45 protein-coding genes and 1 riboswitch (1 of these 46 running past the window's edge) are annotated in these 49975 nt (G+C 59.6%); of the genes, 9 read left to right on the top strand and 36 right to left on the bottom strand.

Going from position 1 to position 49975, the window contains the following annotated elements; genetic code table 11:
* Positions 1 to 239: 239 nt before the first annotated feature.
* The 11 genes from OKC27_RS08800 to OKC27_RS08750 form a co-directional block, all read right to left on the bottom strand.
* Positions 240 to 1043, bottom strand: a complete 804-nt coding sequence (locus tag OKC27_RS08800; protein WP_182938858.1) for a HEPN domain-containing protein — start codon at positions 1041 to 1043, stop codon at positions 240 to 242.
* Positions 1044 to 1054: 11 nt separating this feature from the next.
* Positions 1055 to 2236: a DUF262 domain-containing protein gene (locus OKC27_RS08795; protein WP_270692972.1), complete on the bottom strand. Its 1182-nt coding sequence runs from the start codon at positions 2234 to 2236 to the stop codon at positions 1055 to 1057.
* A gap of 606 nt (positions 2237 to 2842) precedes the next feature.
* A complete protein-coding gene (thiH, locus tag OKC27_RS08790; protein ID WP_182939702.1) occupies positions 2843 to 4063 on the bottom strand; it encodes a 2-iminoacetate synthase ThiH in 1221 nt (406 codons plus the stop codon).
* Between the two features lie 35 nt (positions 4064 to 4098).
* Positions 4099 to 4866, bottom strand: a complete 768-nt coding sequence (locus OKC27_RS08785; protein ID WP_270692974.1) for a thiazole synthase — start codon at positions 4864 to 4866, stop codon at positions 4099 to 4101.
* A gap of 1 nt (position 4867) precedes the next feature.
* Positions 4868 to 5074, bottom strand: coding sequence for a sulfur carrier protein ThiS (thiS, locus tag OKC27_RS08780; RefSeq protein WP_182938856.1), 207 nt, complete (start codon positions 5072 to 5074; stop codon positions 4868 to 4870).
* Positions 5071 to 5847, bottom strand: a complete 777-nt coding sequence (locus OKC27_RS08775) for a HesA/MoeB/ThiF family protein (RefSeq protein WP_182938855.1) — start codon at positions 5845 to 5847, stop codon at positions 5071 to 5073. The genes thiS and OKC27_RS08775 overlap by 4 nt, the downstream gene beginning before the upstream one ends.
* Positions 5837 to 7444, bottom strand: a complete 1608-nt coding sequence (gene thiE, locus OKC27_RS08770) for a thiamine phosphate synthase (protein WP_270806175.1) — start codon at positions 7442 to 7444, stop codon at positions 5837 to 5839. The genes OKC27_RS08775 and thiE overlap by 11 nt, the downstream gene beginning before the upstream one ends.
* Complete coding sequence (gene thiC / locus OKC27_RS08765; RefSeq protein ID WP_270806174.1) at positions 7441 to 9447, bottom strand: phosphomethylpyrimidine synthase ThiC; 2007 nt, start codon at positions 9445 to 9447, stop codon at positions 7441 to 7443. The genes thiE and thiC overlap by 4 nt, the downstream gene beginning before the upstream one ends.
* A 280-nt stretch (positions 9448 to 9727) precedes the next feature.
* A riboswitch (TPP riboswitch) is annotated at positions 9728 to 9840 on the bottom strand.
* A gap of 77 nt (positions 9841 to 9917) precedes the next feature.
* Entirely contained in the window at positions 9918 to 10433 is a 516-nt protein-coding gene (locus tag OKC27_RS08760; RefSeq protein WP_182938852.1) for a MerR family transcriptional regulator, read from the bottom strand.
* Between the two features lie 56 nt (positions 10434 to 10489).
* The gene (locus OKC27_RS08755) at positions 10490 to 10975 is read right to left on the bottom strand and encodes a hypothetical protein (RefSeq protein WP_182938851.1); all 486 of its coding nucleotides are present in this window, start codon (positions 10973 to 10975) and stop codon (positions 10490 to 10492) included.
* An 86-nt stretch (positions 10976 to 11061) separates the two neighbouring features.
* Entirely contained in the window at positions 11062 to 11484 is a 423-nt protein-coding gene (locus OKC27_RS08750) for a hypothetical protein (RefSeq protein ID WP_111809133.1), read from the bottom strand.
* 88 nt (positions 11485 to 11572) lie between these two features.
* Here OKC27_RS08750 and OKC27_RS08745 point away from each other — a divergent pair, with 88 nt between their 5' ends.
* The gene (locus OKC27_RS08745) at positions 11573 to 12241 is read left to right on the top strand and encodes a response regulator transcription factor (RefSeq protein WP_005340090.1); all 669 of its coding nucleotides are present in this window, start codon (positions 11573 to 11575) and stop codon (positions 12239 to 12241) included.
* A complete protein-coding gene (locus OKC27_RS08740; RefSeq protein ID WP_182938850.1) occupies positions 12238 to 13467 on the top strand; it encodes a sensor histidine kinase in 1230 nt (409 codons plus the stop codon). The genes OKC27_RS08745 and OKC27_RS08740 overlap by 4 nt, the downstream gene beginning before the upstream one ends.
* Before the next feature lie 245 nt (positions 13468 to 13712).
* Here OKC27_RS08740 and rimK read toward each other — a convergent pair whose 3' ends face one another.
* Together rimK and metH are read right to left on the bottom strand one after the other, a co-directional pair.
* Positions 13713 to 14609, bottom strand: a complete 897-nt coding sequence (rimK, locus tag OKC27_RS08735; protein WP_005340088.1) for a 30S ribosomal protein S6--L-glutamate ligase — start codon at positions 14607 to 14609, stop codon at positions 13713 to 13715.
* A gap of 231 nt (positions 14610 to 14840) precedes the next feature.
* A complete protein-coding gene (metH, locus tag OKC27_RS08730) occupies positions 14841 to 18536 on the bottom strand; it encodes a methionine synthase (RefSeq protein ID WP_182939701.1) in 3696 nt (1231 codons plus the stop codon).
* A gap of 216 nt (positions 18537 to 18752) precedes the next feature.
* On the opposite strand from metH, the gene OKC27_RS08725 reads away from it, so the two are divergent.
* Together OKC27_RS08725 and OKC27_RS08720 are read left to right on the top strand one after the other, a co-directional pair.
* Positions 18753 to 20030, top strand: a complete 1278-nt coding sequence (locus OKC27_RS08725; RefSeq protein WP_042057196.1) for a cation:proton antiporter — start codon at positions 18753 to 18755, stop codon at positions 20028 to 20030.
* Between the two features lie 491 nt (positions 20031 to 20521).
* The gene (locus OKC27_RS08720) at positions 20522 to 20698 is read left to right on the top strand and encodes a hypothetical protein (RefSeq protein ID WP_005342935.1); all 177 of its coding nucleotides are present in this window, start codon (positions 20522 to 20524) and stop codon (positions 20696 to 20698) included.
* 154 nt (positions 20699 to 20852) lie between these two features.
* On the opposite strand, the gene OKC27_RS08715 is transcribed toward OKC27_RS08720, so the two are convergent.
* A complete protein-coding gene (locus OKC27_RS08715) occupies positions 20853 to 21350 on the bottom strand; it encodes a GNAT family N-acetyltransferase (RefSeq protein ID WP_075112783.1) in 498 nt (165 codons plus the stop codon).
* Between the two features lie 128 nt (positions 21351 to 21478).
* Entirely contained in the window at positions 21479 to 22300 is an 822-nt protein-coding gene (locus tag OKC27_RS08710) for an HDOD domain-containing protein (RefSeq protein ID WP_182938849.1), read from the bottom strand.
* 169 nt (positions 22301 to 22469) lie between these two features.
* On the opposite strand from OKC27_RS08710, the gene OKC27_RS08705 reads away from it, so the two are divergent.
* Entirely contained in the window at positions 22470 to 22736 is a 267-nt protein-coding gene (locus OKC27_RS08705; protein WP_005348674.1) for a hypothetical protein, read from the top strand.
* A gap of 73 nt (positions 22737 to 22809) precedes the next feature.
* Here the strand turns inward: OKC27_RS08705 and aphA are convergent, their stop codons facing one another.
* Positions 22810 to 23529 carry an acid phosphatase AphA gene (aphA, locus tag OKC27_RS08700; protein WP_182938848.1) on the bottom strand — a complete coding sequence of 240 codons (720 nt, stop codon included), beginning with the start codon at positions 23527 to 23529 and terminating at the stop codon, positions 22810 to 22812.
* A gap of 107 nt (positions 23530 to 23636) precedes the next feature.
* A complete protein-coding gene (locus OKC27_RS08695; protein WP_182939700.1) occupies positions 23637 to 24311 on the bottom strand; it encodes an adenine nucleotide alpha hydrolase in 675 nt (224 codons plus the stop codon).
* 180 nt (positions 24312 to 24491) lie between these two features.
* Here OKC27_RS08695 and OKC27_RS08690 point away from each other — a divergent pair, with 180 nt between their 5' ends.
* The 4 genes from OKC27_RS08690 to OKC27_RS08675 all read left to right on the top strand — a co-directional run bounded on the left by OKC27_RS08690 (position 24492) and on the right by OKC27_RS08675 (position 27423).
* Positions 24492 to 25808 (top strand): MFS transporter, encoded by a 1317-nt coding sequence (locus OKC27_RS08690; protein WP_182938847.1) that lies wholly within the window; start codon positions 24492 to 24494, stop codon positions 25806 to 25808.
* 139 nt (positions 25809 to 25947) lie between these two features.
* Positions 25948 to 26670, top strand: coding sequence for a MarC family NAAT transporter (locus OKC27_RS08685; protein WP_058054193.1), 723 nt, complete (start codon positions 25948 to 25950; stop codon positions 26668 to 26670).
* 159 nt (positions 26671 to 26829) lie between these two features.
* Entirely contained in the window at positions 26830 to 27033 is a 204-nt protein-coding gene (locus tag OKC27_RS08680) for a hypothetical protein (protein WP_042057225.1), read from the top strand.
* Between the two features lie 186 nt (positions 27034 to 27219).
* Positions 27220 to 27423 (top strand): hypothetical protein, encoded by a 204-nt coding sequence (locus tag OKC27_RS08675; protein ID WP_270806173.1) that lies wholly within the window; start codon positions 27220 to 27222, stop codon positions 27421 to 27423.
* A 122-nt stretch (positions 27424 to 27545) separates the two neighbouring features.
* Here the strand turns inward: OKC27_RS08675 and tldD are convergent, their stop codons facing one another.
* The 19 genes from tldD to mshE all read right to left on the bottom strand — a co-directional run.
* A complete protein-coding gene (gene tldD / locus OKC27_RS08670; RefSeq protein WP_042032236.1) occupies positions 27546 to 28994 on the bottom strand; it encodes a metalloprotease TldD in 1449 nt (482 codons plus the stop codon).
* A 70-nt stretch (positions 28995 to 29064) separates the two neighbouring features.
* On the bottom strand, positions 29065 to 29886 hold the full coding sequence (locus OKC27_RS08665) for a carbon-nitrogen hydrolase family protein (RefSeq protein WP_182938846.1): 822 nt from the start codon (positions 29884 to 29886) through the stop codon (positions 29065 to 29067).
* Positions 29887 to 29914: 28 nt separating this feature from the next.
* Positions 29915 to 30235, bottom strand: a complete 321-nt coding sequence (locus OKC27_RS08660; RefSeq protein WP_042057170.1) for a Dabb family protein — start codon at positions 30233 to 30235, stop codon at positions 29915 to 29917.
* A gap of 49 nt (positions 30236 to 30284) precedes the next feature.
* A complete protein-coding gene (locus OKC27_RS08655; RefSeq protein ID WP_182938845.1) occupies positions 30285 to 34175 on the bottom strand; it encodes a YhdP family protein in 3891 nt (1296 codons plus the stop codon).
* Positions 34176 to 35645 carry a ribonuclease G gene (rng, locus tag OKC27_RS08650; RefSeq protein WP_005348639.1) on the bottom strand — a complete coding sequence of 490 codons (1470 nt, stop codon included), beginning with the start codon at positions 35643 to 35645 and terminating at the stop codon, positions 34176 to 34178. It lies immediately after the preceding gene.
* A 95-nt stretch (positions 35646 to 35740) separates the two neighbouring features.
* Positions 35741 to 36328, bottom strand: a complete 588-nt coding sequence (locus tag OKC27_RS08645; protein WP_058054199.1) for a Maf family protein — start codon at positions 36326 to 36328, stop codon at positions 35741 to 35743.
* 2 nt (positions 36329 to 36330) lie between these two features.
* Positions 36331 to 36816, bottom strand: a complete 486-nt coding sequence (gene mreD, locus OKC27_RS08640) for a rod shape-determining protein MreD (RefSeq protein ID WP_042057163.1) — start codon at positions 36814 to 36816, stop codon at positions 36331 to 36333.
* Positions 36816 to 37706, bottom strand: a complete 891-nt coding sequence (gene mreC / locus OKC27_RS08635) for a rod shape-determining protein MreC (RefSeq protein ID WP_042057160.1) — start codon at positions 37704 to 37706, stop codon at positions 36816 to 36818. Before mreC ends, mreD begins: the two co-directional genes overlap by 1 nt.
* A gap of 42 nt (positions 37707 to 37748) precedes the next feature.
* Positions 37749 to 38789: a rod shape-determining protein gene (locus OKC27_RS08630; RefSeq protein ID WP_005340051.1), complete on the bottom strand. Its 1041-nt coding sequence runs from the start codon at positions 38787 to 38789 to the stop codon at positions 37749 to 37751.
* Positions 38790 to 38993: 204 nt separating this feature from the next.
* Positions 38994 to 42671 (bottom strand): DUF6701 domain-containing protein, encoded by a 3678-nt coding sequence (locus OKC27_RS08625; RefSeq protein ID WP_182938844.1) that lies wholly within the window; start codon positions 42669 to 42671, stop codon positions 38994 to 38996.
* A complete protein-coding gene (locus OKC27_RS08620; RefSeq protein ID WP_182939699.1) occupies positions 42668 to 43093 on the bottom strand; it encodes an MSHA biogenesis protein MshP in 426 nt (141 codons plus the stop codon). The genes OKC27_RS08625 and OKC27_RS08620 overlap by 4 nt, the downstream gene beginning before the upstream one ends.
* Positions 43094 to 43130: 37 nt before the next feature.
* Positions 43131 to 44021, bottom strand: coding sequence for a PilW family protein (locus OKC27_RS08615; RefSeq protein ID WP_270806172.1), 891 nt, complete (start codon positions 44019 to 44021; stop codon positions 43131 to 43133).
* Positions 44022 to 44059: 38 nt separating this feature from the next.
* A complete protein-coding gene (locus tag OKC27_RS08610; protein ID WP_182938842.1) occupies positions 44060 to 44629 on the bottom strand; it encodes a prepilin-type N-terminal cleavage/methylation domain-containing protein in 570 nt (189 codons plus the stop codon).
* The gene (locus OKC27_RS08605) at positions 44616 to 45104 is read right to left on the bottom strand and encodes a prepilin-type N-terminal cleavage/methylation domain-containing protein (RefSeq protein WP_182938841.1); all 489 of its coding nucleotides are present in this window, start codon (positions 45102 to 45104) and stop codon (positions 44616 to 44618) included. The genes OKC27_RS08610 and OKC27_RS08605 overlap by 14 nt, the downstream gene beginning before the upstream one ends.
* A 59-nt stretch (positions 45105 to 45163) precedes the next feature.
* Positions 45164 to 45604: a prepilin-type N-terminal cleavage/methylation domain-containing protein gene (locus OKC27_RS08600; RefSeq protein WP_058394770.1), complete on the bottom strand. Its 441-nt coding sequence runs from the start codon at positions 45602 to 45604 to the stop codon at positions 45164 to 45166.
* Between the two features lie 14 nt (positions 45605 to 45618).
* Positions 45619 to 46290, bottom strand: a complete 672-nt coding sequence (locus OKC27_RS08595; RefSeq protein ID WP_182938840.1) for a prepilin-type N-terminal cleavage/methylation domain-containing protein — start codon at positions 46288 to 46290, stop codon at positions 45619 to 45621.
* A gap of 77 nt (positions 46291 to 46367) precedes the next feature.
* Positions 46368 to 46829, bottom strand: a complete 462-nt coding sequence (locus OKC27_RS08590; RefSeq protein WP_182938839.1) for a hypothetical protein — start codon at positions 46827 to 46829, stop codon at positions 46368 to 46370.
* 247 nt (positions 46830 to 47076) lie between these two features.
* Positions 47077 to 48297, bottom strand: coding sequence for a type II secretion system F family protein (locus OKC27_RS08585; protein WP_270806171.1), 1221 nt, complete (start codon positions 48295 to 48297; stop codon positions 47077 to 47079).
* A 3-nt stretch (positions 48298 to 48300) separates the two neighbouring features.
* Positions 48301 to 49975 carry the 3' portion of an MSHA fimbrial ATPase MshE gene (gene mshE / locus OKC27_RS08580; RefSeq protein ID WP_042057133.1) on the bottom strand. 35 nt of this gene lie beyond the right edge of the window, so the window shows 1675 of its 1710 coding nt (coding positions 36-1710); the start codon falls outside the window, past its right edge; its stop codon occupies positions 48301 to 48303.

Below are 49975 nucleotides of genomic sequence, written 5' to 3'. Positions count from 1 at the left end.
AAGAGCCGGCTGGAATGACGACTATCGGGCTCAGTTATTCTTTGGTTAAAATATCAACAAAGTGTGCTCCCGCCCTGACTAACTGGAGCCAGTAACAAGGCTTATCTGACATAAACGAGTCATAGTTATGAGAACTTATATCTCAGTAGCCACTTACCCAATCAGTATGTATTTCCATTATCACAATAGTGATTGCCCTAGAATCTCCCTATTCATCCAATCTACCCTTGTTAGGATAACTAAGATGCTTGTGGCCTATACGTTGCCAGGTAAATTTTTGCAAGATTCACTGTATTTGATGCCAACATTTTCAAAAAAGCAGCAGAACTAAGAACTTGATCTGGATCGGGAAACTGTGTTGTTGCTGTTGGATGAGCAACTTGATTCCGCTCCTCCATTATTGCATTTAACTTAGATTGTGCCTTTACTGTTGTCTCACTATCAGTGGATGTTTCCAACGCTAATTTCACTGTCGCCTGCTTACCAATTTCACGCCAAAAATCTTGCACTCCAACTCTTTTCAGAAGATCTGCAAGAACACGGTCCTTAATATTAGAATCTGTCAATGATAGCACAGAGGACTTTATGGTTACTGGACCAGAAATTGCCCCTTTGCTAGCCACTAGAGATGCTAACAAGGAATCAACCATAACATCATTATATCCATATCTTCGTGGATTTTGTGCAATCTCCAGAGTCCTAGTCTTAAGCTCACCTTGGATTACATCTGGCAGTTCAGTGAATGCATTTACTTTAGATGCAATTTCATCGGACACAGTTTCTACTATTTGCCTAATACAATACTCGAAGCGGCCAGCAAGATACAGCTGTAACGAGCCAGAGAGAACTGGTAGATCAGTCCTGCGTTGCTTGGATGCTTCATGTAGTAAAGCAGCTGTTGACCATAAAACTCCAGATTCACATTCTATTTCTGGTGGAGTACTGGCCCCAAACTCTCTGAAATTTTTAATTAAAGATAGTAAATGCTCCGCTCGCTCTACATCACTGCAAAATTCTGTTAACACAACATCAAGCGCACTCATGATTGTAAACCTCACGCAGAAAGTATCTCTATGGCTAGCAGAATGCGTTGACGAACAGCCTCAATCGTATTTCCTCTACCAATCAATATTTCATAGCTTTCCTCATTAGCTAATGCGCTCGCAAGCTTATCAACAATAATAGTCTTCCTATTTTCAACATCCAACCCAGGATTAATACTTAGTGCGATCATTAGTGCATCATATAATGGACGACTTGGCCTTCTTGTTTTGGGTAGTTTAAATGGTTCACCATCAAAAACCATATAAAGCCTTTTAATAGAGTCACTAAAATCAGACTGCATTCTTTGTTGCTCAGCTTCGTTAATATCTTTATTAAACTCCATATATCTGTCTAAAATACGTCTCAATGAGCCAGTTTTACCAGAGAGGAATGCGTCTTGTAATGCAAAAAAACGAAGAACCAATTCGGCATCTGCCATAGTGGAGAAAAGAGAGTTTTTTAGCAATTCCTCTGAAGGCTCGCTTTCCTCATTTTTTTTATATTTTGGTATATTCCACGTTGAAGTAAAATACTCCGTCCTTGCTAGTTTAATTAGTAGCGCATTTAAGGTTCCGGGGTAAAGTGCATTTCTCAGCTCTTGAGGATTTAGTTTAATACCGCCTGTATTAAGACGATCAAATAACACTCTGCGTACATCAAGCTCATGAGCCCCCTTGTCTGTTTCTGCGAGTAATACGATGGCTGAAATGCTTCGTCTCAAAAGACCACGCTGTAAAACAACAGGCAGTTCAGTAAACCGTTTGTTGTTTAACTCGGACCAGTACTCAAGGCTATTAAGAGAGAACTCATTAGAGAAAAATGCATGTATCGTCTCTATTCTCTGGCGACCATCTATTACTTCATACTCACCATAGTCCCTTTCAAAAAGGAAAATAGGTGGCACGGGTATATTTAATAAAAATGACTCAATGAGCAAGGAGCGCTTTTTATTTGTCCATCTCAATCTCCGTTGATAGCCAGGAGATGTGTCAATTATTTGCCTTCCCGGCTGAAGTGCATGCTTAAGATAATCCAACTGGTAATCTCTAGTCTCACGAACCACACGCAGTTGACTTGCTGCATATTTCTCAGCAGGGTCAACCATGCTTGAAAAAAAAGAATTTGTTTCGGAAAGATCGTCCTCAAACCATTCATCTATTTCATGTTCGTCTGATGTAAATTCTTTACTCATTTTACTCACCCATTAAATAAAAATGACCAAATTAAATTTTAATAACCGATAAGACTTGCTCACTAGCCGTATCAAATTAACTCTGAATTAGCTATACAACGCATTGGATCGAACCCAATAGAGATAATGAACTTCTAGTAATGTTATCGATTGAAGCCGTCATGGGGAAGGATATCGAGGGGATGATGTGACCGTGATCCTAAAACGTTGAGCTTTGGAAAAATCAGTTCCAACCACTGACGACAAAACCCTTACAACGAATAGATGGCTAAGGCCTAAGATCATCGGCGCATACCGATGGAACCCGACGAAGTCGGGCGAATAAGCGGGGGAGAAGACCTTTGGTGACTTTGGGTCTTTCCAAAGTCACTCGCCCCGGCCCGAAGGGCGGGCGAAACCCCTTCGAGGCCAGCGGCCTCGCATCCTGCACGGCAAAGCCGTGCCACCACACAACGGCCCCTGCCGCCAACGCCATACCTCGGAACGGACGATTACGCCTACCGGCTAATCGACCCTACGATTGCACGGCGCAGCCGTGCCTGCTTGCCACAGGCACGGAGTCTGGCTGGACGCCGGGATGCCACCGGCAAAGGGGCGTGGCCGCCCCTAGCGGCCCAAGAAGGGTTCCCAGTCCTTGAACACCGGCTGCAACCCTGCCTGCCGCACGGCGGCGGCCACTTCCCCCACCGGGCGGTCGTCGTGGATGGCGAACTGCTCCAGCTCCTCGGCATCCCCCTCGGCATAGCCACCCGGCTGGGTGCGTGACTCGGCCGACATCTGGGTGATGCCAAGGCGCACCGCGCCGTTGCGAAACGTGGCCGACTCGCGGGTGGAGAGCGACAAGTCCAGGGTTGGCGAGAAGAGGCGCCAGGCGCAGATCAGCTGTGCCAGCTGGCGATCCGACATGACCACGGCAGGTTCCAGTCCGCCGGTGCAGGGGCGCAGGCGCGGGAAGGAGAGCGAATAGCGGCTCTGCCAGTGGTGGCGCTCAAGCCAGCTCAGGTGCTCGGCGACAAAGTAGCTGTCGGCGCGCCAGTCCGAGGAGAGACCGATCAGCGCCCCCAACCCGATTTTGTCGATACCGGCGCGGCCCAACCGATCCGGGGTGGCGAGGCGCCATACGATATCCCGCTTGTTGCCGCGCAGATGGTGGCGGGCGTAGGTGGGGGCGTGGTAGGTCTCCTGATAGACCATGACGGCGTCGAGGCCGAGGGTCTTCAGTTCGGCATATTCGGCTTGCGAGAGGGGCTGCACCTCCATCCCTACCGTGCTGAAGTGGCGGCGGATGATGGGCATCACCTCGCGAAAATAGGCGAGCCCCACCTTGTGCTCGTGCTCGCCGGTCACCAGCAGCACGCTGTCAAAACCGCGCGCCTTGATGGCCAGACACTCGCGCTCAATCTCATCTGCATTCAGGGTCTTGCGCTTGAGGCGGTTGCTCATGGAGAAGCCGCAGTAGGTGCAGTCGTTGGCGCACAGGTTCGACAGATAGAGCGGCACATAGAAGCCGATGGTGTTGCCAAAGCGCTGGCGGGTCAGCCGCTCGGCCTCGGCCGCCATCTGCGGCAGATACACCTCGGCAGCCGGCGAGATCAGCGCCATAAAATCGCTCAGGGTGCGGCGGGGTGCACTCAGGGCGCGTGCCACATCGGCGGCCGTCTTGGCGCGGATCTGCATGCCGATATCGTCCCACTCCAGCTCCTGCCATCGGTCGAGAAAGGTAGGCTCCTTAGCCCTCACCCCCGGCGCCCTCACCCCCAGCCCCTCTCCCAGAGGGAGAGGGGGGCTAAACACATTAGCCTCGGGAGAAACCGAGAAAGAGGACATGGCGATTGGCTCTTGCCCCGCGCCAGCATCATGACTCATAACGCCCCCAGAAAATCGGTGAGCGGGCTGGAGGCTTGGGCCTGCAGGGCGCGGGCGCCGAGGCCCGCTTCATAGGCACTACGACCGGCGGTGCAGGCGAGCGCAAAGGCGCGGCCCATGGCGACCGGATCGCCGCTCACTGCAATGGCGGTGTTGACCAGCACGGCATCGGCCCCCAGTTCAAAGGCGGCGGCGGCGTGGCTCGGCGCACCTATGCCCGCATCCACCACCACAGGCACATTGGCCTGCTCGACGATGATGGAGAGAAACTCCCGGGTCACCAGCCCCTGATTGGAGCCGATGGGGGCGCCCAGCGGCATCACGGCGGCGCTGCCCACCTCTTCCAGCCGTTTGCAGAGCACGGGGTCGGCGCCGCAGTAGGGCAGCACCACAAAGCCCTCTTTCACCAGCTGTTCGGCGGCTTTCAGCGTCTCGATGGGATCGGGCAGCAGATAGCGCGGATCGGGGTGGATCTCCAGCTTCAGCCAGTTGGTGCCCAGCGCCTCGCGGGCCAGGTGGGCGGCAAATACCGCCTCGGCGGCGGTCTTGGCGCCTGAGGTGTTGGGCAGCAGCTTGACCCCGAGTTGCAGCAAGGGGCTCAGGATATCGTCGTGGGCCTTGCCCGGTTCGAGCCGCTTGATGGCCATGGTGACCAGTTGGGAGCCACTCGCCAGGGTGGCGGCGGCCATCAGATCCGGGCGGGCAAACTTGCCGGTGCCGGTAAAGAGGCGCGATGAGAAGGTGTGATCGGCAATTGTCAGCATGTCAGCCTCCAGCAATGGCAGTGAAGAGGTGAAGTTCGTCCCCGTCATTGAGACGGGTCTCGGCCCAGCGGCCACGGGGCAGCACGCCGCCGTTAAGGGCTACCGCCACTCCCTGTGGATTAACGTCTTGCGCTGCCAGCAGATCGGCCACACTCAGCCCTGCCGCCAGCGACTGGGCTTTATCGTTGAGTCGAATGGTGAGGGTCATGGGGTGATCTCCTTATCGTGTGTCGGGCATCGGCGCTGCCCGCAAACCGGGCAATCGGGATCCGGGGCCAGAGTGAGGGTCTGCCACTGATGGGTCAACGCATCGAAGCGGCGCAATGTGCCAGCGACCGGGCTCGGCATCCCGAGCAGCAGTTTCAGTGCCTCCAGCGCCTGCAAAGAGCCCATCACTCCCACCAGCGGGCCGGTGACACCGCTGGTCTCGCAGCTCTCCTTGATCTCTGTATCCAGCGGATAGAGGCAGGCGTAACAGGCGTGATCGCTGCTGGTGCGCGCCATCAGCTGCCCCTGCCAACCCACTGCGGCGGCGGAGATCCAGGGTTTGTCCTGCTCCACGCAGGCGGCGTTGATGGCCTGGCGGGTGGCGAGGTTGTCGCAGCAATCGATCACCAGATCTACCTCGGCCACAAACTCCGGCAGGCTGGCGGCATCGAGCCGCTGGTTGATGGCGATCAGCTCCACCAGCGGGTTGTGGGCCGCCAACCGCTCGCGGGCCAGCTCCGCCTTGGAGTGGTTGACCGCCTCGCTATCGAACAGGATCTGGCGCGGCAAGTTGCTGGAATCGACCGTATCGCCATCGGCCAGCCACAAGGTGCCCACCCCGGCCCCGGCCAGATAGAGGGCGAGCGGCGAGCCGAGCCCGCCAAGGCCGACGATCAGCACCGATTTATCCTTGAGCCGCGCCTGCCCCGCCTCGCCCACTTCCGCCAGCATCAGCTGACGGCCGTATCGCAAATACTCAACATCAGAGAGCATGTTCCACCTCTCTTATGTCAGTGGCCGAGCGTGGCTCATCCCCCGCTCCCACGGCCTCGAGCAGCCGTTCGGTCGCCCCCTGCCAGTCATCGCTGGCCGTGATGGCCGAGACCAGCGCGATACTGCCGACCCCGCTTGCCTTGACCGCCGCCACCCGCTCCTCGCTGATGCCGCCGATGGCCACCGTCGGCCACTGCGCCATCAGGGCGCGGTAGCGGTGCAGCCGCACCAGCCCCTGCGGGCGCGAAGGCATCGCCTTGGTGTTGGTCGGGAAGATATGGCCGAGCGCCATATAGGAGGGGGCCAGCTCGCGCGCCCGCATCAGCTCGAAGTAGCCGTGGGTGGAGATGCCAAGGCGCAGCCCGGCCGCCTGAATGGCGGCGAGATCGGCGGTCTCCATATCCTCCTGCCCCAGATGCACGCCCCAGGCGCCTGCCTCGATGGCCAGCTGCCAGTAGTCGTTGATAAAGAGCCGCGCCCCATGGCGACGACCGAGCGCTACCGCATCACGAATGGCCGGTGCCACCTGAGCGGCAGGCAAATTCTTGATCCGCAGCTGGATGGTCTTGACCCCCTGCCCCAGCAGGCGGCGCAGCCACTTGACCGAATCGACCACCGGATAGAGGCCGAGGTTGTGTTCGGTTGCGGCAAAGGGGCCCTGCGGCAGGCGGGCACCGCTCGCCTCATAAAGTCCGAAGCGGCGATCGAGGGTTGACCCCGCCAATACGGCGCGGGGGAAGTGAGCCAGAGCGGCGGGCCAACCGAGATGGGCGATGGGGCCCGGGCCTGCCCCCACTCCTTGCGCTGCCGCCAACCCCTGTTGCAGGTAGGCGCGCGCCAGGGTGATGGCGTCTTCCACCGGATAATCCTGCGCCACCACGGCGGCGATGGCGCTGGCGTAGCAGCAGCCGGTGCCGTGGCCGTGGCGGGTATCGAGGCGCGGCGCCGCCAGCCAGAATTCACGGGTCTCGTCCTGGTAGTAGTCGAGGCAGAGATCGCCACTCCACTCAAGATGCCCCCCCTTGACCAGCACGGCGCGGGCGCCGAGTTCACGCAGACGGCGGGCGGCAAGGCGCACCAGTTCGGGACTGCTGACCGGCAGTCCGGTCAGGGCTTCCAATTCGGGGCCGTTGGGGGTGATCAAGGAGAGGCGCGGCAACAGCTGCTCGCGCACCGCCTCCAGCATATTGGGCTCCGCCATCGGGGTGCCGCTGCTGGCGATGGCCACCGGGTCGTAGACCACGAAGGGGGCCGGGGTGGCCGCCAGTCGGCGGGCCAGCACCTCGACGTGCAGCCGGGTCGGCAGCAGGCCGATCTTGATGGCGGCCGGTGGCAGATCGACGCCGAGGGCGTCGATCTGGGCGGTGAAGGTCTGCATCAGCACGGGGTCGACCATCTTCACCGCCACCGAGTTCTGGGCTGTGATGGCGGTGATGACCGAACAGCCGTGCACGCCAAGGTCGTGCAATGTGTGCAAGTCGGCCTGAATGCCGGCGCCGCCGCCGGAGTCGGAACCGGCTATGGTCCAGACAACTGGGCGGGAGTCCGTCACGGGCGACAGGTCGGCGGGGCTGACAGCCCCGCTTGCGCTGCTCACGCCTCCTCCCCTGCGGCCTGTTTCAGCGCCGCCGCCTGATGGTAGATCTCGCCACCGGTCTCCTTGAAGGTCTCCGCCATGCGGGCCATGCCGCTCTCCACCTGAGCCACTACCTGCTCCTGCTGGCCATCCATGCCGACCAGCTTGATCTCAACGGCCTCAAGCTTGGCGGCATTCAGTTCGGCGGTGTAGGCGCGCACATCCTGAGTGATCTTCATGGAGCAGAACTTGGGCCCGCACATGGAGCAGAAGTGAGCCACCTTGCCGGACTCCTGGGACAGGGTTTCATCGTGGTAGGCGCGAGCGGTGTCGGGGTCGAGGGCCAGATTGAACTGATCCTCCCAGCGGAACTCGAAGCGCGCCTTGGACATGGCGTTGTCGCGGATCTGGGCGCCCGGGTGCCCCTTGGCCAGATCGGCGGCGTGAGCGGCGATCTTGTAGGTGATGAGCCCCTGCTTCACATCCTCCTTGTTGGGCAGCCCCAGATGCTCCTTGGGAGTGACGTAGCAGAGCATGGCGCAGCCGTACCAGCCGATGAGCGCGGCGCCGATGCCGGAGGTGAAGTGATCGTAACCCGGTGCGATGTCGGTGGTGAGCGGGCCCAGCGTGTAGAACGGCGCCTCATGGCAGTGCTCCAGCTGCTCGGTCATGTTGCGCTCAATCATGTGCATCGGCACATGGCCCGGCCCCTCGATCATCACCTGCACGTCGTATTCCCACGCGATCTTGGTGAGCTCGCCCAGGGTGCGCAGCTCGGCGAACTGGGCCTCGTCGTTGGCGTCATAGACGGAGCCCGGACGCAGGCCATCGCCCAGCGACAGCGCCACGTCATAGGCGGCGCAGATCTCGCAGATCTCGCGGAAGTGCTGATAGAGGAAGTTCTCTTTATGGTGGGAGAGACACCACTTGGCCATGATGCTGCCGCCGCGCGACACGATGCCGGTGAGGCGCTTGGCGGTCATCGGCACGAAGCGCAGCAGGACGCCGGCATGGATGGTGAAGTAGTCCACCCCCTGCTCGGCCTGCTCCAGCAGGGTGTCGCGGAACAGCTCCCAGGTGAGGTCCTCGGCGATGCCGTTGGTCTTCTCCAGCGCCTGATAGATGGGCACGGTACCGATGGGCACCGGGCTGTTGCGCAGGATCCACTCGCGGGTCTCGTGGATATAGCGGCCGGTGGAGAGATCCATGACGGTGTCGGCACCCCAGCGGGTCGACCAGACCAGCTTCTCCACCTCCTCTTCGATGCTGGAGGTGACCGCCGAGTTGCCGATGTTGGCGTTGATCTTCACCAGAAAATTGCGGCCGATGATCATCGGCTCCGCTTCCGGGTGGTTGATGTTGCTGGGGATGATGGCGCGACCGGCGGCCACCTCATCACGCACGAATTCGGGGGTGATGTTCTGGGGCAAACGGGCACCGAAATCGCGGCCAGGATGCTGGGTGCGCAACAGTTCAGAGCGCACCCGCTCGCGACCCATGTTCTCGCGAATGGCGATAAATTCCATCTCGGGAGTGACGATGCCGGCGCGGGCGTAGTGGAGCTGGGTGACCCGACGGCCCGGCTTGGCGCGGCGCGGCTTTGGCAGATGCTCGAAGCGCAGGTGATCCAGCCCCTCGTCGGCCAGCCGCTCCTGAGTGAAGGTGGAGCTGAGCCCCGGCAGTTCGTCGGTATCATCGCGCTCCAGCACCCAGTTCTCCCGCAGGCGCGGCAGGCCGCGGCGCACGTCGATGGCGACCCCCTCCTCCCCGTAACGGCCCGAGGTGTCGTAGACCGGCACCGGCTCGTTGGGCTCGAACCGGGGATCTTCTTTGGTGCCACCGACGAAGGTGTCGGCCAGCTGGATTTCCCGCAGGGGTACCCGGATATCGGGGCGGGAGCCTTCGATAAAGATGCGGCGGGAGTTGGGATGAGCCATCCCCTTGAGGCTGTCGATAAAAGCCTGAGCGCTGGAGCGCTGCTCGCGGCGGCTGGATTTGGTGGTATCAGATACGGAAGTAGACATAGCAAAACTCACATTAACTGGTTGAAGTTATGGGTGTTTGCTTGTCTGGAGTTCGAGGAGAAGATGAACTTGCGGCGGGGTGTTTATCTCAGGAGGGAGTGCGTGCGGGATGGATCTCCGCTCTGCTGTTCTGCCGCTTTCCGCTCTCTGCACGTTGTGGGCAAGGCGCCCCACGCGCTGGACAACCGGACGGGACAGACTCCCTCCTGTGCGCCCTGACCCATCAAGGGTGATCCCTTCGATGAGCGGAAGAGGCTTGTTCCTCCCCCGGCGCGGTAACCCGCAAGTTACCCTTGTTCCCTTCGCAGGTTTTAACCTGATCAGGTTCCACGGATCCCGAATTAACGGTCTCAGCTTCGCGTCGTTCGACGGTCAGCACTCCGACAAGATGGCGCCAGTATAAGGGGGAAAATCTAAAGCACAAGCCGTTAACAATCCGGGTCAACGGCTGGCGCTGTGGTCGGACCGGGTTACTCCCCGCGCGACCAGGTGCGGATGGCAGCGATCTCCGCGGCCGGGATCTGCAGGGATTCGAGGAATTCCTGATGGGCCTGTGGCTCCATCTTCTCAAACTGGATATGCCAGTTGCGCATCATCTCTTCGGTCATGCCTGCGGCCTGCATGATGGCAACCCAGCGTGCCTTGTCTACCATGGGGATCTCCTCGTGTATCTGTTGGCGATAGAGGATGATGGCCCGTTGTTGCCGCCTCAGCTCGGCGATCTCCTGCTCCAGTCGCAGCAGGTGACCATCGAGGCAGGAGTGGCTCTCCTGCCTCGCTGCCAGCAGGGTGCCGATCTCTTCAAGCGGCAGCCCCATGGCGCGAAAACTGGCGATCTGCCGCCCCCGTTCCAGTTCGGCCTCGCCATAGCGGCGATAGCCGTTCTCCCCGCGCAGGGCGGGAAGCAGCAGACCGAGACGTTCGTAATAGAGCAGGGTGGTGCGGCTCAGGCCCAGTTCTCTGGCCAGCCGGGTAATCGTCAACATAGGGGTTCCTTCATCCAACGGGCAGAGGATAAACCCGCCTATCATAGACAGGTCAACTACTCCTCCGGATTGACGACAAGGATTTCGCTTAAGCGGCCCTGTTCGTCGCGGATCAGCACCAGATCGCTCCCTTCGTGCAGATCGGCGGCCGAGCCGTTGATCCAGCGCACCTGCGGGTTGAGTGGCACAGTGCCCAGAGTGGCCAGCGTGAGTTGCTGTTTATCGAAGGATTGCAGGCGATCTTGCGCCCGCTGCCAGGGCTGATTGGCGAGCGGGGCTCTGGCGGCCAGCAGCTCAATCCGGGTGGCAACGCCATCGGCGACCAGCAGGGCAAGCTGGTCGCCGGGTTTGAGTGGCTGCGGCCACATCTCCCCTTGCCGCCAGACGGCGGCACTGCCCTGCTCCACTTCGGCCCCCTGAAATTGCAGGCGGATGCCGTCGTTGTGCTCCAGCTCAACCAGCCACAGCTCGTCGGCTCCCGCCTGCGCCGCCCAGAGCGGCACACCCAGCATCCATGCACACCACTTTCTCGATTGTTCCATCTTCGTTCTTCCCTGAACAAAAAGCCCATGCTGGACAAGCATGGGCTTCATTCGGGAGCATTTCTAATCGGAATGCAGAGATCGGATCAGTCATCCTCGCGGCAACGACTCAGGCGCATGCCGTCAAACTTGCACTCCAGCTCGAGCCAGCGCCCTTCGAACGGCGCCAGACTGCTGTCCGAGGTGGTGTAGCCCCAGATCCGCCCCCCTTCGACCGGCCCCTCCAGATCCATCTCGTCCTTGTCATCTTCGTCGAGGGCTTCGACCTTGCGTACATAGCGCACGCCGTTCTCCACCACCCCCTTCATCTCGACCCAGGTGCCGCCGAGATCATCCTCGTTGAGCCAATCCTTGAAGCGGGTCTGGTCGTCGATCACGAACGGCATGCCGTTGACCATCAGCTGGCCAAGCTGCCAGGTGGTGCGGCCGGTCAGCTTGAATTCGGTCGCCTGTGCGGTGCCAAGTGGCAACAAGATCAGCAGCAGGAGGGCGCAGAGAGACTTCTTCATCAGGGATCCTCGGGGTTACACTGGCAAACAGGATGCCGTATCCGGTGTGAAAAGAGCGTGAAACGCTCGCCAACCAGGAGAGCAAAGCATGAAGATTTTGGTAGTGGAAGACAATCCTCAGGTGGCGGAAACCATCATGGATTATCTGGAGCTGGCCGGTCACCGCCTCGATTGTGCCTATCACGGTCAGGCGGCGCTGCAACTGCTGGAGGAGCAGCGTTTCGACGTCATCATCATGGATGTGATGATGCCGCGCCTCGATGGGCTCAGCACGGTGGCGCGCCTGCGCGAGCAGGGGATTGCCACCCCCGTGCTGTTTCTCACCGCCCGCGACAGCCTGGAGGACAAGCTGGCAGGCTTCAAAGCGGGAGGGGATGACTATCTGGTCAAGCCGTTCGCCATGGAGGAGCTGGAGGTACGACTGCAAGCCCTCAGTCTGCGCGGCCCGCGCGGCGATGTGGGGGCCATCAGCTTTGGCGATCTGACGGTCGATGTCGCCAGCGGCCGCGCCACCCGCGCCGGTGAGCCCCTCAAGCTCGGCAAGATCCCGTTCCGGATCCTCGCGCTGCTGGCCCGCCGCGCCCCCGCCATCGTCAGCCGTCAGGAGGTGCTCGACACCGTCTGGGGGGATGAGGAGCCCGACTCCGATGCCCTGCGCAGCCACATCTACGCCCTGCGCAACGCGCTGGACAAACCCTTCCCCACTCCCATGCTGGAGACCCTGCACGGTCAGGGTTACCGACTGGTGAGCGCATGAGCCTGCCGAGCCTGCGCCGCCGCCTGATCATGGCGCTCGGCGGCGCCGGGGTGGTGCTGCTGATCCTGCTCTCCGGCCTGATGCTGGTGGCCGAAGACAAGATGGAAGAGCTGAGCCTGCGCCACTGGCTGGAGGCGGAAGTAACCCGCTACAGCGATGACTGGCTGCGACTCGGCCCGGCTGCGGCGGCTCCGAGCCCCAGACAGTTCTCCAGCTACTGGACCGAGGCGGGCCGCCTGCCGAAATGGCTGAAGCCATACCAGACCCCCGGCTTTTTCGAGCACCAGCTGGGCAAGGAGGACAAACACTTTCTGGTGGCCCGCCACCCCTCCGGCGAGGGACTGCTCTATCTGGTGTTCAACGACGACGCCGACGACTACCTCGACCCCTACGAAGACAAGCTGCATCTGGCGACCCGGCTGATCGGGCTGACGCTGCTGCTCGCCTGCCTCGGCTTCGGCATCTGGCTGGTGCGCCACATCACCGGGCCGCTGCAACGGCTGCAACACAGGGTCGCCCACCTCACCCCGGATCAGGCGGATTTCGAGCCCGATGCCCCCTGGCAGGAGCTGCGGGATATCGAGCTGGCGCTGCTGGCCGGCAAGCAGGAGGTGAGCGCGGTGTTCGCCCGCGAGCAGGAGTTCAGCCGCTTCGCCAGCCACGAGTTGCGCACCCCCAACATGGTGATCCAGGGCTCGGCCGCCCTGCTTGGCAAGGTGACGGATCTGCCCGCGCCAGCTGCCCGCGCCACCACCCGCATCCGCGCCGCCGCCGACGAGATGGCGCTGCTCACCGAGACCTTCCTGCTGCTGGGCCGCAAGGAGGCGGTCGAGCGACCGCTGCAACAGGTCACCCCGCTGATCCGTCAGGAGCTGGCCCGCCTCGCTCCGCTGTTGCAGCGGGAGGCCCTCGATATCCGACTGAACCTGGACGAGAGCAGCGAAGTAAACGCCCCCCTATCCCTGCTCGCCATTGCCCTCGGCAACCTGCTGAAAAATGCCCTGAGCTACGCCGAGGGGCATATCGAGATCGAGCTGTGTGGCCCGGTGCTCACTATCAGCAACCCGACGGCGGCGGCACCGGATCAGATCCTTGGCTACGGCTGCGGCCTCACCATCATTCAGCGCATCTGCGAGAAGCTGGGTTGGCAGATCGATACCCGGCTGGAGGATGGCGTATTCAGCGCCCGGCTGGCGATGAGCACCAGCGAACCCACAAAGGCATAGCCCCTCATCCCCGGCCCTTCTCCCCGTCTATTCAAAATAGTGGGAGAAGGGAGACAACAGACACTCCCCGGCAAGCCATCACAGCTCGCGGTGACAACCACAGGCCAACGACGATTACCCAACACCACCGAACAGTTCCCTCTCCCTTTGGGAGAGGGGTAGGGTGAGGGTTCTTTGGTTAAGCCAGATAGCAACAAGGCGCCCAAGGGCGCCCTGTTTTGATCTGACGGCTGCAAGCCCGAGGCTCACTCCGCCGGTTTGTTCTTGCGGCTCGCCTTGAGTTCGAGGAACTCGATGATCTTGCCAGCCACATCCTTGCCGGAGGCAGCTTCCACCCCTTGCAGGCCGGGGGAGGAGTTGACCTCCAGCACCAGCGGGCCACGGGCGCTGCGCAGAATATCCACCCCTGCCACATCCAGCCCCATAATCTTGGCGGCCTGCACCGCGGTAGCCCGCTCTTCCGGGGTGATCTTGATCGCCTCGGCGGTGCCGCCACGGTGCAGGTTGGAGCGAAACTCCCCCGGCTGGGCCTGACGGCGCATGGCAGCAACCACCTTGCCGTTGACCACCAGACAGCGGATGTCGGCGCCATTGGCCTCGCGGATATACTCCTGCACCAGAATGTTGTTGTTGGTCTGGATAAAGGCCTCGATCACGCTCTCGGCGGCTTTCTGGGTTTCGCAGAGCACCACGCCAATCCCCTGGGTACCCTCCAGCAGCTTCACCACCAGCGGAGCCCCGCCCACCATGGTGATAAGGTCGGGCACATCGTGGGTGCTGTGGGCATAGCCGGTGATGGGCAGGCCGATGCCATGGCGGGAGAGCAGCTGCATCGCCCGCAGCTTGTCGCGGGAGCGACTGATGGCCACCGAGCTGTTGAGGGCCATGGTGTTCATCATCTCGAACTGGCGCAACACGGCGGTGCCGTAGGCGGTAATGCTGGCCCCGATCCGGGGGATCACGGCGTCATAACTTCCCAGCTCCCCACCCTCGTAGTGAATGGAGGGGTTGTGGGAAGCGATATTCATATAGCAGCGCAGGGTGTCGAGCACCTCGACCTGATGACCGCGCGCCTGCGCCACCTCGACCAGACGGCGGGTGGAGTAGTTTTTCGGCTCACGGGATAAAATGGCGATCTTCATGACAATTCCGCTAGAAGGCTATGCCTGGGCAGGATGGGGCGGAAGAGTATAAGGTGCCACAGCGCCAAGACAACGCCAATTGTTTCTCCTGACAACAAGACAAACCACGCCAAACTGCACGCTACCCTGTCACTGTGACCAACAGGTTAAACGGCGGCTCTGCGCAGGTTGTTCAACCCGTGCAAGGATGCCGCCGTTTCTCGTTAAAGATCAACCGGTGTCACGCGGGAGTCAGTTCAGGTTTGGCCCCAACCAGCGCTCGGCTTCGGCCAGCGTCATCCCCTTGCGGGCGGCGTAATCTTCCACCTGATCGTGCTGGATCTGCGCCACCGCGAAGTATTTGCTCTCGGGGTGGGAGAAGTACCAACCCGATACCGCCGCCCCTGGCCACATGGCGTAGGACTCGGTGAGCTGCATGCCGATGGCCTGCTCCACCTCCAGCAGCTCCCAGATGCTGCCCTTTTCGGTGTGCTCCGGGCAGGCCGGATAACCGGGAGCCGGGCGGATGCCCTGATAGTTCTCGCGAATGAGCTCCTCGTTGCTGAGGGCCTCGTCGGGGGCATAACCCCAGTGCACCTTGCGCACCTGCTCGTGCAGGTACTCGGCAAACGCCTCGGCGAGACGGTCGCACACCGCCTGAATGAGGATGGCGTTGTAGTCGTCGTGCTCCGCCTTGTAAGCCTTGGCGATGGCCTCCTCACCGATACCGCCGGTCACCGCGAAGGCGCCGATCCAGTCAGGCTTGCCGCTCTCTTTCGGTGCCACATAGTCCGCCAGACAGTAGTTGGGGAAGCCCTGCTTCTCGCTCTGCTGGCGCAGGTGGTGCAGCACCTTGATGACCTCGGTGCGGGACTCGTCGCTGTAGACCTCGATGCTATCCCCCACCGCATTGGCCGGGAACAGGCCGATAATACCGGCGCAGCGCACGCTCTGATCTTTCTCCAGTTGGTCGAGCATGGCGTTGGCATCGGCAAACAGCTTGGTTGCCTCTTCGCCTATGATCTCGTCCTCGAGGATGCGCGGATACTTGCCCGCCAGCTCCCAGCTGAGGAAGAACGGCGTCCAGTCGATGTAGGGGCGCAGCACCGAAATGGGCACGTTTTCGAACTTCTGCACACCCGGCTCGCGGGGCTTGGGTGGCTGGTAGCCAACCCAGTCCAGTTGCTGCCGGTTGGCGCGGGCATGGGCCAGACTGACCGGGCGGGAGCGCGGCTGCTTGCGGGCATGCTGATCCCGGGCAATCTCGTACTCCTTGTCGATGCGGGCGACAAACGCCTCCTTGAGATCCGGGCTGAGCAGGCTCTGGGCCACCCCCACCGCACGGGAAGCGTTGGAGACATAGACCACAGGCTCCGAGTAGTTCTGCTCGATCTTCACCGCAGTGTGCGCCTTGGAAGTCGTGGCACCGCCGATCAGCAGCGGCAGCTTGAAGCCCTGGCGCTCCATCTCTTTGGCCACGTGCACCATCTCGTCGAGAGACGGAGTGATGAGACCCGACAAGCCGATGATATCTGCGCCGACCTCCCGCGCAGTTTTGAGAATCGTCTCGCAGGAGACCATGACCCCGAGGTCGACAATCTCGAAGTTGTTGCACTGCAGCACCACCCCGACGATGTTCTTGCCGATGTCGTGCACATCCCCTTTCACGGTGGCGAGCACGATTTTGCCGTTGCTGGAGCCACCCGATTTTTCCGCCTCGATATAGGGCTGCAGATAGGCCACCGCCCGCTTCATCACCCGGGCCGATTTCACCACCTGCGGCAGGAACATCTTGCCCGCGCCGAACAGGTCACCGACCACGTTCATGCCATCCATCAGCGGCCCTTCGATGACGTGCAGCGGCTTCTCGGCACCGGCGCGCGCCTCTTCGGTATCCTCTTCGATAAAGTCGGTGATCCCCTTGACCAGCGCGTGCTCCAGCCGCTTGCCCACCGGCCAGCTGCGCCACTCCTGATCCCGCGGATCCTCCGCCTGGGCACCGGCACCGCGATACTTCTCGGCGATGGCCAGCAGCTCCTCGGTGGCGTTGTCATTGAGGTTGAGCACCACCGCCTCGACCTTCTCTTTCAGCTCCGCCGGAATGTCTTCGTAGATGGCGAGCTGACCGGCGTTGACGATCCCCATGTCCATACCGTTCTGGATGGCGTGGTAGAGGAAAACGGCGTGAATGGCTTCGCGCACCGGCTCGTTGCCGCGAAACGAAAACGAGACGTTGGAGACGCCGCCGGAGATCATGGCGTGGGGCAGGTTCGTCTTGATGTCCTTCACCGCCTCGATGAAGTCCACCGCGTAGTTGTTGTGTTCGTCGATGCCGGTCGCCACCGCGAAGATGTTGGGATCGAAGATGATGTCTTCCGGCGGGAAACCGACCTGATCCACCAGGATCCGGTAGGCGCGCTGACAGATCTCGAACTTGCGGGCGCGGGTATCGGCCTGCCCCTTCTCGTCGAACGCCATCACGATGACTGCGGCGCCGTAGCGACGCAGCAATCTGGCCTGCTGGATGAACTTCTCCTCCCCCTCCTTCATGGAGATGGAGTTGACCACCGGCTTGCCCTGCACGCACTTGAGACCCGCTTCCAGCACCTCCCATTTGGAGGAGTCGATCATCACAGGCACCCGGGCGATATCCGGCTCGCCGGCGATGAGGTTCAAGAAGCGCACCATGGCCGCCTCGGCGTCCAGCATCCCCTCGTCCATGTTGATGTCGATGATCTGGGCGCCGCTCTCTACCTGCTGCTTGGCGACATCGAGCGCCTCGTCGTAGAGCCCCTCTTTGATCAGCCGCTTGAACTTGGCCGAACCGGTAACGTTGGTGCGCTCCCCCACGTTCACGAACATGGATTCGGAGGTAATGATCAGCGGCTCGAGACCCGACAGGCGGCAAGCCACCGGCAGTTCGGGCAGCACACGCGGCTTGAGGCCCGCCACGGCATCGGCCATGGCGCGGATATGGGTCGGGGTGGTGCCGCAGCAGCCGCCGACCATGTTGAGAAAGCCGCTCTGGGCCCACTCGCGGATATGCTCCGCCATCTCGACGGCATCGAGGTCGTACTCACCGAACGCATTGGGCAGACCGGCGTTGGGGTGGGCGCTGACACAGGATTCGCTGATGCGCGACAGCTCCTCCACATACTGGCGCAGCTCGTCCGGGCCGAGCGCACAGTTGAGGCCGAACGAGACCGGTTTGACGTGACGCAGCGAGTGATAGAAGGCTTCGGTAGTCTGGCCCGAGAGAGTACGGCCGGAAGCGTCGGTAATGGTGCCGGAGATCATCACCGGCAGGCTGTAACCCAGCGCTTCGAACACCCCTTCCACCGCGAAGGCGGCGGCCTTGGCGTTGAGGGTATCGAAAATGGTTTCGATCAGGATGATGTCGGCGCCGCCCTCGATCAGGGCATGGGTCGATTCGGTATAGGCGGCCACCAGCTGGTCATAGGTGACGTTGCGCTTGCCGGGGTCGTTGACGTCCGGCGAGATGGAACAGGTGCGGTTGGTGGGGCCCAGCACCCCGGCGACGAAGCGCGGCTTCGCGGGATCTTTCGCCGTCCACTCGTCTGCCACGGTGCGGGCCAGCCGGGCCGCCTCGCGGTTTATCTCGGCCGAAAATGCTTCCATCTCGTAATCGGCCATGGCGATGCGCGTGGCGTTGAAGGTGTTGGTCTCGAGAATGTCGGCCCCGGCAGCGCAGTACTGCTCATGGATCTCGCGGATCACCGCCGGACGGGTCAGCACCAGCAGATCGTTGTTGCCCTTGATGTCGGTATGCCAGTCGGCAAACCGCTCACCCCGATAATCCGCTTCGCCCAGTCGGTAACCCTGGATCATGGTGCCCATGGCCCCGTCGATGATCAGGATCCGCTCCCTGAGGCAGGCTTCCAGCTTCTTTGTTATGTCCGACTGCTTGCTCGGCTCTCTGCTCGACATTTCGTTCGACACCGCGTGTTCCTCTTACATCCATGCAACTGCGTAAACAGCATCCTAACAGCAAACAAATAAAATGGAAATCTAGCCGTCTATCAGTCCAAACAGAACACCATATACTCATTTATGGGTAATGAGTAACATAGGGCCCGAGAGTAACCTATGCCCGTCCTGAATAGGGATACGTGCTTGCTGTCTACCAACGAGAAAAAAATAACTATGAGCGTCTACTACACACTCTGTTTTCTGGCAGCGCTGGCGATTTTTATCGCCTTTGCCAACCAGTATGTTGTGAAGATCCAGACCACCATCGCCATTACTGCGGGCTCTATGCTGATCTCCGCGCTGATGGTGCTGTTTGGCAAACTGGGCTGGTTCAACCTGGAACCTCTTGCCGTCAAAACCATGGAGAGCATCGACTTCCAGAACTTCCTGCTGAAGGGGATTCTGGGCTTCCTGCTGTTCGCCGGTGGTCTTGGCATCAACCTCAAGGCGTTGCGTAGCCAGAAGTGGGAGATCACCATTCTGGCCATCATCGCCACCCTGCTCTCCACCTTTATCATCGGTTACGGCTTCTGGTTTATCGCCAAGCTGCTGGGCTGGGAACTGCCGCTGGTTTACTGCATGCTGTTCGGGGCGCTGATCTCCCCCACTGACCCGATTGCCGTACTCGCCATCGTCAAGAAGATGAAGGCGCCACCCCAGATCGCCATCCAGATCGAAGGGGAGTCCCTGTTCAACGACGGCGTCGGCCTCGTCATCTTCGCCACCGTGTTTGCCGTCGCCTTTGGCGGGGTTGAGCCGACCTTCGGTAGCGTGGCCGGTCTGTTCCTGCACGAAGCCCTCGGCGGCATCCTGTTCGGCGCCGTGCTGGGCCTCATCGCCCATGTGATGATCAGCGCCACCGACGATGGCTCGCTGGAGCTACTGCTGACGCTGTGCATCCCGACCGCCGGTTTCGCCTTTGCCAACATGATCGGCGTCTCCGGTGCGCTGGCCATGGTGGTCACCGGCATCATGATCGGTAACTGGACCCGTCAATCCGGCTTCTCCGAACAGAGCCGTCATCACCTGGATCACTTCTGGGAGTTGATGGATCAGTTCCTCAACGCCCTGCTGTTCCTGCTGATCGGTCTGGCGCTGGTGCTGCTGGAACTCTCCTGGCATGACTGGGTGCTGCTGGTTATCGCGGTACCGCTCTGTCTGGCTGCCCGCTTCATCAGCGTATCGCTGCCCTACGTGGCCTTCCGCAGATTCCGCAACTACAACACCTTCTCGGTGCGGATCCTTACCTGGGGCGGTCTGCGTGGCGGTCTGGCCATGGCGATGGCACTGGCACTCCCCTCCGGCGTCATGATGATCCCGGATCACGGTGTCGACCTGCGTCAGGTCATCCTGGTGATGACCTACTCGGTGGTGATGTTCTCCATCGTGGTGCAGGGCATGACCATCACCCCGATGATCACTGCCGCCAAGAAGGCCTGTGGCGACTACTGAGTCGACCGACGGTACTGATTGCAGAATGAACGAGGGCTCCGTCAGGAGCCCTCTTTTTATGGCTAATATTTGCGACTGATAGCACCTTGATAACACAGAGGAAAAGCGCACTGACTTCAACATCGCCAAATTATTGTTTGCTTTTTATTCATTTCGAGGAGAGAATGCGCCCCGGCTAGTTAATCAGCCCTGTTTATGTTCGCAATGTTTCAACGTTAGATGAATCCTGCCAAAACCCACATAACCTTCCTCTGATTTACTCGCCTTGAGAACCGTCAGGCTGTCTGCCTGCGTTGCCCGGCTCTCACGGTGCAGACCCGATCTGCCCACCCAATTTGATTTATGCATCAGCATATTCCTTGAAAAGTGCAGACGCCCCTTAACCGGGCTGGGTATTCCTGCGCGCTTGTCGTTCACCCAATCGACCGCGCCCATTAACCTGACATTTGCCAATACAAGGAGCAAACACCTAATTTATATAGAGAAATACCATGATGAAAGCCGTACAAACACACAAGCCCCTGCGTCGTAGCAAACCCATCAACCTGCCCCCGCAAGAGCAGGATTCCGATGCGTTCCTGATCCAGTTCAGCACCCGCTTCAGCGGCGGTTTCGCCATCTCCTGTGATGGTATCGCTGGCGAGTTCTCCATCGAAGACCTCAACTGATCCTGCCTGCCCTCCGGCAGCGCCCGATGCAGACAGGCCGCAACTCACGGCGGCCTCTTTGCTTCTCTCACACCTTTAACCAGATCCAGCCTCTTGCTTGTCACTCAATCTGACCAGCCACCTCGCCATTCGCTTTCCAGCTCTCTGACCTCGATCACTGCTCCAGCAGCAGGCATTCGTCAGCATCTTCGCTCAGCTTGACCAGACGGCTGCGTACCAGCCCCAGCTTGGCCAGCAGGCCGATGGAACGCTCGTTGCCCGGGGTGACGATGGCGACCACCTGCCCAATCCCCAACCGGCTTTTGCCATCGGCAAGGGCGGCCTGCGCCGCTTCAATGGCATAACCCTGACCGCGATACTGCGGCAAGAAGGCGTAACCGATATCGACCTGCGCCAGGGTATCGCGCTTGATCAGGCCGCAGATACCGAGGCTGGCCCCGTCCTCCTTGCGCTCCACCAGATAGAGCCCGTGACCATAACGGGCATAGCTGACTGCTGGCCCCTGCTGGATATACTCCTGCGCCTGCTCCAGAGTGCGAATACCCCGATCGCCGATGTAGCGATAAAAGTCGCCGTCATTGAGCAGCTCAAGGATGAAGGGGGCATCGGTGGCGATCATTTCGCGCAGGATCAGGCGGGAGGAGGCAATCATGGCAAGGGCTCTCTAACGGAAAGTGAAGGGCAAAGAGTGCCCCGTCACTCCCGGGCTGGCAAGCCTGTGGCGCCATCGGCCATGAAAAAGGGGCCGCGTTGGCCCCTGATGAGATGGGATAAACAGGCTCAGGCAGCCAGCAATCCGGCATAGCCATTACCCTGCTCGCGCAGTGCAGTGAACTGGGCGGCGCAATCGGCCCAGCTCAGCCCCAGTGCATCTGCCACCTTGTGGGGCCACTCGGGCGGCGCCTCTTCCCCCACATCGGATTGCGCAGCCAGCACGATCGCCAGATGGATCAACCCGGCCTCGGCGGAGAACTCCTTGGCCAGCATGGGGTTGTAGTGATACTCCACCGCATTGCTGATGGTCTCGGGGAACTTCCAGTAGCGTGCCATGGCCGCCCCGACCTGGGCATAGTTGAAGCCGACCACCAGCTCTTCCGCCTTGGCCCGCCCCTTGTGCAATTCCAGATCGTGAATGTGGTGGACGGTGTTTTCCGGCAGGCCCACATGCATCACCAAGCGGCCGAGATCGTAGAGCAGGGCGCAGGTAAAGACCTCATCCCCCTTCATCCCCTTCTTCACCGCCAGACGACGGGCCAGCTCTGCCACGTTGAACACGCAGCCCCAGAAATGTTTGAGGTCAATGCCGGGCACCGCAGTGACCGATTCGGTGAGCCCGCAAGCCAGCACCATGTTGCGCACCATCGCCAACCCCAGCCGCACCGCGGCTTCATTGACGGTACCGATCTGACGACTGCTGCCGAATTTGGCCGAGTTGGCCAGCCGCAGCAACTTGGCGGAGATGACAGGGTCCTTGTTGATCAGCTTGCTGATCTTGAGCAGATCCGGATCCTTTTCATTGAAAGTCTGGATCAAATCGCGTATCACTTCCGGGATCTGGGGCAGTAGCTTGGGCTCGGCCAGCAGGGAATCTATCGTGGGCATAGGCGTGTCCATCCATGTTATCTGTGTTCCAACCTGTTTGCCTTGGCAAACTCCTCCTAATTATGGGTAACAAATGGCCTCCTCATCGGATTGTTTATTCGCTGGCCATTCAAGGTGTTAGTCACATTCAGGCTATACTGGCCGCCACATTCATTGTTGCGGATATCCCATGAACGACACTCAGGAATTTTTTGACGAAGACGCGCTGCTGGAGATGGTGGAGAACCAGCTCAACGATGGTCACCCGCCCCATGTGAAAGCGACCCTGATGCGGCTGGTAATGAAGGGCACCCCACGGGAAGAGGCACTGCAATATATCGCCTGCGCCCTCGGGGCCGAGCTGATGGCAATGGAAGCGGATCAGGGCCCCTTCAATCTGACCCGTTACGGCGAGTTCCTCGACAGCCTGCCCGAGATGCCGTGGGCTGACGACTGATCCGAGCTGGATGACGGATGCAAAAAGGGCGGGTGCCGATGGCCCCGCCCTTATTGCATGGATCCGCTGTGGATCAGAACTGGGAGTTGATGATCACCTCTTCCCCCAGCGCCCCTGCCAACGGCAGTGGCCGGTAGCTGGAGTTGGCAGCCCGCAGCAGACGAATGCCGCGAATACCAACCTCCTGCGCCGCCTTGATATCCCCGTCGGCATCGCCGTAGAAGAGCTTCATCTGCTTATCCTTGAGCCACTGCACCTTGGTATTCTGGCCCGGCTTATCACCCGCGAAGATCACCGGATTGAGCTGGTCGGCCGGAATATTCATGGTCTGCTGCAGAGTCTGGCTCACGGTTTCGGTCTTGGTGGCCGAGCGACCGGTGACGAAATAGATGTGGTCACCGCGCTTGAGATGCATGGCGATGAGCGCCTTGCCCACCTCTTTCGGCATGCTGAACGCATCCCAACCATTGTTCATCTTCTCCCAGAAGGCGGGGTTTTTCAGATAGCTCTCGTCGTTGGGCGAGAACTCCTGTTTGCCGCGATAAAAACCCGGGCTGGAGAAGAGCAGGGTATCGTCGATATCAAACCCGACCGCCATCGGGGGCAGGCCATCCAGACTCTTGGCTATCTGCTCCACCGAGACCCAGTGGATCGGTGCCTGCTGGGCCAGAGTGACGGTGGTGACACCGGCAGGGATCGGCTGAACGGTAGCGGCTTGACCCGCGACAGCAGGCAGAGCGAGGGCGGCAGCCAGCAAGGAGGCAAGCAGCGCCGGACGAGAGACGTGTTTCATAAGGCAGGTTGTCATCTTGAATCAAAAGAGGGGGCCAATAGTGCCCCCATCCCGCCTCTCAAATCTGTGAATGCTCCTGCAAAAAGGGAGCATTTGACGCCCGATAATTAATCTTCGATTGGCAGCAGATCGGTAAAGACAAAGCCGTCGCGCAGCACTGTCTCGCCGACCCGAATGCCAAGCGGGCGGGAGAACATGGGGCCATCATAGGCCAGGGTGTGAAACTCGCCGTTCTCGCCGCACGGATCGACCCCCTCCGGCAGCGCCGCCAGCAGTGCCTCGTCAAAATCGTGGCCCCCCAGGCTGGCATCCAGCTTGTTCGGGTCGAGAGCACTGATCCGCGCCTTCAACCCAGCGGCCACCATCTGCGGCGCCAGTTCACGGGTATTGCTGCCCCACAGCGGGAACAGTGGTTCGATGCCGGTGCCTGCCAGCTGCTTTTCACGGTAGGCGCGCACATCCTCGAGGAACAAGTCGCCAAAGGCCATATGGCGGATCCCCTGTGTCACCACATCGGCGATAAAGCCGGTCATGATGCGGGCGTAATCCTCGTTGCTGCAGGGCCAGGGCAGATCGATGGTGATGAGGGGCAGCCCGACGCAGGCGGCCTGCTCGGTCAACAACTGCTTGCGCACCCCGTGCATCGCCACCCGCTCGAATGCCTGATTGAGAGTGGTAAACAGCCCCACCACCTCGATGGCGGGATCTTGCCGCAACTGATGCAGTGCCCATGCGCAATCCTTGCCGCTGCTCCAGGAGAGCAGTACCCGTTTCTTTTCCATCATTCCTCCGCCAGCGGGGCGCTCTGGTTTCCCAAAAAGGTTGCCCCAAAAAGATGCAAGACAGTGTTGCGAATTGCGCGATTTACACACAAGAGGCAGGCAGCATACTCTCGATCACCTGCATATGCCCCCTTTACCGGGGCGACAATAACTAAAAAAACCGATGGGAAACATACGGATATGACCACAACCGCACAACAACACGATCACGCCCGCCCCCTCAATCGACAGGATTACAAGACCCTGAGTCTGGCTGCCCTCGGCGGTGCGCTGGAGTTTTACGACTTCATCATCTTCGTCTTCTTCGCCGTCGTCATCGGCGAACTGTTCTTCCCGGCCGATATTCCCGAGTGGCTGCGCCAGTTCCAGACCTTCGGCATCTTCGCCGCCGGTTATCTGGCCCGCCCGCTCGGCGGCATCATCATGGCTCACTTCGGCGATCTCATCGGCCGCAAGCGGATGTTCACCCTCAGCATCCTCATGATGGCGCTGCCGACCCTGCTGATCGGTCTGCTGCCCACCTATGCGGTGCTCGGCATCGGCGCCCCCATTGCCCTGCTGGGACTGCGTATCCTGCAAGGCGCCGCCATCGGTGGTGAAGTGCCGGGCGCCTGGGTGTTTGTCGCCGAGCATGTTCCTGCCCGTCGGGTCGGTGTCGCCTGCGGCACGCTCACGGCGGGATTGACGGCCGGCATCCTACTCGGCTCCCTGATCGCCACTGCGGTCAACAAGAGCCTGACCCCGGCCGAAGTGAGCGAGTGGGGCTGGCGGGTACCCTTCCTGCTCGGCGGTATCTTCGGCATCGTCGCCATGTACTTGCGCCGCTGGCTGCACGAGACCCCGGTCTTCGCCGAAATGCAGGCCAACAAGGCGCTGGCCGACGAGTTGCCCCTCAAGACGGTACTGCGCAGCCACAAGAGCAGCGTGGTGGTCTCCATGCTGCTCACCTGGCTGCTCTCCGCCGGGATAGTGGTGGTGATCCTGATGACCCCCACCTATCTGCAGAAGGTCTATGGCATCAGCCCGGCTGACGCCCTGACCGCCAACTCGCTGGCCATCGTGGCACTGACCCTCGGCTGCATCGTCTATGGCCGACTGATCGACCTGCTGGGCAGCGGTATCACCTTCATGTTTGGCTCCCTGCTGCTGGCAGGTTCCAGTTACGCCTTCTATCACGGTCTGGCGACCGGTACGAGCCAGCTGGTGCCGCTCTACATGCTGGCGGGCTTTGCGGTCGGGATTGTCGGCGCCGTGCCTTACGTGATGGTCAATGCGTTTCCGCCGGTGGTGCGCTTCTCCGGTCTGTCGTTCTCCTACAACGTTGCCTACGCCATCTTCGGCGGCCTCACCCCGATGGCAGTGACCCTCTGGATGAAGAGCGACATGCTGGCCCCCTCCCACTATGTGGTGAGTCTGGCGGTGCTTGGCTTTGCCATCGGCCTCTGGCTCTGGTTCCAGCAGCGCGCCATCCGGCAGCAGCAACCCCAACCCGCCTGACCCCGAGCCCCGAATCTGATTCGGGGCTTTTTTGTACTGCTTGTGTTCAGTTTGGCCAGCATAAGATAGCCTCCCTCTTGAGTCAGGTGACAGCCTGCCTCATGGCGTTCCTATTCACTCCTGCTATCAGAGGCCCAATATGTTCTTTCAGGTCGTCTTTATCGCCTTGCTGGCGCTGCTGCCCATGGTCAACCCGCCCACCACGGCCACCCTGCTGCTGGGGCTGAGCAAGGGGATGTCGCGCGAACACGTGCGCCGCCAGGTCAACCTGGCCGCCATCTATCTGTTCTGCACCCTCTGCATCACCTTCTTTATCGGATCCTCGGTTCTGGATCTGTTCGGGATCTCCATTCCGGGCTTGCGACTGGCCGGTGGCCTCATCATCGGCTTTATCGGTTTTCGCATGTTGTTTCCCGCCCCCAGTCAGGCAAGCGGGGTAGACATCAACCAGAGCATCGCGTTCGTGCCGCTCACCATGCCCAGCATGTGCGGGCCGGGCACCATGGCACTGGTGATCAGCGGTGCCGCCCAGATCGCCGAGCTGCCCGGCGAGTACAATCGGCTCACCATCTACGGCGGCATGGTGACGGCTTTTGCCCTGATGAGCCTGATCAGCTGGGGAGTATTGAAGCTGGCGGATCCGGTCTGCAAGATCCTCGGCGACACCGGCATCGACGCCATGACCCGCATCATGGGCTTCCTGCTGGTTTGCATGGGTATGCAATTTTGCATCAATGGCATCAAGGAAGTAGCACAGGATCCGGTATTCCACGGTGGGGGCGCCGTACAGAGCACACCGGCGCTACCGCAGGTTTCCGGCACTTTTGATCACTTGCCGCAAAAGCCCACCAGCTCTGATTGAAAACGGTATCAAAAAGTCCCTGACGATCTGCACTGATCTTGTTCCTGATCATGTTATTGACACACAAATGAGTTAGTTTGTTTTTCATACAGACTTTGTTCAGACGGATGCTGATAGGTTTGTTGATGAATACCCACTCAATTTCAGGAGAGTATGCAGATGGACAAGATGCTGACCGAAATAGGGAGCCATAGCCTGTTTCACGAGTACCTGAATGTGGTTGGGATTGCGAGCCCATCCCTCGCCAAGATCGAACAGCGCTGGGAATATAAAGCGCAAGAGCAGCTGGTCGCCAAGATCCAGATCGACAAACAGGGTAACGCCCGCTACTTCATCGACGCCCGCGCCATATCCGTCAACTGATACCGAATAATCCGCCAGCCCCGGTCCGCCGACCGGGGCTTTTTGTTGTCCGCAATCCCGTACTCAATGACCGGCCTCATCTCTGCTATGACGACAAGCCATTTGTTGTTTGTTTTTTGTACAGCAATCATTCAGCTCGACATGGCTATCTTGTATCCGCCCCCCTTGTTCCAGAAGAGTGTCCAGATGACCAAGATGCTGACCGAAATTGGTAATCATAGCCTGTTTCACGAGTATTTGAATGTGCTCGGCATTGTCAATCCAGCCCTTGCCAAAGTAGAGCAGCTGTGGGAACACAAGCAGCAAGAGAGGCTGATCGCCAAGATCCAGATCGATAAACAGGGCAAGGCCCGTTACTTCATCGACGCCCGCGCCATCTCGGTCAACTGATACCGAATAATTCGCCAGCCCCGGCCCACCGACCGGGGCTTTTTGTTATCTGCGACCCCTGAAAAGCAAAACCCCGGCAAAAGCCGGGGTTTGATTTCACTGTGACCAGTTTGCCGCAAGACTTACTGGGTGCCACCCACGGTGAGTTGATCCAGTTTAAGGGTGGGCTGGCCGACACCAACCGGCACGCTCTGCCCCTCTTTTCCGCAGATACCGACGCCGCGATCCAGCGCAAGATCGCTACCCACCATGGAGACCTGGCTCATCGCCTCGGGGCCGTTGCCGATCAGGGTCGCGCCCTTGATGGGGGCGGTGATCTTGCCATCCTCGATGAGGTAGGCCTCGGAGGCGGAGAAGACAAACTTGCCGGAAGTGATGTCCACCTGACCGCCGCCGAAGTTGGGGGCATAGATGCCCTTCTTCACCGAGGCGATGATCTCGGCCGGATCGTACTGACCCGCCAGCATGTAGGTGTTGGTCATGCGGGGCATCGGCATGGCGGCGTAGGATTCGCGGCGACCGTTGCCGGTGAGCGGCACACCCATCAGACGGGCATTCTGCTTGTCCTGCAGGTAACCCTTGAGAATGCCGTTCTCGATCAGCACGTTGTAGCCACCCGGCGTCCCCTCGTCATCTATGCTGACGGAGCCACGCCGACCCGGCAGGGTGCCGTCATCGACGATGGTGCAGTGTTTGGAGGCCACCTGTTCGCCGATGCGACCGGCAAACGCGGAAGAGCCCTTGCGGTTGAAATCCCCCTCCAGACCATGACCCACCGCCTCGTGCAGCAGCACGCCGGGCCAGCCGGCGCCGAGCACCACCGGCATGGTGCCGGCCGGCGCATCGATGGCGTCGAGGTTGACCAGCGCCTGACGCACCGCTTCGCGCACATAGCCAAAGGCGCGGCTCTCCAGCCCGTCCAGTTCGAGGAACCAGTCGTAACCAAAACGGCCACCACCACCGGCACTGCCGCGCTCGCGACGATCGCCCTTCTCGGCAATGACGGTCACTGACAGCCGCACCAGCGGGCGAATATCGGCAGCCAGGGTGCCATCGGTAGCGGCCACCAGTACCTCTTCGTAGACACCGCTGATGGAGGCCATCACCTGATTGATGGCGGGATCCAGACTTCTGGCAAACTTGTCCATCTGCTCCAGCAGGGCGATCTTCTGCTGCTTGTCGAGGGTCTGCAGCGGATCCATGGCCGGATAGAGCAGGTTCGCTTCGGTGCGCGCCCACGCCTTCACCTTGCCGTGAGCACCGGCAGCGGCGATGCCGCGAGCAGCAGTCACCGACTGTTGCAGCGCCAGCAGGCTCAGCTCGTCAGAGTAGGCGAAGCCGGTCTTCTCGCCGCTGACGGCGCGCACCCCGACCCCCTGATCGATGTTGTAGCTGCCATCCTTGACGATGCCATCTTCCAACATCCAGGACTCGTGCCAGCTGCGCTGGAAATAGAGATCGCCGAACTCAACCTGATGGCTCATCAGGCTGCCGAGCAGCTGCTGCAGGCGCCCTTCGTCGAGGTCGTTGGGGGCCAACAGGGAGGCACTAACCTGGCTCAATAGACTCAATCTTCTTCTCCACTCTCGTAACGAGATGTTTTAAATCGTCTTGCCGACGGGGTGGCAACAAGCCACGCCATCACAACAAACGGGCATGGGTCAGCACTGGCATGGTGCGATGCAATTCGTCGATAAATCCGGGCTCCATCTGCGCCAACACGGTGCCACGCCCGGACTCCTTGCTGGCCAGCACCCGACCCCAGGGATCGATCACCATGCTGTGGCCCCAGGTCTGGCGCCCCGTCTCGTGAGTTCCGCCCTGATTGGCAGCAACTACGTAGCACTGGTTTTCGATGGCGCGAGCCCGCAGCAGCGGCTCCCAGTGCGCCTCGCCGGTCACGGCGGTAAAGGCAGCAGGCACCAGCAGCACACGGGCACCGGCACGGGCCAGCTGGCGGTAGAGCTCGGGAAAGCGCAGATCATAACAGATCGAGAGGCCAAGGGGACCAAAGGGGGAATCCACCAGCATAGGAGCCTCCCCCGCACTGAAGGTCTCCGACTCCCGATAACGGCCATGATTGTCCGCCACATCCACATCGAACAGGTGGATCTTGTGGTAGTGGCCCCTGAGCTCACCGCTTGGGTCAAACACCAGCGAGCTGGTGTGGATATGGTCGGAACCGGCGATGGTGGTCGGCATGGCTCCGGCCACCAGCCAGATGCCAAAGTCGCGGGCCCACTCGGCCAGCTGTTGCTGGATCGGCGCGGCGCCGCTCAGATCGGGGCCCATCGCCTCGGCGCCATCCAGATAGCCCTGCCGCTCGCCAAACAGGGCAAAGTTCTCCGGCAGCAGCACCAGCAGCGGCCGCTCGGTTGGCAAGGCCGCCAGCTCGGCGGCAATCTGCTCCCGGTTATCCTGCCAGTGACGGCCAGATACCAGCTGTATTGCGGCTAACCACATGACGTTCTCCTTGTCATTGTTGCAACGTTCAGATGCTGACCACATCACCGGGTTGCAGTGTGTAATCCAGCACTATGATACGTGCCAGCACCGGACGGAAGATGGCCTTGAGGGCATCGTGCTCCGGATGGGGTAGATAGCGCTGGCGGGCCGCTTCGTCGGCGAAGGTCATCAGCACGCTGTGGGTGAAGCCGTCATCCCTCCCCTCGGGGCTGTCATTCTCCCCCCACTCCACCGCGGTCACGCCGCTGACCTTGGCCGGTATGGCGAGGAAGGCGGCCCTGACGGCGGCAATATCGGCGGGGAGTGCGTCGGGCTTGAAGGTGATCAGCAGAATATGTCGGATCATGGCTCTCTCCTTGAGCGTGAGCAGGTCGAAGCAAGGGTTGGCGCCAGCATCAAGGCTGACGCGGAATGCCTGGTTGTGGATTGAGCAGGAAAGGGGTGGCCGCTGGCAGGGTGGGCACCACCGCATCGACCGCCTGTTTCTGCTGCTGGTTGAGCTTGATCCGAGCCCGATTACGTCCCGCCTCGATCAGCTTGGGATCATCGAGCGGGCCGGAGACCCGGAAATCGATGCGGGTCACCACATCCACCACCGGCTCCAGCAATTTGGAGAGGGCCAGCACATAGAGCCCGGTCACCGGCGTGATGGAGAAGGCCGCCACCACCGGCAGGGTGCCACCCAGGTTCGGGGAGAAGCTCAGATCAAAGTCGAGCCGCCAGCGCACCAGATCGGCGATCCCTTCACCGCGCAGGTTGCCAGCCGCCCCTTTCATATAGAAGTCGTCATTTTTGAGCTGCCCCTGCTTGATGGTGGCAGAGGCAGACATGGATTCGAAGTAGAAGCCCTTGTCGAACACATCGCGAAAATCGAGGCGCAGCTTGCGCAGCAGGGAGTCGAGGCTGAGCAGGGAGAGCAGCCGCGCCCCCTTGTCGTTGACCTCCCGCAGGGTGCCGCCCTCCAGCTGATAGTTGGCACTTCCCCCCAGGGTCGGCAGACTCGGCCGGTAGGGCACATCCTGCCAGTTCAGATCAAAGGCGAGGGAGCCGGGAGCATCGCCGATAGGCGAGGTGTAACCGAGCCGCTTGAGCAGCAACTCGCTGTTGCTGCTGGTCAGCTTGCCACGGGCGCGGGTCTGCATCCGGTTGCCATCGGCCAGCCAGTCCATGCTGCCAGTGAGCTGGCTGCCGGCCAGCCGCACATCCAGCCCCTTGAGGGTCACCTTGTTGGCGCCGGGCACCAGCTCCCCTTTCACTTCGCCGAGCGGCAGCTCGCCAAAGCGGCAGTCGACACAACTGAATGTCAGCCAGGGAATGGAGGCCATGATGGCGTTATCCTGCTGCGCATCGGGATCCGGGCTGAGATCCGAACTCTTGCCGGACCAGTAGATGCGGGCAAACTTGGCATCCACCGGGCGATTGGCCACTGCGGGCAGCCGGATCACCCCCATCACGTCGGGGCTGTCGATCATCACCTCGGTCGCCTGACTGGTCGGCCCCACGGTGAAGCGCGCCGCCTTGAGGGTGGCACTGCCGATATAGGCGCGGGCCAGCTGACCATCCACCCACCACTCCTGCGGCAGGAAGGCGGGGCCGACCACCGCATTGCCAGTCTGGTTCTGCGCTGGCAGCCACTGCTTGAGCCGCGCCAGCCAGCCGCCGACGTCGGCCTCCTGCTGGTTGATGGCAAGCAGCATTGGGGCATCGCGCAGCACTCGGGCACCCGGTTGGCCCACATCGACCCGCACCCGACTGAGATAAGGCACCCCTTCGCCGTAGACCAGCCGGGTCTGCATATCCACATCAGCCCCCAGTACGGCGCGAATATCAGCGCTGCCATCCCGGCCACGTGCGATCACCTTGAGCGGCAGCCGGCTGGCGCTGCTCTTGGCCAGCGGCAGCGGCAGATCCAGCCCCATCCCCTGCAGGTTGGAGTCGAGCGCCAGCTGGAAGCTGAACGGTTTGCTCTCGGGCAGAGTCAACCCGAGCTTGCCGCCCCAGTTACTGCGGCCGTTGAGAATGCCGAATGAAGAGATGGCGGCGGGCTGGCGGCGGCTATCCCACTGTCCCTTGAAATCGAGGTCGACCTGATAGTGATCCGGATGCTGGCGCCCCTGATAATCGAGGGTCAGCGGCTGGTTCCACAGGCTCGCTTTGAGGTTGCTGAAGCGGGTCTGTTCGTTGTCATATTCGAGCCGCCCCTGCACCTTCTCCAGCAGCAAATCCAGACTGGCGACCCGCACCTTGTTGTTGCTGAAGGTGGCATCGCCGCTCACCTTCACCTCGCTCTCGCCATCGAGAGGAATATCGAGCTTGACCGATCCTGCCATCGGGCCGCGGATCTCGATCTCCCGCAGCGCCTGACCTACCGAACTACCCAACGGGGAGTCCTGCAGGTAGTCGCTGATGGCCTTGCCCTCCCCCTGCACCTTGGCATCCACATAGAGGTGGGCACCGGGAGAGAGATCCGGGATCCATGCATGCACCGAGTCGGAGCTCGCCTTGCCGAGTTTGGTGGATCGGCTGCGCATATCGAGACCGGCATTCTGGAACAACAGGTCGATCTGCAGGTCGGTGAGCGGTTGCCAACCGGGGAAGAACTCGTAGGTGGCCTGCTCCAGCGGCACCGCCACTTGGAAAATGCCATCACCTTTCTCATAAGGGAAATCCCGGAACTCGCCATACCAGAGCAGGTCGGCCCCCTTGGCCTTGCCCCCCTTGATGGCGCCGCTCAGGTAATCCACCAGCCCCTTGTCCATCGCCTGCAGCGGGAAGTAGCGATCGGCATGGCCCGCGTTCTTCACATCGATGCGGCCGGTCAGGGCCAGGAAGGGGTGTTCGAACAGATCGAGACGGAAACGGCTGGCCAGAGTCAGGTCAGGGTTATCCAGCGCGATATCCTGCCCGTAGAGCACCCAGCCTTGTTCCTCGCGCCACCAGTCGAGGCGGGCCGAGAAGTTGTCGACCGGGATCGGCACCTTGAAGTGCCGGGCGGGATCCACCTTGTCGTTCGCCAGTGCCAATCTGGCGCTGCCCCCCTTGGGGGTGAGCCAGAACTCGCCGTTGAGATCCCGCCAACCGGGCACGTCGTGCCAGGCATTGAGGCTCACATTGGCGATCTCACCGCTGAAGGAGATATCCTGCCACCCGGCATCGGCCAGCAGGGTCAAGCCTGTCAACTTGCCCTTGGGTCTGGTCCGCTTGAGCAGCTCGCTCTGGGCGGGGTACATCGCCGAGACCAGCTGGCTCAGCTGGGCAAGCTGGTCGAGATCGATCTGCGGCACATAGCCCTGTACCCGCTCGCCGATCCGCTCCAGCTGCAACCGGCTGTGCAGCCAGGGTTTTTCGTCCAGTTTGAAGATCACATCGTGGCTGGCCAGTTGCCAGTCCTGACCATCGCGGCGCAGTTGAACCTTGCCACCATCGAGACCGAGACGATGGAGCCGCTGATCCTTGGGATCCTTCCAGATCAGGTAGTTGTTGCCAAAGGCCAACAGGGTGTTACCCAGCTTGCCGCTGTCAAACTCGCTCCAGAGCTGGAAGTCGAGCTGACCGGCGACACTGGGCTCACCGGCATGGACCTTGGCGAGAATGGGACTGATATCGAGCTGGCGGGCACCCAGATAGAGCTGCCCCTTGAGGCGGTCGAGGCGCGCCGTCGGGGCATCGATATCCAGAATCAGATCGATGGTGCTCTCGCCCACCCCGTTGATGAGATACGCCTTGCCCACCCCCTGATGGCGCTTGCCGCGGTTCTGCCAGCGCAGTTGGGCAATGTCGAGCGCCCGCAGATCGCCGAGGGAGGTAGTGACGCTGAGGCGGGTGTTGTGCACATCGAAGGTGGAGAGTTGGGTCAGCAGAAAGCGCAGCAGGGCGCCCTGCTGGGGGTCTCCTTGCGGCTCGCGGCTGTTGGCGGGCTGGCTGAAATCGAGGGTGATGTCGCCATCGCTGAGGGTCAGCTCGCCAAACACCGGCTTGAGCTCGTTGAGGGTGCGCCAGAAGTCGAGATGCACCCAGGCTTTGCCGAGCTGTACGGTAAAACGCCCCGAATCCGGGGCGATGGCGAGTTGCTGCAATTCGAGGGCTGGGCCGGATTGTGTCCAGTCCAGCCCCACTTGCTCCACGCTGACCTTGAGCTGTGAATCCCCCAGCAGAGTGTGGATCAGACTCTCCCGGTATTGATTCAGCAAAGGGCCCCCAACCCGTACCAGCGTGACCAGCATGGCCATCAGTACGAACAGAACCCCCAGGGCCAACCAGCCCCGACTCAGCCAGCGGTAGACCAATTACATCATCACCACGTCGAATTGCTCCTGACCGCAGAGGGGTTCGCTCACCACCCGCACCTGCTTGCCGATAAACACTTCCAGCTCCGCCAGACTGTGGGACTCCTCGCCATGGAGGTAGTCGGCCACGGCCGGAGCCGCGTAAACGGTAAACTGATCCGCATCGTAGGCGCGATTGACCCGGATGATCTCCCGCAGGATCTCGAAGCAGACCGACTCCACCGTCTTGACCCGGCCGCGCCCCTTGCACTCGGGGCACTCGGAGCAGAGCACATGCTCCAGGCTCTCGCGGGTGCGCTTGCGGGTCATCTCCACCAGGCCGAGCTGGGAGAAACCGTTGACGTTGGTCTTGGCGCGGTCCTTGGAGAGCGCCTGCTCCAGGCTGTGCAGCACCCGACGGCGGTGATCTTCCGACTGCATGTCGATGAAGTCGATGATGATGATGCCGCCGAGGTTGCGCAGGCGCAGATGGCGGGCGATGGCCGCCGTCGCCTCGACGTTGGTGTTGAAGATGGTCTCTTCCAGATTGCGATGGCCGACAAAGGCGCCGGTGTTGATATCCACCGTGGTCATGGCTTCGGTCTGGTCGATGATAAGGTAGCCGCCGGATTTCAGCTCCACCTTGCGCTCCAGCGCGCGCTGGATCTCGTTCTCCACATCGTAGAGATCGAAGATCGGCGACTCGCCGGGGTAGTACTCCAGCTTGTTGGCCAGCTCCGGCACATACTCACCGGTGAAACGCTTGAGCTGATCGAAGCTCTGACGGGAGTCAACGCGGATCTTGTCGAGCTCGGCGCCGACAAAATCGCGCACCACCCGGAAGGCCAGACTGGGATCCTCGTAGAGGATCTTGCAGGGCGGGTACTTCTGCTTGCGCTCGAGGATCTTGCGCCACAGGCGTTTCAGGAAGGCGGCATCCTGCTCCAGCTCCAGCTCCCCCACCCCTTCGGCGGCGGTACGGATGATGTAGCCACCCAGCTCATCCACATAACCGGCCACGGTGCGCTTGAGACGCTCCCGCTCCGCTTCGGACTCGATGCGCTGGGAGACACCGACGTGGGCGCTGCCCGGCATAAACACCAGATAGCGGGAGGGCAAGGTGATATCAGTGGTGAGACGGGCACCCTTGGTACCCAGCGGATCTTTCACCACCTGCACCATGATGTCCTGCCCCTGCCGCACCAGCTCGGCGATGTTGCCGACCTGGAACTGCTCCTTCTCCTTCACCGCCACACACTCGGTGTGCGGCACGATATCGGAGGCGTGCAGGAAGGCCGCCTTGTCCATGCCGATATCGACGAACGCCGCCTGCATACCGGGCAGCACCCGACTGATCTTGCCTTTGTAGATATTGCCCACGATGCCGCGCTTGGCCTGACGCTCGACATGCACTTCCTGCAGCAGACCGTTTTCGACCAGAGCGACCCGGGTTTCGGAGGGGGTAACGTTAACCAGCAGTTCTACCGACATAAGTAACCTTGCCTGTTCCAGTTTTGAATTCTATAGAGCCAATCCGGTACAACGCGCGCAAGGGATAAACGCAGCAGAGCACAGCTGACGGGAAATTATTTGAGCTGTTCCAGATGATGCTTGATCAGCAGGTCTGTCTCCAGCAGGGGCAGGCCGACCACGGCGCTATAGCTCCCCTCGATGCGGCTGACAAACTTGCCGGCAATGCCCTGAATGCCATAAGCCCCGGCCTTGTCACAGGGCTCACCGGTCCGCCAGTAGGCCTCGATTTCGGCCTCATCCAGCTTGCGAAACGCCACGTTGGTGGTGACCAGACGCACGTCACAACGATCCTTGCTGGCCAGCGCCACCGCCGTCATCACCTGATGCACCTTGCCGGAGAGCGCCTCCAGCATATCTTTGGCATCCAGCAGATCGGACGGTTTCTCCAGTACCCGGTCGCCCAGCACCACTATGGTGTCGGCACCCAGCACCGGCAACGCCGTCGGCGCACACGCCACGCCAGCCATCGCCTTGTCACGGGCGAGACGGCAGACGTAATCCTGCGCCTTTTCACCCTCTTCCCGCTGCTCGGGCACATCCAGTTTCAGCACCTCGAAGCGGTAGCCAAGCTGGGTCAGCAGTTCACGGCGACGGGGAGAAGCCGAGGCGAGATAGAGTTGTGGTTCGTTGTTTTTGCTCATATTTACCTAATGTTGAAGCGGCGCCGCACCTTGCGCAGCACCAGAAACACCCAGGGCCATATTAACATCGTCGTCAACGTCGACCAAAAGTAGGCGAAGTTGAGGCTGGCCTGGCTGAACAGGTGCTCGGCCCAGAATACCGTCATCTTGCCCACCAGCGAGAGGCCACCGATGATCAGTGCCTGCTGCCAGAGGGAGAAGTTGCGGATCTTCTGGAACTGGAAGGCTGCCAGATAGGTGGTGATGGCCATCGCCATCGCCCGCACGCCGAGGGTGCTGCCGAGCAGCACATCCAGCAGCAGACCCGCCACCCAGGCGGTGCCGACGTTGGTCCGGTGCGGCAAGGCCAGTGCCCAGTAGATCAGCACCATGGCCAGCCAGTCCGGACGGAAGGGGTCAAATTCGAAAGGAAGCGGCAGGATCGACAGGCTCAAGGCCAGCAGGATCGAGATCCAGATCCAGATCCTGCCGCTGGCGGGTTGCAGCATCAGCGAGTGGCTCCTGCGGCGGACGCAGCAGGAGCTGCCTGTTCGCCATCCTCATCATGTACTTCAGGCTTCTTGTCGGTCCACAGCAGCAGCAGATAGCGCAGTCTATCCAGCTCCACCAGCGGCTTGGCCTCGACCTGGGCGAAGGGCTTGCCCTCCACATACTCGGAGCGAGTCACGGTCGCCACCGGATAACCTTCCGGGAAGCGGCCACCCAGGCCCGAGGTGACCAGCAGATCCCCCACCTGAATATCGGTATTGCGCGGCAGGTTGCGCAGCTCAAGCTTGTCGAGCTCGCCACTGCCGGAGGCGATGGCACGCAAGTCGTTGCGCAGCACCCGCACCGGAATGCCGTGGCTGGAGTCGGTGATCAGCAGCACGCGACTGGTGGTGGAGCCCACGTGGAGCACCTGACCAATCACCCCCTGATCGTTGATCACCGCCTGACCGTTGTAGACGCCATCCAGCGCCCCCTTGTTGATCAGTACCTGATGGCTGAAGGGGTCGGAATCCACCGACAGCAGCTCGGCCACCATCTTGCGCGACTCCTTGTGCACCGGCGAGCCAAGCAGCTCGCGCAGACGCTGGTTCTCGTGCTCCAGATGATCCATCTTGAGCAGGCGAGAGCGCAGGGTAAACAGCTGTTGCTCCTGCTGCTTGGTCTGCTCGATGAGATCGGCACGGGTCTGCACCTGGGTCGACATGGTATCGAGCAGGGTACCAGGCGCATTGGCCATGTATTGCAGCGGACTGACTAACGAACTGAGGTAGACGCGGACATGGGTAAACACACCGAAGCGGGAATCCGCGACGATGGCAGCGATGGAGATGATGACGGCGAGAAACAACCGTAACTGAAGCGAAGGGCCTCTACCAAAAATGGGTTTCATGGGTCGTCAAAAAAGAGCCGGCACGCTGGCCGGCTTTGGGTCTTATTCGTAGTGGAACAGATCGCCACCGTGCATATCGATCAGCTCCAGCGCCTTGCCGCCGCCACGGGCCACACAGGTGAGGGGATCTTCGGCCACGACGACAGGAATACCGGTCTCTTCCATCAGCAGACGGTCGATGTCTTTCAGCAGTGCGCCACCACCGGTCAGCACCATGCCGCGCTCGGAGATGTCGGAAGCCAGTTCCGGCGGAGACTGCTCCAGCGCCACCATCACAGCCGCAACGATACCGGACAGCGGCTCTTGCAGCGCTTCCAGGATCTCGTTGGAGTTGAGGGTAAAGCTGCGCGGTACACCTTCAGCCAGGTTACGGCCACGCACTTCAATCTCGCGCACCTCTTCGCCCGGATAGGCGGAGCCGATCTCGTGCTTGATGCGCTCGGCAGTGGCTTCACCGATCAGGCTGCCGTAGTTGCGACGGACGTAGCTGATGATCGCTTCGTCAAACTTGTCGCCACCGATACGGACGGACTGGGAGTAGACCACACCGTTCAGGGAGATGATGGCCACTTCAGTGGTACCACCACCGATATCGACCACCATGGAACCGGTCGCTTCGGAGACCGGCAGGCCGGCACCGATGGCAGCAGCCATCGGCTCGTCGATCAGGTAGACCTCACGGGCACCGGCGCCCAGTGCGGACTCCTTGATGGCGCGACGCTCAACCTGAGTGGAGCCGCACGGCACACACACCAGCACACGCGGGCTGGGGCGGAAATAGTTGTTGTCGTGAACCTGCTTGATGAAGTGCTGCAGCATCTTCTCGGTCACGTAGAAATCGGCGATCACGCCGTCTTTCATCGGGCGGATCGCGGAGATGTTGCCCGGGGTACGGCCCAGCATCTGCTTGGCGGCATGACCGACAGCAGCGACCGATTTGGCGTTCCCGCGCTCTTGGCGAATGGCGACAACTGAGGGTTCGTTAAGGACGATCCCTTGATCTTTTACATAGATCAGGGTGTTGGCAGTTCCCAAATCGATCGACAGATCGTTGGAAAAGACGCCTCTGAGCTTTTTGAACATGGCTACGGGAAATCCTAAGAATTTGGAGGTGCAGAAAACCGGCTAACTTTACCAATGCCCACCCTAATGGGCAAGCGCTCAAACTGTCGCCAATCAATCAGGCGCGACAAAAATGCGAGTCATCACTCACTCGCACACGCTTGTAAACGCTAATAAACAAGGATTTAGGGGGATGCCGTTGCGCCATCCCCCCTTACACATCATTTAGTGCAATACTTCGCGCCGATAAATAATTCTGTCATTACCCCGGCTGGAGCCGAAAATGGCCTCACCTTGCAGGTTGCCATCATTGGCACTCGCCGGGTCAGACAGCCAGAGCGGCGATAATGGCTGTTTTGCCAAATCGACCTTGTACGGAATGCGCACCGAGATATCCGGCTTGGCAAAGTGGAACAGGATCTCGCCATCTTTTGCCTGTGCAGCCTCACCACCCGGTGCCGAGCTGCCCAACCCCAGCTTGATCTTGCGGCCCGCCCCCAGATTCAGATCGCGAGAGGCTGCATCAAACGAGTGTCCCGGGTTGAGGAAGCGGATGCCGTCAGCGGCGAGAGAGAGCCGGGTACATTGATCTTCCTTGTTCGGCTGCCAGTTGCCCGCTTCGTAATATTGCATCTTCAGCGGAATAGCCAGCGGCGCCGAGGCAACCCCGGCTTCAGTCCCGGCCAAAAGGCGGCCATACAACAGTTTTTGAGTGCCCAGCCGCACCGCATCACAACTAGCCCCAGCGCAGGATCCTGCTACAGCCGTATTCATATTCGGATTCGCCAACAGCGTAGTACCGCCATCCTTATCATCGACTTTGATACCAAAGCTCAACGTGGCAAACGGTGCTTCTGGACCAGTAGCACGATCAAAGCGGGTATTCAGCCCGAAAGGTGACTGCTGATTAACACTCGCAATACCACTTGCCCAGCTGAGCGTAGGGGCTTGCGTGATACGTCCTGAACGATCCACCCCATCGAGGGCATTGGCAGCCACCATCTCAGCAACCCCTTTCGCGAACGCCCCCTGATAGTTCTGTGTCGTCCCTTGCTGCGAGTTGCGCGCAGTGAGGACAAAACCGCTGGCAAAGGGCTGACTCATGTATGTAAAGGCATTGCAGGCAGGCGTGATAAAACCACCACTCAAACTGTAATCCCAAGGGACGAAACGGCCGATTGGCTCACTCCATCGCAACACAGTCTCAAGTTGGGGTAATTCATCCTGATAAGCGGGATAAGGCACAAAATTGCTGACGCCTAACCGGATCACCCCTACCTCCGACCAATTCGCCACCACATTATTTGCCACTCCGTTCGCCAACGAGATTGCAGTTGGCGAGAATGTTCCGGTGCCGCCAGCTGCCGGCGCTAACAGCGCCCAAGAGATCGCCTTATTACTGGTCGCAAAGCCAGGGGTTAGCTGATCCTGCTCATTGAGGGCACGCGCTTGCAGAGTAAAGGACTCGCCCGCTTTACGATAGACAGGGCAGGCCGCATATGTGTTGTCGTTACTGCCCGAGCAACTACTTTGTTCTTGTGCCTGGAGTGTGATCGCTTTAGGAATCACAGCAACCGTATCGCTACCGGTCAGCTTAAGGGTGCCGGTGACATCATTCTTCTGGAAAGTAGCATCCAGTCGCAACACGCCGGCATCCGGGTACTGCACGGTCAGTTGACCCACCCCATCACTGTTAAACGCGACCTTAACGTTTCCTGATGGCGCGATCACAGTGCTATTGACCATCGGCACGGCACCACTGGCCTCAGAAACGACCTTGCTCGAGGCAAATTGGAGAGTCTGATCACCAGTCAGTAAGGGCACGCATACCTTGGTCGCCCCCGCATCGTTTGATTTGATAGCGCGGATCGAGGTGACACCCGAGGTACCGGCATAGAAGGTGGGCACATTGAAACGCAATGCGGCATCGACAAACGAAATGGAGCAATTGGCGTCAAGCACGCCATCTTTAAAACAGCGCAGCGGAGCAGCAGGCGTTGCTGTCACAATAGACAGCGGGATAGCGCCAGCCTGGTAACGTTGCAAATTCAACGCGTCACTCCCTGAAGCACCTATCACGACCGGATTACTACTCCACCCCTGCGTGGGTGACAGCGTCACGTTAGCGCCGAGATCATACAAGGTTGAACAGTCGCCATTGGCACAGGCTTTTAGCTGCACAGTGGCGACTTCACAGGTCAACGTCTGGGCACCATAGTGCAGTTCATAATGATCAACCTGATTTTGGCTGCCACCGCATGAATATCCAGAAGAGTCGATAACTGAGTTCATACCAACTTTTATCTTCGGCGAACTTACTCGACCATGGATATAGGAAGGTGAGCCCATGTTCAAAAAACTTCCCACTCCCCCCTCCTGCTGATAGACCAAGCCACTGATAGTTGCTTGAGCGCCCATATCCAAAGTATTGTATGTAACCAGTAGTAATTTACCTATATCCCCTCGAATATTTGCACCTGTACTATTAATAAAGCTAGCACCGATCATAGTTACGTTCTCAACAAATAATCGAACAGGCCCAGCGACCTCAATAAGAGTATTGTCATACATCTTCAAGGTTTTAATCCAATAGTCACCAGCAGCCAAACGTACCGTATAAGGCTTACCATTCCGGCCACTCCCCAAATCAAGTGTATTTATAGTCAGACCAGCCTGCCTGATGTCTAGTGAAGAACCATTCTTTGTCGATATAGTTCCGAATGATTTACCATCTGCGGCTGTTAAATACCTATCGACCCCCTCTTGAATACCAATATTGGGGCTGGTTGGCCATGATGATGGAAAAGCTGGAAATGACAGATTAGCTGTATTGTCTGATGGCAAGCATCTTCCACCATCACAGGACTGAGGATGATCCCCCCTGATTTGCCCACTATTTTTATACCCCAGCGCACCACGGGTTGTTCCTTTTATCAAGCCCATCAGCGACCACTCACTCCCGCTCAAGTCAATCTGATGATTTGCTGCTCGTCCTTGTGCTGGATAAGGAAATGCTTGCTTGCAAAGAGCAGAAAAATCATTTTGCTGAGGACTCGGTTCATACCGTAAGATGATGTCATCCCAAGAAATATCATCGAGATCACCTCTCCCTAATGTCTCTAACCATAACTCATAGGTACCCGCAGCTAACTCGTACTCAATTGGCCAGTTGACCTCACCATTTCCAGAAAAATAGAAGACCAGCGGTGTATCGACAGACCCTTGCGTCCTTATAAACATCCGACTGCCATTCGGCACACCCCAGTCTCTTAAATTAAATAAACTGAGATTTTTTAATTTTGATTTTTGATTGAGTGTAAATAAGTTCTTAACGTACGTTCCACTTGGAGAAGGTGGATACCAACGACTTCCATCCGAGTTATCACCAAGATGAGTCCGTTCGATAAAATGAAAAGCATCACTTATTCCTGCAGACACGAGCCTTATACCATTAAACTGAAAATCATCCCAGTCAGAACAATTTGATTGATAACGCCCCTGATATATACCATTTTTGAAGCACCCCCCCCAAACCGCCATTTTATATTCACCAGCTGGAAGCGATATTGGACTGGATATGAGACTTGGTGTTAAATCATTTGCCTTCTTGTCAAACAACACATCAGCGTTTTCATTCCATATAACAACATTAACCCCAGCATCTAATCCTGCAGCTCCATCCAGTTTCACCTCACTAATAGTTAATGTTTCTGATAGTGAAAAATTAATGGGCGCAACAGGGATAAATAACCCCCCGCTCTGCCGCACCATTACAGTAGGGAGTAACGCATCACCATTATTATTACCAATGTAAAATTTACCAGGCAAAAAAACATCCGCCCATGACAGCGAACTAAATAACAGGACAATTAGAACACAGCAATTGATCATGTAACGAATCATGGGTTAGCTCCATCATAAGCTTCGGCCATCAGGGTTCTGCTTACAACAAAATCGGGGTTGGCACTGTTGAGGTCCGAGCTGCCACAGGTGCCGACACTCTCGAGACGATAGCCATTGGTCACAGATCCGTTATAGGTCACCGGCACCGTGGCGCAACGAACCACAGCCAGGCAGTTGTTCAGCCCGGGATTACTGGCAAAGTTCAGTGTGCTGGTTACCTGGCACACCACTGGTGGCATCGGTTGGGCAAGTGTACGGTTGGGGAACAGTCGATAGAGCGCCACTTCCAGCCCGCTCTGGGCGGCCAGCAGGGCGCGCACGCTGCGCACCTCCACCGTATTTTTCTCGCCGCTATCGACCAGAAAGCGGCCCATGGCAGCCGCCAACAGCGCCATTACCACAATAACAAACAGGGCGATCATCAAGGCGCTGCCTCGCATCCGACCGAAAGCATGTAGATCAGGGCACATTGAACACCTCTATCTTGTGGTTGAAGGTGACCGACTCCCCTTTGCGCTCGAAGACAAAGCGCATGCCAAACTCCCCTTCGGCGTTAAACGCCGAGGTTTCCCGATAGAAGGTGCCAATACGAAGGGAATCCGCCATCAACACGCCCTGTGCAGGTAAGGATGCCCCAATAGGCGCGGTGGCCCGGGTCAGCGTGTTTCCTTCCACACAATAACGTACCTGCTGGTTGGCAAAGTAGACCCGGCTGCCGGGAGAGAGGCCTGCCAGACTCTCGGTGCTGGTATAGCGGATGGTTTGCGCCCCGGAGACGGGAGTCAGCACATCGGTGACCTTGGCCACGCAGCGGCCATAATCGCAGCCTGCCGTGAGCGAACCGGCATTTTTGTCCGGCACAGGGAAGACGATAAGCTGATCATCTTTTTTGACGGCGGTGGCATCCACATCCAATGGATTGGCCGCAGAGGCCGGGGTCGCCATCACCAGTTCAAGGGTGGCCGTGCTCCCCGACATGGCGCGGTTAAGCGCCAGATAGCGGCTGGAGGTGCTGATGGGCCAGAATCGCAGACAGGCGCCGGAGTCGACCCATGTCCCGCCAGTGGTCTCTATCCGCTCCGATCCCGGCACCGCATCGCGCAGCTCGCGGTTAAGCCGCTCCATGGCGAAGCGGGCATCACTCATCAGCTGCTCACGACTGCTGGCATCGCCATAGATCTGGCTGCCGATACCAATAAACTGGCTGGTAAAAGTCGCCATAATTCCGAGCAGCAGGATGACCATCACCAGCTCGACCAAGGTAAAGCCACTGTTACCCCGAGGCTTGCGGTAGATTCGATTAGCCGGTAGGCGTAATCGGACGTCAGAAATGGTTACAGGCGCAGACATTCGGACAGGCAGGCAACACCCGACAGCGGAGCGATCCATCAGTAGTTCCCCCGGTAGAAGGAGAAGTCGAGCACGCTCTCATCCGGCAGCTTGATCTGCAGATCGATGCGTTTGCCCACAGAGCAGGGCGCAGCACAACTCTTGAAGCTGCCATCGCTAAAATCTGCGGCACTTACTGCAATCCTGACCTGATAGTTGCGATATTCATCATCATTATTCGTAACCCAGCTGGTTTGCGTAAACCGGCTGGCCTGCTGCCAACTGCCCGCGGTATCAAAATCATCCACATCGTTATAGGTGTAGGGCTCTGACTCGCCGGTGCCATCAGGGCCATAGCTGCTGGAGCAAGGGGAGATGGTCGCCCCCACCACCTGCTCGCCACAACGATAACGGCCACCGTTATGATCGGAGTTTTCATCAAACGACTTCTGCAGGATCTCGCCAGCCAGCCGCTGGGCCAGCTGGGCGGCTCGCACCTGCTGTACCGGATCCACTGCCTGTGGCGCCTGATTAATCAGCAGCCCCAACATGCCGGTCAAGGCCACCGCCAGCAGCACGATGCCGACGATCAGTTCAATCAGGGTAAAACCGCGCTCAAGGGATCTCATGGATAAACCCCTCTGACTCAATCTTGATACGGCTGGTTTCGCGACCATCACTCACCAGCAAGGTACAACCGGCAGCGCAAGTGCCCAGCGGTCGCCCCATCTGATCGAAGCGCAGCACGAAGTTGTTGTTGCTGTTCAGGGAAAGAGTGATTCCGTCAGAGGCGGTCACCAGCCGACCACGGGTGCGCAGATTATCGGTCCAGCCACTGCTCAGATCATCGCTGGCAGGACACGCAGCATAAGTACGGTGGGCAAAACGGGGGGAGGCCACCACCAGCTGGGTACAGCGGTTGGCAGGCTCATGCATATTGACGGTCTGCACCAGCCGCAGCCGGGTCAGCAGCTCGTCACGCACGGTTTGAGTTTCAAAGCCGCCTTTGCCCAGCCATTTGGGCACGGCAAAGGCGGCCAGAATCCCGAGTAACAGGATCACCAGTACCAGTTCAATCAGGGTAAAGCCCTTGGTTGCAGGCATGGAGGTTCTCATCAGGGAAAAGAGAAAGCGAGGCCGAAGCCTCGCTTGCATTAATAGTATTAGTTAGCTGTACAGTTGGCACCGCTCACAGTCACCTCAAAGGTCGCGCCTACGGTGCTAGCTTCTTTGTAGATAACTTGGCAGCTATTCGCTTGGCTAGATTTGAAAACACCATTGTCATCAACAGCCCAACCACCATCAACAGTTACCGATGCACCAATCCCGGCTTTATTTGCAGTTGGGTAGCCATGCTTAGTCGTCACAGTGCCAGTGCCAGCAGAAACTGCGCTGGACGGTGCCTTCTCTGTGCCATCCAATACGGAACGGCTATATACCAACTGAGCACCGCTCTTCACCGCAGCTGCAACACCCAACGCAGCAGCTTGATTTGCATCATCCTGAAGATTCAGGAACTTGGGTGCAGCGGTGACCGCCAGAATACCCAGAATGATGATCACGATAACCAGTTCGATCAGGGTAAAACCCGCCTGTTTTTTCATTTCACTTTCCTCTGTCAGTTAATATTGGTGGTCACCTGACCGGATGCCGGACGGTAACTGAAACTCATAAATGCATCAGTCTTGCCTTGCGGATCCTGATACTTGCCATCACTGCCCTTACTCAAACTATTGACCAGATAGTAGCGGCAGACCGAATCAAGCCCGCTACCACTCACGGTGGCATAGTATTTCAGGTCATTCCCGCTACCACGCACTTCATTGAAGGTGGCCGTAGCCTTGGGCGGGTTTTGTAGCAGCCCCTCCCAAATATTGAGACAACGTTCGGCTGTCAGATTGGCCGGATCCACATTAGGATTGCCGCTGGCAGCAGTATCCATGGGATAACCGGGCGACAGCTCGCCATTGCTGATCTGGGTCTCGGTCGGGGTAGTCAGATAGAAGCGGCTGCCGTCATAGAGCACGGTATTGAGACTGTCCTGTTTGGCGCGACCTTCCGCCTCCCATTGAGCCCGCACCAGCGAAACGCCGGTAGCAAAACCGCCGGAGACCCCTTCCACGCTGGCCTTTTTCGCTTCGTCAGTCACATCGAGAAAGCGTGGCAGCGCCGTTACCGCCAGAATCCCCAGGATCACGATCACGATCACCAGCTCAATGAGGGAGAAGCCAGTGGCCCGTCTCATCATCCCGTTTTCCGGCATTGTTGGTGCCATTGGTTTCATTGTCATGCTCCCTCCGTAATGCCTCGCATTATTTCATGCAGGCCCAAAAAAATCATGTACTTGGGTCATATGATTAGCTTCATTCAAGGCTTTTTCATCACTCGCCCGTCAGAAAACTGATAAATCAGCCAATAACCATCCCACCCCATCTCGCAACCACTGCCATCGGGGCGGGCCAGAACCTGCAACGGGGGCATGCCGCCGTCCGTCTCACCCACCAGAGCCAGCCACAACTGGCGGCAATTTTCCGAAGGGGATTGCAGCGGTACCAGCCCGAGTGGCCAACCACGCTCATCAAATTGCCAACCCTGACCCGCACTATGCAAGGTGTCGGGACGTCGCTCATCGAGCCAGAGGCCGTGCAAACGCTGTGCCCGCTCGGCGAATTGCTCTCCCAGTAGAGTGAGCGCCAGTTGCTGCGCCTCTTCCCGATGGACCTGATAGCTGCGCACCAGGGTGGCGACGATCACCATCAGCAGGATCACCACGGCGATCCGCCGATATCCGGTCAGCCAGCGATCATCCTGCTGCGTCTGTCTGCTCATCCCGTCCTCGACTCCACCGAGCTCTTGCCTCTTACTATGCTCATAGTGCCCCGCCAATCAGGCGGTTACTTGCCTCTTACGGCTCCCATCACGCCCCACCACTCAGACGTGAAGAGATCCAGTTCCAGCAAGATTACTTGCCGCGAACCGCGCGCATCATGCCCCACCACTCAAGCGAGAAGATGCCGAGTTATTTGCCACGAACCGCGCACATCATGCCCCACCGCTCAGGCGTGAAGATGCCGAGTTACTTGCCTCTTACTGCTCGCATCATGTCCCACATTGGTGTGAAGATACCGAGCGCCAGGATCAGCACCATCACTGCCACGATCCCGATCAGGATCGGTTCGATACGGGCGGTAAGACTCTTGAGGTCATAATCCACCTCCCGCTCGTAATACTCGGCCGCTTCGTGTAGCAGGTCATCGACCTGACCGGTCTCCTCCCCCACGGCGATCATCTGCATCACCAGCGGGGTGAACAGGCCGCTGCTGCTGGCGGTGCGCAGCAGGCTCTCGCCCCGCTCGATACCGGCGCGCATATCCCGCACTCGCCCCGCCATCCAGGCGTTATCCACCGCATCGGCCACCAGGGTCAGCGCGGTGTTAAGCGGCACCCCGGCTTTGAGCATCATGGAAAAACTGCGGGCAAAACGGGCCAGCAGGGAGCGCTCTATGATGGTGCCGACGATCGGCAACTTGAGCTGCCAGCGGTGCCAGGTCAGCTTGCCCTTGGGTGTAGCGACCCAGCGGCGCCAGCCGAACACTATCCCCGCCAGAATGGCGAGCAGCAGCCACCAGTAGTGGACGAAAAAGTGGGAAGTCGCGAGCAGAATGCGGGTCGCCAGCGGCAACTCCACGCCGAATTTGGCGAACATGCCGGCAAACACCGGGATCACCATGATATTGAGGATCACCATGGCGATACCGATGGCGATCATCACGAAGCTGGGGTAGCGCATCGCGGTCTTGATCCGCTTGCGAGTCTCCAGCTCCAGCTCGAAATAGGTGGCGAGCTGCAAAAAGGCCTCTTCCAGCTGACCTGTGTTCTCACCCACATGGATAATGGCGACGAACAGGCTGCTGAATACCTTGGGGTGCGCCTGCATCGAGCTGGAGAGCGGGCGACCATTGCCGAGATCTTCCCCCAGCGAATGAAGCGCCCGCTTGAGCGGCTTGCTGTGGGTGCTCTCTTCCAGCCCGGAGATGGCGCGCAGGATCGGGATCCCGGCCCGGGTCAGGGCATACATCTGGCGGCTGAAGATCACCAGCTCGTCCAGCTTGACGCCCCCTTCCAGCAACAGCGACCAGTCGATGGCGGCGGATTTGGCCTTGCCCGGTTTGAGCTCGGTCGGCATCACACCGCGGCGCATCAGCTGCTCGGCGGCAGCCATCTCGTTGGCCGCTTCGACCACGCCACTGGTGGCGTTGCCCTGGCTGTCACGCCCCTTGTAGGCAAAGTTAGCCATCGCTTACCCCAAATCCTCGGCCAGTCGCAGCACCTCATCCACCGAGGTGATCCCCTGCCGGGCATAATCGAGGGCGGTGAGGGCCAGCGGCCGGTAGTGTTCGTGTTGACGGGCCGCCTTGGCGAACCCTTCCGCATCGTTGCGGCGCAGGGCATCCATCATCGGCTGATCCAGCTCCAGCAGCTCGTAGACCCCGATCCGGCCAGAATAACCGGTAAAGTTGCAGCTCTGGCAACCCCGTCCCTTATGATAGGTGTGCTGGCCGGGCGCCTCGCCGGAGAGCACGGTGAGCCAGGTGGCCTGCCCTTCGTCAGGCGCCTTCTCCTCGACGCAGTGCTCGCACACCCGCCGCACCAGCCGCTGGGCGACCACCGCCCGCAGGGCGCTCGCCACCAGATAGCCGGGCGCCCCCATGTCGATCAGACGCAGGGCACTGGTCACCGCATCGTTGGTGTGCAGGGTGGTCAGCACCAGGTGACCGGTGATGGCGCCACGCAAGCCGATCTCCACCGTCTCGTTGTCCCGCATCTCACCCACCAGCAAGATGTCCGGATCCTGACGCAAGGTGGAGCGCAGCACATGAGAAAACGTGAGGCCAATCTTGGGGTTGACCTGCACCTGATTGACGCGGGGCAAGCGATACTCCACCGGGTCTTCTACCGTGATGATCTTGTGGCTGGACTGGTTGAGCTCGGAGAGCGCGCCATAGAGGGTGGTGGTCTTGCCGCTACCGGTCGGGCCAGTCACCAGGATCATGCCGTGCGGGCGTTTGAGCTGGCGGCGGAAACGGGTCAGGATCTCCGGCGGCATGCCGGTCTCGGTCAGCGACAGGATGCCGGAGGATTGATCCAGCAGACGCATCACCACCGACTCGCCATATTGCACCGGCATGGTGGACATCCGCACATCCACATCGCGACCGCGCACCTTCATGTTGAAACGGCCATCCTGTGGCAAGCGCTTCTCGGAAATATCGAGCCCCGCCACCAGCTTGAGACGCAACACCAGCGCCTGGGCGATGCGCACCTCGTTGAGAATGTTCTCGTGGAGGATGCCATCGATCCGCTGGCGAATGCGCAGCACCTTTTCGTCCGGCTCGATGTGGATATCCGACGCCCCCACCTGCACCGCATCCTCGAACAGGGAGCGCAGCAGCTTGGCTACCGTCGCCTCCCCCTCGTCATTGGCCCCCAGATTGCTGGAGCCCAGCTCGAAGCCGGAGTCCTGATACTCCTCCTGCAGCTGTTCGGCGAAGCTCTCGATCTCGCGAGTACGGCGATAGAGGCGGTCGAAATACTCCAGCAGTTGCCCTTCCCGCGCCACCGCCAGCACCATGATGCGCGGGCTGAGCAGGGCGGCGATGGCATCCAGTGCGCTCAGATCCGCAGGATCCGACATCGCCACCGTCACCTTGTTGTCGGTGAGGTTGACCGCCAGCGCGCGGTATCGGCGCGCCTGCACTTCGGGCAGCAGCGGCACCGCGGCGGCGTCGATGGTGAGGTTGTTGAGATCGAAGAAGGGCACATCCAGCTGGCGGGCGAGGAACTGCAGCAGCTGCACCTCGCTGATAAAACCGAGATCAATCAGGGTGGTGCCCAGCTTGCGGCCGGTCTGACGCTGCTGCTGCAGGGCAAGCTGCAACTGATCATCAGAGATGATCTGCTCTTGTACCAGCAGG

Source organism: Aeromonas sp. QDB62, assembly GCF_027705695.1.
GTDB lineage: Bacteria > Pseudomonadota > Gammaproteobacteria > Enterobacterales > Aeromonadaceae > Aeromonas > Aeromonas allosaccharophila.
Note: the sequence above shows the minus strand (reverse complement) of the source record. Positions and strands in the feature narration are given on the sequence as shown.

Bases quoted from the DNA above. Each gene is read 5' to 3' on its own strand.
- rng (WP_005348639.1), bottom strand. From the start codon at position 35,645: ATGTCGGTAGAACTGCTGGTTAACGTTACCCCCTCCGAAACCCGGGTC.
- OKC27_RS08690 (WP_182938847.1), top strand. From the start codon at position 24,492: ATGACCACAACCGCACAACAACACGATCACGCCCGCCCCCTCAATCGA.
- rimK (WP_005340088.1), bottom strand. From the start codon at position 14,609: ATGAAGATCGCCATTTTATCCCGTGAGCCGAAAAACTACTCCACCCGC.
- mreD (WP_042057163.1), bottom strand. From the start codon at position 36,816: ATGCTGCAACCCGCCAGCGGCAGGATCTGGATCTGGATCTCGATCCTG.
- OKC27_RS08795 (WP_270692972.1), bottom strand. From the start codon at position 2,236: ATGAGTAAAGAATTTACATCAGACGAACATGAAATAGATGAATGGTTT.
- aphA (WP_182938848.1), bottom strand. From the start codon at position 23,529: ATGAAACACGTCTCTCGTCCGGCGCTGCTTGCCTCCTTGCTGGCTGCC.
- OKC27_RS08630 (WP_005340051.1), bottom strand. From the start codon at position 38,789: ATGTTCAAAAAGCTCAGAGGCGTCTTTTCCAACGATCTGTCGATCGAT.
- metH (WP_182939701.1), bottom strand. From the start codon at position 18,536: ATGTCGAGCAGAGAGCCGAGCAAGCAGTCGGACATAACAAAGAAGCTG.
- OKC27_RS08625 (WP_182938844.1), bottom strand. From the start codon at position 42,671: ATGATTCGTTACATGATCAATTGCTGTGTTCTAATTGTCCTGTTATTT.
- OKC27_RS08595 (WP_182938840.1), bottom strand. From the start codon at position 46,290: ATGACAATGAAACCAATGGCACCAACAATGCCGGAAAACGGGATGATG.
- OKC27_RS08710 (WP_182938849.1), bottom strand. From the start codon at position 22,300: ATGCCCACGATAGATTCCCTGCTGGCCGAGCCCAAGCTACTGCCCCAG.
- OKC27_RS08605 (WP_182938841.1), bottom strand. From the start codon at position 45,104: ATGCCTGCAACCAAGGGCTTTACCCTGATTGAACTGGTACTGGTGATC.
- OKC27_RS08775 (WP_182938855.1), bottom strand. From the start codon at position 5,847: ATGCTCTCTGATGTTGAGTATTTGCGATACGGCCGTCAGCTGATGCTG.
- OKC27_RS08745 (WP_005340090.1), top strand. From the start codon at position 11,573: ATGAAGATTTTGGTAGTGGAAGACAATCCTCAGGTGGCGGAAACCATC.
- thiS (WP_182938856.1), bottom strand. From the start codon at position 5,074: ATGACCCTCACCATTCGACTCAACGATAAAGCCCAGTCGCTGGCGGCA.
- OKC27_RS08715 (WP_075112783.1), bottom strand. From the start codon at position 21,350: ATGATTGCCTCCTCCCGCCTGATCCTGCGCGAAATGATCGCCACCGAT.
- OKC27_RS08600 (WP_058394770.1), bottom strand. From the start codon at position 45,604: ATGAAAAAACAGGCGGGTTTTACCCTGATCGAACTGGTTATCGTGATC.
- OKC27_RS08720 (WP_005342935.1), top strand. From the start codon at position 20,522: ATGATGAAAGCCGTACAAACACACAAGCCCCTGCGTCGTAGCAAACCC.
- OKC27_RS08660 (WP_042057170.1), bottom strand. From the start codon at position 30,235: ATGATCCGACATATTCTGCTGATCACCTTCAAGCCCGACGCACTCCCC.
- OKC27_RS08675 (WP_270806173.1), top strand. From the start codon at position 27,220: ATGACCAAGATGCTGACCGAAATTGGTAATCATAGCCTGTTTCACGAG.
- OKC27_RS08685 (WP_058054193.1), top strand. From the start codon at position 25,948: ATGTTCTTTCAGGTCGTCTTTATCGCCTTGCTGGCGCTGCTGCCCATG.
- OKC27_RS08785 (WP_270692974.1), bottom strand. From the start codon at position 4,866: ATGCTGACAATTGCCGATCACACCTTCTCATCGCGCCTCTTTACCGGC.
- OKC27_RS08705 (WP_005348674.1), top strand. From the start codon at position 22,470: ATGAACGACACTCAGGAATTTTTTGACGAAGACGCGCTGCTGGAGATG.
- OKC27_RS08755 (WP_182938851.1), bottom strand. From the start codon at position 10,975: ATGGAACAATCGAGAAAGTGGTGTGCATGGATGCTGGGTGTGCCGCTC.
- OKC27_RS08680 (WP_042057225.1), top strand. From the start codon at position 26,830: ATGGACAAGATGCTGACCGAAATAGGGAGCCATAGCCTGTTTCACGAG.
- OKC27_RS08665 (WP_182938846.1), bottom strand. From the start codon at position 29,886: ATGTGGTTAGCCGCAATACAGCTGGTATCTGGCCGTCACTGGCAGGAT.
- OKC27_RS08620 (WP_182939699.1), bottom strand. From the start codon at position 43,093: ATGATCGCCCTGTTTGTTATTGTGGTAATGGCGCTGTTGGCGGCTGCC.
- mreC (WP_042057160.1), bottom strand. From the start codon at position 37,706: ATGAAACCCATTTTTGGTAGAGGCCCTTCGCTTCAGTTACGGTTGTTT.
- OKC27_RS08725 (WP_042057196.1), top strand. From the start codon at position 18,753: ATGAGCGTCTACTACACACTCTGTTTTCTGGCAGCGCTGGCGATTTTT.
- OKC27_RS08800 (WP_182938858.1), bottom strand. From the start codon at position 1,043: ATGAGTGCGCTTGATGTTGTGTTAACAGAATTTTGCAGTGATGTAGAG.
- OKC27_RS08610 (WP_182938842.1), bottom strand. From the start codon at position 44,629: ATGAGATCCCTTGAGCGCGGTTTTACCCTGATTGAACTGATCGTCGGC.
- thiC (WP_270806174.1), bottom strand. From the start codon at position 9,447: ATGTCTACTTCCGTATCTGATACCACCAAATCCAGCCGCCGCGAGCAG.
- OKC27_RS08760 (WP_182938852.1), bottom strand. From the start codon at position 10,433: ATGTTGACGATTACCCGGCTGGCCAGAGAACTGGGCCTGAGCCGCACC.
- OKC27_RS08740 (WP_182938850.1), top strand. From the start codon at position 12,238: ATGAGCCTGCCGAGCCTGCGCCGCCGCCTGATCATGGCGCTCGGCGGC.
- OKC27_RS08590 (WP_182938839.1), bottom strand. From the start codon at position 46,829: ATGAGCAGACAGACGCAGCAGGATGATCGCTGGCTGACCGGATATCGG.
- thiH (WP_182939702.1), bottom strand. From the start codon at position 4,063: ATGTCCTCTTTCTCGGTTTCTCCCGAGGCTAATGTGTTTAGCCCCCCT.
- OKC27_RS08645 (WP_058054199.1), bottom strand. From the start codon at position 36,328: ATGAGCAAAAACAACGAACCACAACTCTATCTCGCCTCGGCTTCTCCC.
- OKC27_RS08615 (WP_270806172.1), bottom strand. From the start codon at position 44,021: ATGTCTGCGCCTGTAACCATTTCTGACGTCCGATTACGCCTACCGGCT.
- OKC27_RS08750 (WP_111809133.1), bottom strand. From the start codon at position 11,484: ATGAAGAAGTCTCTCTGCGCCCTCCTGCTGCTGATCTTGTTGCCACTT.
- OKC27_RS08695 (WP_182939700.1), bottom strand. From the start codon at position 24,311: ATGGAAAAGAAACGGGTACTGCTCTCCTGGAGCAGCGGCAAGGATTGC.
- OKC27_RS08585 (WP_270806171.1), bottom strand. From the start codon at position 48,297: ATGGCTAACTTTGCCTACAAGGGGCGTGACAGCCAGGGCAACGCCACC.